Below are 57,671 nucleotides of genomic sequence, written 5' to 3'. Positions count from 1 at the left end.
ATAAGGCTCCGCAGGCTGCACGCAGCGGTACGCCGGACGGATGATCTTATCCGTGTTGATCAGCTCTTCCAAGCGGTGGGCGCTCCAGCCGACGATACGCGCCATCGCGAACACCGGCGTGTACAATTCCGGCGGCAAACCCAGCATGGAATACACAAAACCTGAGTAAAAATCAACATTTGCGGACACACCCTTATAGATGTGGCGTTCCTGCGCGATAACCCGAGGCGCCACCTCCTCGACCATGGTGTACAGCGCGAAATCCGCATCTCTGCCCTTTTCGTGCGCCAGCTGGCCGACAAAGGTCTTGAACACCTTAGCGCGCGGGTCGGAAATCGAGTAAACCGCGTGACCCATGCCGTAAATGAGGCCCTTTTGGTCGAATGCCTCGCGCCGCACCAGCTTGGTGAGATAATCCGCGACAGCCTGCTCATCTGCGGTGTCGGTGACGTTTCTTTTCATGTCCTCGAACATCTGCACGACCTTGTAGTTCGCTCCGCCGTGCTTCGGGCCTTTCAGTGAACCGAGCGCCGCAGAAATAGCCGAATAGGTATCCGTGCCGGAGGACGTGACAACGTGTGTTGTGAACGACGAGTTGTTGCCGCCGCCGTGCTCCATGTGCAGCACAAGCGCCAGATCGAGCACGCTGGCCTCGAGCGGCGTGTACTGCATATCCGGACGCAGCATGCGCAGGAAGTTGGACGCAGTAGACAGACTGTCCGACGGGTAGTGAATGTACATGCTGCCGCCGCACTCGTAGTGATTGTATGCGTGATAGGAATACACAGCCAGCATCGGAAAGACCGAAATCAGCATCAGGCACTGCCGCAGCACGTTCGGCAGGCTGATATCATCCGCGTTGCTGTCGTAGGATGCCAGCGTGAGCACACTGCGCGACAGGCTGTTCATCATATCGTGCGTCGGCGCTTTCATAATGACATCGCGCGTGAAATTGGTCGGCAGCGTGCGTCCCTGTGCCAGCAGAGCCTTGAAATCGCCCAGACTCTTGGCATCCGGCAGCTCACCGAACAGCAGCAGATAGGCAACCTCCTCATACCCCTTGCGGCCGTCGCGGATAAAGCCCTGCACCAGATCCTGAATGCGGATACCGCGATAGTACAGCTCGCCCTCACAGGGCACGATTTCGCCGCCTGTCTCCTTGCGGGAGATAATGTCCGAAATGTTGGTCAGACCGGCCAGTACGCCCTGTCCATTGATGTCGCGCAGACCGCGCTTGACATCGTACTTGCGGTACAGTGCCGGATCAATGCGGCTGTTCGAGCGGCAGAGCGCCGCCAGCGCTTCCACGCGCGGCGTAACCTGTAAAATATCGTGTTCCGGTGTCATGATGATTCCTCCCTTTTACTGCATTGTGTGATATATTTATTGTATCAGAATCCACTCGCGTTTACATGACATTTTTTGCATAGTTCCGTTAACAATTCGTGAATTTTTTCGCATATCTCAGCAGTTACACAGGATATGCCCATCAATTTGATAAATTTATGCATAAAAAGGCACAATGAGTTTCTCATTGTGCCTCAGCTTGTCGAAAAAACAATATTCGATTTTTATGCTTCGTGCGGCAGCACGCATTCAATCGAATTTGCTTTGCAAATTCATAAATTCCGGGAGCATGCATCTCGGAATTTATACAAGGGAAGAAAAAATGTGTCCGTAGGACGCGGTTTTTCTTCGAGATTCGCTCGAAAGCGTGGTTTCGAGCGAGAGGCTGTTCGGAAAACGAAGTTTTTCGACAGCCTCAGGCACAATGAGTTTCTCATTGTGCCTTTTCGGACTCTGCAATTTTTGTTTAGCGGATAACCATACGGATCAGCGGATAAAGTTCATCATCGTGCGCGGACGGCTTTCCGGCGGCTCGATTCCGGCCTTGTCGATCACCTTGAGCATCCATGCGATATTGCGGCCCAGCTTTTCGATGACTTCAACGCCCTCGATATCCTGCATCGCCTCGCCCTTGTCCGCACCGTGTACGGCGTTCCAGTAGTCCGAGGTGACGAGCACCATCTCCATGGTGTTGATCGTGCCGAGCAGCTGCTGGTAGGTCTCCATGCCGCCCGAACGGCGCAGCGTACACAGCGCCGCACCGACCTTGTGCTTCAGTTGATTATCGCCGCAGCCTGCCGCCAGAATCAGGCGGTCGAGCACACACTTCATGCCGCCCGCAATGCCGCCGTGGTACACCGGGGACGCGAGCACGATGCCGTCCGCCTCAATGCACTTGGCGATGATTTCATTTACACCGTCGTCGTCCTGCACGCAGCGCAGCGTGCCGTTGTCCAGGCAGTGATAGCACGCCATGCACGGATGCACCTTCGCCCCCGGCTGACATACCTCAAACTCGATGCCTTCCTGCTCGAGCACCTTGCCGAGCACCTCGAGCATCTGCGTACAGTTGCCGCCCTTGCGCGGCGAGCCGTTGATTGCTATAACTTTCATATCCTTTTCCTCCGTGTTTTCTCTATTTTCAGTGCGCGTCCGCACCGTTTTAAGGCAATACCACATAATTGAACAAGAGCGATTTACGAGTAAATTTTGTGTTCTGAATAGGCGTGGTTTTGCGGTAATGCTTTGTGCATTACCGTGAAGTCACAACGACGTCAGAGGGCAAAATTTCCGTAAAGCGCCGCAGCTTTAATTGTGTGGTGTTGCCGCATTTACAAATGCTTCTGATTTTCCAATCGATACAGGCGCATGACCACCAGCGTATGATTCAGCTGCGGACCCATCAGCAGGATCATGCTGACGATATACAGCCACAGCATCAGTACGATAATCGCCGCCAGAGAGCCGTACAGCACGGAATACCGCGCCATATTGTCCACATAGAACGAAAATCCAAGCGAGACCAGAATCCACGCTACCAGCGAGAACAGCGCCCCCGGCCACACCTCGCGGAACCTAAGGTGCAGATTGGGCACGACCTTGTTGAACAGCATGAGGAACACAAAAATAAACGCGATCATCACCCAGAAGCTGGCATCGTGCAGTCCGTCCATCACAGCCGACGGCACCGGCAGATATTTCGGTACAACGCGGATGATGGTTCGTCCGGCGACGACAAGCACAAAGCTGCACACAACCGAAACAAGAAAGCCCGCCGTAATACCGAACGAAATGAGCACGTCCTTGACCATGCCGCGCGAGATTTCAACGTGGTAAATATCGTTGACCGTGCGCATCATTGAGCGCACCGCACGGGACAGGAAATACAGCGTCAGACCCAGACCGACGATCATCGGACTGAACGACGGCGTGCTGGTCAACTGCTGAATATAGCCGCCTATGAGCTGCTGCAGACTTTTCGGCAGCATTTCCAACACCGGCTGCATCCCCTCGATTGACAGGTCAAGCTGTGCGAGCATGGAGTTGACGAACATCAGCAGCGGGAACATGGAAAACAGCAGAAAATACGAAAGCTCTGCCGCAGACTGCGGAATGCCGTCATCAAAAAAGCGGTAAACCATGCGCTTGATCAGATATAGCCATCGGTTTTGACCGTTCATTGCGTCCCTCCCCTGTGTCAGTAGATTTTGCTGTACTTATCATATCAGCTTTTTATCAAATTTACAACTTGCGTTTTGGCTTCATCTATTGTATACTGATAAAAATAGAACATTTGTTCTGATTGGAGGGTGTGTCATGGCGGATCTGCGTCCGGTGACCTGCTGTTTTTCCGGCTACCGAATTGAAAAAATGCCGTTTCGGAACGAGGACTGTCCCGCTGCACTCGAGCTGTTTACCGCACTCGATGCTGCGGTCGCGGAGGCCGCCGCTGACGGCTGTACACGTTTTCTCTCCGGCATGTCCACCGGCTTTGACCTGTGGGCCGCTGAGGCTGTCCTGCGCGCGCGTGCGGCGCTCCCGGTGCAGCTGCTGTGCGCCGTACCGTTCGACGGACAGGCCGATCGGTTTCCGCTCGAGTGGAAACGCCGGTTCAACCGCTGTCTGCTCGCCGCAGATAAGGTGTACGCGCTCTCGCGGAGCTATCACGCCGGGTGCTTTGCCGCGCGCAACCGGTTTATGGTGGATGCGTCGTCAAGGCTCATCTGTTACTATGATGGACGGTCGGGCGGTACGGCACAGACCGTGCATATGGCTGAGCAGAGCGGGCTGAAAATTGTAAATCTCGCGGATGGACAGATGTCGCTGCTGTGAAAAGGACTGACCGATGGGTCAGTCCTTTTTTGTTTTCTGTCAGCGATTGCATAATTGAGAATGGAGAATGGAAAATGGGCGTGACGGTATGCCGTAATGCCATGCACGTTAAGCCATTTGCAGACGCACAAAACGTTATACCGTTACGTTAATTCTCAATTATTGCAGATTTCATCCAGCTGAGTAAGAATCTCACTGCCGTTTTTCAAATCATGCACCCAGCCGTTGCCGTTGTACACAAAATTAAGTTCACCGATATTAAGGAAGGTCGGCGTGTCATTATACACCGCGATGATTTCGTAGCTGACCTTATCCATCGAAAAGCTGCTCTGCGAACGCGGCATACGTTTGGCCTGCACCTGTGTCAGCGCTTCGCGCAGAGCCGTTTGATCGACCTGCTCGGTCAGTTCGGTCATATCCGCGCCATTGACGCGCCAGATACGCACGTTCCAAAAGCCGTTCATGTCCGGCATAGGTGCATACGGAATAAGCCAAATCACCGCTCCGACGCAAACCAGCACGCCCGCCAATACAAATGCGATTCGTTTTTTCATGCCGATCCCTCCCTTTTATTGTTCATCAAGCAGCGCGAGGAGTTTCTCGCCGCCGGACAGCTTATGTACCCACGGTGACATACTTTCTGTGACCTCATACGCATAGCTCGGTTCACCGAGGCTAAAACATACTGTTTTACCGCCGTATACCACCTGAATCTGATAACAGTCTGCGCTGATGGCGCGATGATAACTCGGCAGGCGGCGTGCTCTGATTTGCGGCAACAGTTCGCGTATTGCGTCCGTATCAGCCTGTTTTGTGATGTCCTCAGACGTATCTCCCGCATGAACACGGAGTACCAGCACGTCTGCAATTCCTGCTGTATCCGTCACCGGCACATATGATGTAAAGCACATGGCCGCTCCAACGCAAACCACAACGGCTATCAGAACAAACAGGATTCGTCGTTTCACTCGTTTTCCCTCCCCACCAAAAAAACAAAATCCGCCGACGCGATTGAATTTTCACGTCGGCGGATTCCTTACTTATGCAATTATGTGTGTGCTGAAATTACTTCAGGCCAGCGGTGATGATCGCCATCTGGTAAACCTCGTCAGCGTTGCAGCCGCGGGACAGATCGTTGATCGGCGCATTCAGACCCTGCAGAATCGGGCCGTAAGCAGCGTAGCCGCCCAGACGCTGAGCGATCTTGTAGCCGATGTTGCCAGCCTCGATAGACGGGAAGATGAAGGTGTTAGCCTGGCCTGCAACCGGAGAGCCCTTGCACTTGGTAGCAGCAACAACCGGGGATACAGCAGCGTCAAACTGCAGCTCGCCGTCGATTGCCAGCTCCGGGTTCATCTCCTTAGCGTACTCGGTAGCCTCGCGGGACAGAGCAACCGTGCCGCCCTTGCCGGAGCCCTTGGTGGAGAAGGACAGAACAGCAACCTTCGGGTCGATGCCGAAAGCCTTAGCGGTGTTTGCGGTCTCGATTGCAACCTCAGCCAGCTTCTGGCTGCCCTTCAGGGTTACGTTGCCTTCCTTGTCAACAGAATCCGGATAGTCGATGTTGATCGCGCAGTCGCCCATAGCCAGCTTCTCCTCTACGCCGTCCTTCTCGCGGACCAGAATAAAGCAGGAGCTTACGAGGTGTGCGCCCGGCTTGGTCTTGATCAGCTGCAGAGCCGGACGAACGGTGTCAGCGGTGGAGTAGGTAGCGCCGCCGAGCAGAGCGTCAGCCTTGCCCATCTTAACGAGCATGGTGCCGAAGTAGTTGCCCTTGGACAGTGCAGCGCGGCAGTCTTCCTCGCTCATCTTGCCCTTGCGGAGCTCTACCATCTTAGCTACCATAGCGTCCATCTCCGGGTAGGTAGCCGGATCGATGATCTCCATGCCCTCGATATCGAAGCCGCCCTTTGCAGCAGCAGCCTTTACTTCGTCAACATTGCCGACCAGGATGGAATCCATCAGGCCGTCCTTCTTCAGGCGTGCAGCCGCTTCGAGGATACGAGCGTCCGGGCCTTCGGTGAATACGATCTTGCGCTTGTCAGCCTTGAGTGCTGCAATCAGATTTTCAAACATATTGCATTCTCCTTCGTTTTCAATCGTCTGTGTGCAGTATGACACCGCAAACAGGCATTCTCTTGAATTTATTATACACCCTTTCCCCCTATTCCCACAAGAGGGAATTTCTGATGGACGCAAAACGCTTTCTCGTTTCCATATCACAAGACGAACGTGAAATTTATCGAATCTCCGGCCCATGCAAAATATTTCGTCGGTATATTTGACCGGGACCGCGGGGAAAATCCAGATAGTATCCTCATAGTGACGACCAACAGGAGGGAATTTTATGCAGACAAAAGTGGAGATCTGCGGTGTGAATACATCGGGACTGCCGGTACTCTCCGCCAAAAAGACGGACGAGCTTTTGAAAAAATCCGCTGCCGGAGACAAGCAGGCACGCGATGAGCTGATCCGCGGCAATCTGCGGCTGGTGCTCAGCGTTGTTCAGCGGTTTCAGGGGCGCGGCGAATCGCCGGACGACCTGTTTCAGGTCGGGTGCATCGGCCTGATGAAAGCCATCGACAATTTTAATACCGAACTCGGCGTGCGCTTCTCCACCTACGCCGTACCGATGATCATCGGCGAAATCCGCCGCTACCTGCGCGACAACAGTGCCATGCGAGTCTCGCGCAGCCTGCGCGACACGGCGTACCGCGCTCTGCAGGCCAAGGAGGCGTTCATCCGCGAGCACCAGCGCGAGCCGGATATCGTGGAGCTGGCCAAGCTGATGGACGTGCCGAAAGAGGAGGTCGTGTTCGCGCTCGACGCGATACTCGACCCGGTGTCGCTGTTCGAGCCGGTGTTCCACGACGGCACGGACACGGTCTGCGTGATGGACCAGGTCGGTGACACCAAAAACACGGACGACAACTGGCTGGCCGGTATTGCTCTGCGGGACGCTATGCGCAGCCTGAACGACCGCGAGCGCCGTATCATCCGGCTGCGGTTCTTCGAGGGACGCACCCAGATGGAGGTGGCACGCGAAATACACCTTTCGCCAAACAAAAGGAAGGAAGATTCCGGTCCTTTTCTTACTATATATAATGTACGAGCGGTAGAAAACGCGAGGATAGGTGCAAACGGTTTGCGCCTATCCCATCTGAATATCCACACAATATTTGACGCTTCAAACAGGATATCTCATGGCTATTGATAGATTGATCTGCTCTCTTCCGAATGCAATGGCATCAAGTTAATTTGCAAAGCGCTCAACCACTTATGACAGCGGTTGAGCGTCTCAGTCTGTCCAGAACCTTTGTTATTGCAGCATCTCCCGCTTGATTTTCCCAATCCGCATATAATACCATACCAGATTGAGCGCTGCCGCACACACCCATGCTGCGCCCTCCGCAAAAAATACACCGCTCTGCCCGATGAAGGTCGGCAGCACGAGCGCCGCGCCCATGCGCATGAGCATTTCCGCAAAGCCGGAAAGTGTCGGCACAGTCATCTCGCCCAGTCCCTGCAGTGAGGAGCGGTATGCCTGCAGCATGAACAGTGCAAACAAAAACGCCATCAGCACCATGAGATACTGATAGGCCACCGCCAGCGCATCTGCCGCGCCCGCCTCCTCGGTCGAAAGAAACAGTCCCAGCAGCGGTTTGCCCGCAAGAAGCATAGCCGTCACGATGGCGGCTGTAAATTCGGCGGACAGCACCAGTACCGCCCGAATGCCTGCATCAATGCGTGCCGCGTTTCGTGCACCGCGGTTCTGCCCCATGTAGGCTGTCATGGCATAGCCAAACGCCACCGATGCACTCTCGAGTATGCCGTACAGCTTGTTGGCCGCCGTATAGCCCGCCACGAACACTACGCCGAAGCCGTTCAACACGGACTGCAGCACCATGCCTCCCAGTGTGATCATGCTCATCTGCAGACCGGTCGGAATGCCGAGGCGGCACAGGTGCAGCAGAATGGCAGGGTCGGTTTTCCAGTCAGCCTTTGTCAGCTGCACGAACGGCAGCCGCCGCAATGACCGCAGACACAGCAGAAACGCAATCAGCTGTGCCAGTACGGTTGCGAACGAAGCTCCGAAAATGCCCCAGCCAAAGCCCATCACGAACAGCAGGTCGAGCGCAATATTAGCAAAGCTCGCCGCGAGAATCGCGAGCAGCGGCGTTTTACTGTCACCCAGACAGCGCAGCACGGCCGCCGCCATATTGTACGCAATGATGATGAGCGAGCCGCCGAACTGCACATATAAGTACGTCTGCGCTCCACCGAACACCGCAGGATCGGTGTGCAGCAACGTAAGCAGCGGCCTTACCAGCAACAGGCTGATGATCGTCACCGCAATGCCGAACCAGCACGACAGCTTAACGATCATAGCCAGTACACGACGCAGCCGGTCGTATGCGCCCGCACCGAACTCCTGTGCCGCGAGAATCGCAAAGCCCTGCGTAAAGCCCTGCAGTCCCCATAAAACCAGCCAGTTGATCCAATCCGCCGCACCGATGGACGCCAGCGCCTGCATGCCGACACCGCGTCCGATGATGATCGTATCCACGATGGTATACAGCTGCTGAAACACGCTGCCCAGCATCAGCGGCAGCGAAAACAGCAGAATCAGCCGTATCGGACGGCCGTGTGTCATATCGGTAACGCGCACCATATCACACCTCCCTTGCGAAAAAATCATAAAACCCAAAGCGCAGAAGGAGACAGAACTGCACTTCGGGTTTCAAAACGACGGTACCGCAGAATGCTGTTGATTTACCGCACGGTGAGATAAAACACAGTACCGCCGCTGCTATGGTCATCAATCAGAGGAAATCGCCGCACAGGCTGAGAGCCGCCTCATCCGCGATAACGATCGCGTCATTGTGCAGCTGCAGAATCGAACCGGGCACCTTGGGCGTTACCGGACCGAAGCAGGATTCACGGATAGCCCATGCCTTGTCCTCGCCGCTGGCAACGACCAGCACTTTTTTTGCGGTCATGATGGTGTGAATGCCCATCGAGTAGGCACGGCGCGGCACCTCGTCCTCGCTGGCGAAAAAGCGCTTGTTCGCCTCGATGGTGGACTCGGTCAGCTCCACGCAGTGTGTGCCCTTGGCAAAGCAGTCGTCCGGCTCGTTGAATCCGATATGGCCATTGCGGCCGATGCCGAGCAGCTGGATATCCACATCACCCACACTGCGGAGCACCGCGTCATAGCGGGCGCACTCCTTTTTCTCGTCCGGCTCCATGCCGTTCGGCAGATTGATACGCGATGGGTCGATGTTCACATGGTCAAAGAAGTGGTCGTGCATGAAATAATGATAGCTCTGATCGTTTTCCGGCTTCATACCGTAGTATTCATCCAGATTGACCGTAGTCACATCCGCAAAATCCAGATCGCCCTTTTCGTACCACTTGACCAGCTGCTCATATGTGCCGATCGGCGACGAGCCGGTGGCAAGACCGAGCACGGAATCCGGCTTGAGGATGACCTGCGCGGAAATGATATTTGCCGCCTTGCGGCTCATATCCTTGTAATCCTTTGCACGAATGATTCTCATAACAAAAAAGCCTCCAAACGCTTATAAATCCTTATACTTTTCACGCAGTGCGAGCAGTTCGCTCTCCTGCACATACTCGGTCAGGCAGCCCACACCGGTGACACTCTTGCCGCCTGTGATGTTGCCGAACCGCACACAATCCGCGAACGGATAGCCATGGTACAGACCGTACATCAGTCCTGCAAGGAACGCATCGCCCGCACCGGTGGAATCCTTACAGGTGAATTCCGGAATATTGCGCAGCAGACGCGGCGTGCCGTCCTCGAGGATGAGACAGCCGTCCTTATCCAGCTTGACCAGCGGATGCTCAAAATACTCCGCCAGTACGCGGAGCGCCTCCTCCGGCGTGTCCCTGCCGGTAATCTTGAGCGCTTCCTTGGTATTCGGCGTATAGTAATCCGCCAGACGCAGATAATCACCGTATTTCTCAAAGCTCAGCTCATCATCCCAGCCCATGTCGAAAATCAGAATGGCTCCTTCCTCGTGCAGCTTGCGATATACCGGCAAAAAGCCCTCCTGCATCTGCACCAGCTTAGCGCCCTTAGACATGGTATATACCCGCTCGAGCAGCTCGTCCGTGATGGCGGTCGGCTTGCAGTAGGTCGCAAACGTACGGTCGCCGGGCGTGAGCATGGCACTGGTGACATTCACCGGAATACCGGTCTCGCCCTCCGCCGCCAGATTGTACGGAGAAACGCCGTTCTGCTCAAACTGCGCGCGGGCAAAGCCGGAAAACAGATCGCTGCCGAGATAGGTCGCCAGACGGGTCGGAATGCCCAGACGGGCGGCGTTTACTGCCGTACCCGGTGCACCGCCGCCGAGCAGCACGCGGAAATCCTGCGAAAAGATCTCCTCGCCCTCCTGCGGCACGCGCGGCATGCCGACATACATCAAATCCACATTGGTCACACCGACCGAAGCGAGAAACGACATGCGTCAGTCCCTCCAGTCCCCGATATACGGCGCATTGAGCTTAATATACTCGTCGGTCAGCTTGCTTGCCAGCGAGTAAGAGCCGACCAGCGGGTGCATGGTCAGGCACTCGGTAATATCCTTCCTGGAGCGGTTGACGATACCGCGTGCCGCCAGACGCTCGTAATATTTTACGCGGCGGATCATTTCCAGATTGCTCTCCGGAATATTGGTGATATGGTGCGGCTTGCAGCCCTCACGGGAGATATCGCAGGTGACCTCGATAATATCGGTCGGCTCGAGGCCCTCGATGGCATTGCCGTTCGGCGCGCACAGGATCATCGTGCCCATGCCGCCGGAGGCTGCAATCTCGATGAACTTGAGCGCAACGCCTGCGTAGCCGCCCGCGTCCTTGGAATACACATCAAACGTCCACGGCTTGTCACGGTGAACACCGGTCTCATTTGCCATATAGTTGTTCTCTCGGATGCCGTACCACTTTTCAAAGCACTTGAGACCTGCCTCGAAGTCGTTCTCGATGTCGATCTTAGACAGCTCCTCGGTCATGTGGCGATTGATGTCGCAGATCATCTCGCCGCGCGTCTGCTTAGCGTTCAGAATGTTGGCAACCGCCTTTTCGCGGTAGTAGAAGTAGTAGAGGTACTCATTCAGCACGCAGCCGCGGTCCTCGAGCAGACGCTTCTCGAAAAAGCGCATATCGGTCTTGGCGTAAGCCTCGTCATTGGCGATCAGCTCGGGCATGATCTCCTTTCCGTCCACCTTGATGCTCTGGAAGTAGGACAGATGGTTCAAACCGTAGCATTCGCCGTAAATGCGGGACGCATCCACGCCGTACAGGTCGGCAAACTGGTGCAGCATGCCGCTCGGTGCGTCACAGATACCGTAGGTGAAATCATATCCCATATCGCGCAGCGCCTGCGAAACCACGCCTGCCGGATTGGTGAAGTTGAATACCTTGACGCCCGGCTTTGCCAGCTTCTTGATCAGCTCGCAGTATTCAGCCAGCGCAGGGATCGAGCGCATGGCGAACGAAACGCCGGCAGCGCCGGTCGTTTCCTGACCGAGAATACCCAGATCAAGTGCCAGCCGCTCATCGCGCACGCGAGTCGCGTCACCGCCGACACGGATGGTCGTGATGACGTAATCCGCATCGGTCACCGCCTCCTCCGCACTGGAGGTCAGCGTGAACTTCATGGTCGGGCACAGCATACGCGCAACATGCGCCGCCAGACCGCCGTAGATGCGGAGCTTTTCCGGATCGTTATCCATAAATACCAGCTCGTCGATGTGCAGCTCCTCCGCACGCTGCGCAATGCTCTTTGCGAGGAACATGGAGCGTACACCGCCGCCGCCGATTACCGTTAATTTCATAAAAAGATACCTCCTGTTATCGAATCAGATACCGTTTGCAGCTGGACCAGCCGATCATGCCCGAGGCAAATCCGGACAGACCGCACGGGAACAGCAGCACATACGTCAGAGAAAGCGGGAAAAACAGCACTGCCGGAATCAGCAGCAGCGCATTTACGCCCAGCCCCAGCACAGTCATGCCGGGACGGAGCAGACACAGCAGCCACGCATTTTTTGCCGCTGCCGCAAACGGGATGTCCACCGCTGCCTGCACCGCCCAGAAATTCTGAAAAAACGCAGCTGTGACGCAGAGCAGCAGCATACCTATCAAGGCCGGGAAAAATCCGTCCGCCGTTACCAGCATCACGCCCATCCACAGCAGCGCAAGCTCGACCAGTCCGCACAGAAGATTACGCACCGTATCCTGCCGCAGTGCCGCAAGAAAGTCGGTCCACACATCATTGGGCACATCACGCGCCATATTGACCGTGCAGCGCGCCATAGCGGCTCGAGCCGCGCCAAAGGTCACAACCGGCAGACAGCACAGCAGAAACAGCACGTTCAGCTTGACGAGCTGCCAGAACTCCCGTACAAGGGTCTCCCCGACCCATGCGGCGCCGGTCTTTTCCGGTGCATCCTTGGCAATGCCCGGACCTTCCTTCAAATAGGATGGACGAAACACAGATTTTCCTCCTGTCAGAACGCGATCGCGCGTTCGGTCTGCTTATCAAACAAATGGATGCGGCTCATATCCACAGCCGCGGTGATGGTGTCGCCCGCATGAATCGGCTCGCCGGACGGCGTACGCACGGTCACGGACGTACCGTCACAGGTGCAGTGCGCGTAAATCTCCGCGCCCATCAGCTCAGCGATGTCCACATGCATGGTGAGCGTATGCGCCGCATTCTGCGTAAACTTTTCACCCGAGGTGTGCAGATTCTCCGGACGGATGCCGAACACGACCGTCTTTCCAACGTACTCACTCAGCGCATCGCTGCCCGCAAAGTGCAGGCTCTGGTCCGCGAAGGTCAGCTTGTAGCCGTCCGCATCGCGTCCCAGTTCGGCGTCCATGAAGTTCATCTGCGGCGAACCAATGAAGCCCGCAACGAACAGATTGCACGGATGGTCATACAGCGTCTGCGGTGTGTCCGCCTGCTGAATCTCGCCGCCCTTCATAACAACAATACGGTCGCCCATGGTCATGGCCTCGGTCTGGTCATGCGTAACGTAAACAAAGGTCGTATCCAGCTTCTGATGCAGCTTGATGATCTCGGTGCGCATCTGGGTGCGCAGCTTGGCATCCAGATTGGACAGCGGCTCATCGAGCAGGAATACCGCCGGATCGCGCACCATCGCACGTCCGAGTGCGACACGCTGCCGCTGACCGCCGGAAAGCTGCTTGGGCTTGCGGTTGAGCAGATGCTCGATGTCCAGCACCTTAGCCGCCTCGTGCACCTTGCGGTCGATTTCGTCCTTGGGCGTTTTGCGCAGCTTGAGTGCAAACGCCATGTTCTTGTAAACCGTCATATGCGGATAGAGCGCGTAGTTCTGGAAAACCATCGCGATATCGCGGTCCTTCGGCGCTACATCGTTCACCTTGCGGTCGCCGATGTACATTTCGCCGTCCGAAATCTCCTCCAGACCCGCGATCATGCGCAGTGTGGTCGATTTGCCGCAGCCGGACGGTCCGACCAGTACGACGAACTCCTTATCCTTGATCTGCAGGTTCAGGTCGGAGATAACCTCGATATCACCGGGGTACACCTTCTTGATGTGATTCAAACTAATGCTTGCCATGTAATTTCACCTCGTTTATTCTTTGACCGAACCCGCGGTCAGGCTGGAAACGACCTGCTCCTGGAAGATCGCAAACACGATGATCGAAGGAATGACCGCAATGGTAACTGCGGCAAACAGCGCCGTGTAGTTAAAGCTGAACTGGCTGGTAAAGTAGCTGAGCGACAGCGGCAGCGTGCGGGCACTCTCGCTGCTGGTCAGGATCAGGGAGAACGTAAATTCGTTCCATGTATTGAGGAAGCACAGCACAGCTGCACTCGTAAGACCGCCCTTGGCGCACGGCATCATGATCTGGAAGAACGTGCGCAGGAAGCCCGCACCGTCGATGTAGGCGGCTTCTTCGATCGCCTTGGGAATGGACTGGAATGCGCCGCGCAGGATGAGCAGGCTCATCGGCATATTCAGTGCGGTATTGACCAGAATCAGACCCGCCTTGGTATCGTATAGGCCCATATTGTTGACCACGCTGTACACCGGCTGCAGCAGTGCCGTCATCGGAATGACGAGCGACAGGCTGAGCAGCATGTACAGCAGCTTATCGCACGGAAAGCGGAACCGCGCAAACGCGTAGCCTGCCATAGCGAAGACGAGCACATTGAGTACGGTCGCACAGCAGGTGACGATCACGCTGTTGCCGAAGAACTTGAAGATCGGCGCCATATCCAGTGCGGACTGATAGCCGTCAAACCCGAAGTGCGTCGGCAGCGAAATGCCGTTCGACAGGATCTCCGCATTCGTCTTGAACGAGGACAGGATGACCCAGATGATCGGGAACAGCGCAACGACCACGCACAGCGCCATAAACAGATATTTGAGCACAAAGCACAGGCGTTCTCTGCCGGTCATTGCACCGAAACTGGTTTTCATTTGTCGAACGCCTCCTTAGTAGTCTTCTTCGTTGACGCGCATCGCCTTGTTGATGAGCGTCATGCAAACGACACCCGCGATGACGATGCAAACGCCGATCGCATTCGAGTAGCCGTAGTTGTTTTCGTTCTTGTACACGCTGTACAGCATGAGCGGCAGGTTCATGGTAGCCGAGCCGGGGCCGCCCTTGGTGGTGATGTAGATCAGGTCGAACATCTGCAGCATATAGGTTGCCGCCATGACCATGGTCGTGCCGATGATCTCGCGCAGCAGCGGCAGCACAACGAACATATCGGTCTGGAACGAGGTCGCACCGTCCACTCGGGCCGCTTCGAGCACCGAATCGTCAATGGTCAGCGCCTCGGCGAGCACGAGCGTCGTGGTGTAGCCCGCAAACAGCAGCCACGTCATGGTGACGGACGGGAACGCCGTTGTGGTATCCATCAGCCAGTTATGCGTCAGGCTTTCCAGTCCGACCACCTTGAGAATGGAGTTTACAACACCGTACTGCGGGTTGAAAATATTGAGGAAGATCATGCCCATTGCGGCGTTGGAGATGATATTCGGGATCATGTATGCCGTACGGACAAATTTCCAGCCGCGCGGCTTTTTGTACAGCACAAGCGCCAGGATAACGCCGATGGAGACATGAATAATACAGTGGATCAGAATCCAGACGATTGTGTGGCCGCACGCCTGCCGGAAGGTCGCATCACTGAACATCTGTGTATAGTTCTGCAGACCGATGAATGTCATCGAGTCGCCCGTCAGCCGGTAATCAAACAGCGAGGAAACAAACACGATCACCAACGGAACAGCATAGATCAGCAGGAACAATGCGACAGCCGGAAGCAGGAACACCGGCAGCCAGCCCTTTTTACGTTTCATAAAGCGGTTTCCTTTCTTGTTGAGGAGAAAAACAGGGACCCGTTTTTTGACGGGTCCCTGCGGTAAACAGTTTACTGGTTCTTCGCTGCAGCGTCCGTCAGCGTCTGGCAGAAGCCCTTTGCGTCCAGCTCACCCGAAGCGAGCAGCGGGAGCTGCTGGCTCATAACGTCGAGCAGGTTGGCGTACATCGTAGCCTGCAGAGTATCCGAGCGCTTTTCGCCCTCAGTGGTTGCAAGGTTAAGGAACTCAGCAAGCAGCGGATACTTGTCCTTTGCGGTGTCGGTCAGCTCTACCGTGTTGGAGGCCGGAACCATGCCCTGCATCTCCATTGCGGTCTGCTGTGCCTCAGCCGAGGTAAAGAACTTGACCATCTCAATGGCAGCCTCTTCTACCTTCGGGTCGTCCTGCTTGGTAACGATGTAGCCCTGAATCGGTGCATCGTATACGAAGTTGCCCGGGAACAGCGCTACGCCGACCTTATCAGCGAAGCCTTCCTCTGTCATGGAGGTATCGGAGAAATCACCGATCATCCACGGGCCGTTCGCCAGCATTGCGGTCTGACCGGACAGGAAGTTGTTTGCAGCATTCTCATACTTGCCGCCGATTGCATCCTGCGTGGTGTAGTTCTGGTACATCTTCTGAATCTTCTCGGCTGCTGCGATCATTTCCGGCGTGTTGTAGTCGGTCGGGTTCATGGTATTCATGAACTCCAGGCCTGCGTCGGACTCGGTGCCTACCATAGCGCCCATCCACAGCTGGGTTACCCACGCAGAATCTGCGGTATCCATGGACAGCGGGGTGATGCCTGCTGCCTTCAGCTTGTCGCACTGCTGGAAGAACTCGTCCCAGGTCTTAGCCGGCTCGGTGATGCCTGCCTGCTTGAACAGCTCCTTGTTGTAGAAGTAACCGATAACCTGACCTTCCATCGAGGAAGCGTAGATCTTGCCGTCGCGGCTGTTGGTAGCCAGTGCGGTATCGGAATACAGTGCCTTCCAGTCTGCATCGGAATTTACCGCATCGGTCAGATCAACTGCCAGATCCTTGGCAACGACCATATCAAGCAGATTGTAGCCGCCGCCGTAAATAACCGGCGGGAGATCGCCCGTGCCAAGCTGTACCTTGATCTTGTCGATGTAGTTCTGATCGCCCGGAACGTCTTCCTTCTTGATCTCGTACTTGCCTGCGTACTTCTCATTGAATTCCTTAATCAGTTCATCGCATACCGGAGCGGACGTATTCGTGCCGCACTGGAACGTCGGATAGTTGATGGTGATCACACCGGAGCTGTCACCGCTCTGTGCAGAATCATCCTTCTTGCCGCCGCAGCCGGTCAGTGCGCCGGTCAGCAGCGCGCCTGCCATCAGCAGGGAGAGGATACGCTTTGTTTTCATGTGGGGTTCCTCCTCTTTCTCTCCTTACGGCATTTGTCTCATTCAAATACCGCTCTGTGTTTTGTTGTATTTATTATACCCGAGGAACAGTCTGCCCTCAATGCAGTAAACCGGTCAAAACATATGACGATTTTGCTTTTCGTTCACACGCTCTGCACTCCTCTTTGAAAACATAGGATTATTTTGCGCCAAAACAGGATATTTTTTTCTAATGTCGCTTCTCCCCCTCCGGATGGTACACAAAGCGGTCGAATTGTGGTATATTTAGGGTAACTCCGCAGCTCCATTGTATGATGCTGCCCTTGTATGGTTCGCAGAATCTCCCGTGAGGTGTATTGTATGGCAAAACGCAAGATCTCTCTTATCGGGCTGGTCGTTGTGATGATATGTGTTCTGGTATTCGCACCTGTTGTCACCGCCGGCATCTATTTTATCCATACCGTATCCGGTCAGCTGCAGCATACCGCCAGTGAGACGGTTTCCATGTATCTGAACGAATTCACCGACCGCACCGACCGCATGATGGAGACCCTGCGGGATGGTGTGTACTACCTGACCTCGGACAGCGCCGCCCAGCAGATGATGAGCAGCAGCGAGCCGCTCACCCAGATCCAGATTCTCCGGCTGGAGCAGAATTTCAGCCGCGCATTCTCGCTCGGCGATTCGCTCAACCCCGATGTGGTCAGCGCCATCTACCTGATCAAAAACGACCAATATGTGCCGGTCTACGGCGGCAACTACTATTTGAATACCTCGTGGCGCGTCCGGCAGATGTACCAGACGCACGAGGACTGCAACTCCGCACGCACGCTGTACACGCACTATACCATCGTTGGATACGCATATATGATCGTCGATTTTGTTGACCTCAACACCATGCAGCCGCTTGGCAAAATCATCGTCGAGCTGAACATCAACAAGCTGCTCTCCACGCTGTCGCTGAACCAGCTTTACCCTTCCACTGTCGTCATTTTCAGCGGTGATCAGGGCAAACGTATCGGCTCTCTGCAGACCGACCTGTTCCGCGAGAACGAGGATATGAATAAGTGGTATCATGCGTCCAGCTCACTCCGCAAAAGCCGTGAGCGCGTGGATATCTATATTCCAAACGCCGAAATCCTCGCCGGTGTGCGCCAGAGTACGCGTGTGTATTTTCTCGTCTGTGCTGCCATCCTGATCCTGGCTCTGCTGCTGGCTGCCACCTATCTCATCCTGCTGCTGCGTCCTCTGCGGCAGATGCTGCACACCATCGGCAGTATCGGCAGCGGTGATTTTTCCGTGCGCATGGATGAAACGCCCTACACCGAAACGACCGCTATCTCGCATGCCTTCAACGACATGGCCGACCGGCTGGACACCCTGTTTCAGGAGGTCTATCAGCGCGGTCTGCTGCTGCGTGACGCAGAGATTCATCAGCTGGAGAGCCAGATTCAGCCGCACTTCATCTTTAATATTCTCGAGCTGATCAATGTCCGCTGCATGGTAGCCGGTCAGCCAGCCATCTGCACCACGGTGCAGAATCTGGCACAGCTGCTGCGGGCAAGCGTTGTTAACCACGGCAAGCAGATTATCACCCTGCAGGAGGAACTGGATTCTGTAAAATACTATCTCGCCCTGCAAAAGGAACGCTTTGAGGAAAAGCTGCAGTACACCGTCGATGTGGAGGACGACAAGCTGCTCGGCTGCTACCTGCCTAAGCTGACCATTCAGCCGCTGGTAGAAAACAGTATCGTACACGGACTCGAGCCTAAGCGTCACGGCGGCTGGGTGCGCGTCAGCATCTGGGAGGAGGAGGACGCCGTGTACATCCGCGTGCACGATGACGGCGTAGGCTTTGACCCGTCCGCCATCCCCCAGCCCGGCAGCGATGACAAGCACCATACACATGTTGCACTGCACAACATCGAGCGCCGTTTTCAGCTGCTGTACGGCGAGCCCTACGGCATGTCGATCAAATCCGAACCCGGACACGGCACGAGCATCGTGCTGACGCTCCCCATCATCACCGCACCGCCCGAAAAGGAGAAAGACCTATGCTGAAAGTTATGATCGTTGACAATGAATCCGCCATCCGCAAGGGTCTGGTACACTGCATCCACTGGGGGGAGCTCGGCTGTGAGATTGCCGCACAGGCAGACGACGGCATGATGGCGCTTGAGCAGATTCCGGTCATTCAGCCGAATATCGTTATCAGCGATATCCGCATGCCCGGAATGGACGGTCTTGAGCTTGCCGAGATCATCGCCCGCGACCATCCCGGCATCAAAGTCATCATTTTGACCGGCTATCCGGATTTTGCCTACGCGCAGCGTGCCATCCAGTATCATGTGGTTGATTTTGTACTCAAGCCGATGACGGTAGAAAACCTGACCAATGCCATCGAAAAAGCCAAGGCCGCCATAGCGGAAGACCGCAGCAGTCAGGATCTGCAGGAGAAGCTCTCCACGACCTCGGCGCGCAACATGGAGCTGCAGCAGAGCATGCTGCTGCATGACCTCGTCCACCGTGTTGCATGCTCGCAGCTGTATGTGCTCAACCGCCTGGCTCAGCTGAAAATGGACCTGCACAGCTATTTTGTACTCAAGCTGTATATTACCTCGCTGTCCGAGGAAACGCTGACCGATGAAGAATACAGCGAGTATCTCAACCAGTCGCAGGAGATTCTGTCCGACTGTCTATCCTCCTACCCGCATTACTACATTGCCCGCGGCACGCAGGACTGCTTTGTGGTCATCTGTGCCGCCGGCGAAGCGCCCATTACCGCATTGTGCCAGGAAGCGGTGAATATTGTCGGCAGTCTGGCGCATTTTCTGCTGTTTATCGGCATTTCCAACTGCAATGACAATCCCATCAATCTTGCCGATGCCGCCGATGAAGCCGCGCAGGCGGTGCGCTTCACCGTCTTCACGCCCGACCATCCGGTGACGCACTTCGCTGAGCTCAGCTCGTTCCCGCAGCAGCTGACCGACGAAATTTTTGAAATGCTCTCTGCCCTAAAATCTGCGATGGAGCTGCGTAATCCCGTCGACACAGAGCAGCTGCTCGACCGCATTTTCGCCTATGCGGACAGCAGCAAGCTGCCGCCGGATACCGTGCGCAATATCTGCGTATATATTCACCAGTTTGGCATGGAGCTGCAGTTTCCCGGAATAGCCGGACATTCGCTCGAGGGCGGCAGCATTTCCTCGCTCAAGCGCATTATGGAGACCAACTCCATCGCCGAGATGGAATCCTGCACCCGCGCACTCGTGCAGCAAACGCAGGACATGGCGCAGAGCAGCGCCGCCAGCGCAGATCATATCGTTTCCTCGGTACAGACCTACATCAGCGCACACTATGGCGAGCAGCTTTCGCTCGACCAGCTCGCCCAGCAGTTCTATCTCAGCTCAAGCTATCTCTCGCGCCTGTTTAAGCGCGAGACCGGCACAACGCTGACGACTTATCTGCAGAACGTGCGCATCGAAGCCGCAAAAAATCTGCTGCGCACTACGGCACTCAAAAGCTATGAAGTTGCCGAGCGGGTCGGCATTAACGATCCTGTGTATTTCTCACGCATATTTAAGAAGATCACCGGTCTCAAACCGAAGGATTACCGCCACAGCGTCCAGAACGAATCATCTGTATAAACGAAAAGAAGCGAAAAACGCTCCGGCACGCATCCCATCGGAACTTTTCCGCAATTCTCAAAATTGTCTGCACAAGCAAATCGGTTGCATTTTCCGCACCTTTACTATATAATATAGTTAAATATTTTTAATTATCAGCAAAATTCATGGCAATACCGCATGATCGAACAAGAGCGGTCTGCGAGCAAATTCTGCATCCGTATCCGTCGCGGTACTGCCCTATATAAAGGTAATCCGGAAAATGAATACAACTTGGGAAACACACAAATTTGAGCACTACATATTCAGCCTTTTGCTGGCGGTGGAAGTCATTATGTCCTTTACATTTTTAGGATATATGCACATTCCGCCGATTTCTATTACCACAGCGTATATCCCTATCGTCATTATCGCCTGCCTGTTTGGCCCGGCCGAGTCTTCCCTCGCGGGACTGCTGTTCGGTCTTGGCAGTCTGTATAAGGCTTCCGCGACCTATGTCATGCCTGCAGATGCGGTCTTTTCTCCGTTTCGGAGTGATTTTCCCATTGGAAGCATACTGCTGAGTGTCGGCACGCGTGTGCTGTTCGGTTTTCTGCTCGGCTGTCTGTTTCAGCTGGCACGCAAAAGCAAACGAAAGAATCTGTGCAAGCTGCTCATCACGATCGCGGCACCTAAGCTGCACGCGCTTCTTGTCTATACGGCGATGGGGTTGCTCTTCCCCTCTCTCGGTTTTAATATTTTATCAATATTTATACTTAAAAAAGCGACCTCATCATCCTGTCGTTCTGTGCTGCGGTCGTTCTGGCGATTGACAAGCTGTATCACAGTTCCTTTATCCAGACCTATAAAAACGCGGTCAATGAATACGAAAACACCCCCTACTGGTCTCCAAAGATTGGTTTCGTGCTTGGGGGCGTAAGTACGTTTATCTTCTGTATGGCGGTCCTCTCGACCGTCTACTTCTCCAACCGTATGTACTACATGCTCGGGCAGCACGGCGTAGATGTCACACAGCACATTCATCGGGATATTCTCCACCTGCAGGTGCAGTTTTTGACTGCCATGCTGGCGCTCAACTTCATTCTGCTCATCCTCATCCTGATGGTCTACCGCTACATGAAATTTCGTGAGTACACCGGCGAGCTGGACTTCCTGACCGGCATTATGGGCCGCAAGCTGTTCCTGCACACCTGTCTCCGCAGCCAGAAGTCCCACGCCGGAGCAGCCGGCTGGTTTCTGGTCTGTGATCTGGATTATTTCAAGCACATCAACGACAAATATGGTCATTCTGTCGGTGATGAGGTCCTCAAGCAGTTTGCCGAGCATTTACAGAACACCTTTCGTTTCTGCGGCTTTGTCGGCCGTATCGGCGGTGACGAGTTTGCCGTAATGCTCGATATAGATCTGTCGCAGGACCAACTGGAACATCTGCTGACGCAGTTCCTGCGCGATATTTCCGGTATTCTCGAGCAGGTCACGGTCAGTTGCAGCATCGGCGCGTACCGCTTTGTTTTCCCGCAGGAGATCAAGCACCTGCTCACCGAAACCGACCGCGTGCTCTATCAGGCCAAGGAGAACGGCCGAGCGTGCTTCGTAATAGAGGATTCGACTGAAAAGTAAATTGCAAAAGCCCGCACAGCGTAGGGCAGCTGTGCGGGCTTTTGTGTCTGTCGAAACACTAACGTTTTCCGAGCAGCCTTTCGATCGAATTTCGAAGAAAAGCCGCGCCTTGCAGGCACATTTTTCTTCCCTTGTATATCTCGGAATTTATGAATTTGCTCCGCAAATTCTATTTTATGCGTGCTGCCGCACGAAGTACAAGAGTCGAAATGCTGCTTTTTGACAGACTGAAACGGAGTGCAAACGCACTCCGTTTTACTTTCGATTTTAGAAAGGCTGTGTATAACTCCATGTACCAATACCGAGCGGCGAGAACGCAAGGTAAACCGCTGCAACACAAATGAGAATCAGTGCGGTAGCAACCCATCGATATTTCCACGGAGTAAGATCGACAGCGCCGATGTCCTTCTGTACCCATGCCTCCGGATGCTTTGTCTTGTTTCGCTGATTGAAAATGAACATAATCAGCAGCTCAACCGGCAGCAGAACGAATACAGCATACAGATAATGGAACTTGCTGTTGAGGAACAGCAGGAACGAGCCGTAGCAGACCACATGCAGCGCCAGAATGACCTTTGCGCTGTATTTCGGCAGGTGCTTGAAGAAGAAGCCGCCGAATACGGCCGTCAGAACCGGCAGTGCAATCAGCATTACGAGGGAATCCAGGAAGGTCTTGAGACCTGCTGGGAAGAAGTAGATCAGCGGACCAACGATGGTGGTCAGCACCGCGAAGATGATGCCGACATTCTTGCCGACCTTGACGAGCTTGTCCTCGGAAGCGTCCTTGTCGATGAATTCCTTGTAAATATCCATGGTAAACATGGTATCTACCGAGTTCAGCACCGAGTTGAACGAGGACAGGATCGCACCGAGCATTACGGCTGCGAAGAAGCCCATCAGCGGAGCCGGAACAACCTGCGAAACCAGCTGCGGGTACGCTTCGTCCATCATGGATACCTGATCGCCCTGCAGCTCAAACAGCGCATACGCGATAACGCCCGGCAGCGCAAGGTACATAAAACCAATAATTTTCAGAAACGCGCAGTAGAGAGCACCCTTCTGCGCTTCCTTGAGGTTCTTTGCAGCAAGTACACGCTGAATAAACGACTGGTGCGTACACCAGGACTGCAGACCGAGGAAGAACAGACCGGTAAAAACGGTCGGCCACGGAACCGCAGGCGGCAGAGAATCCGCCGGAGCGATGGAGTTGAGCATATCCGAATGGTTTTCGATCAGGAAACGCATACCGTCGATAACCGACAGACCGTCACCGCCTGCCGTTTTGCCGAGCACGCTCAGTGCGAAGAACGGGATCATGAAGCCGCCGATCAGCAGGCCGATGCCGTTTACCGTATCCGATACGGCAACGGCTTTCAGTCCGCCGAAGATGGCGTAAATCGAGCCGATGACACTGATGATGATACACAGAATGATAACGGCCTGAAACTTGGTTACGCCCAGAATACCGGATACGTTGAAGATATTTTCAAATACCAGCGAACCGGAGTACAGGATAACCGGAATCTGTACGACAATGTACAGCAGGATGTACGCGATGGAGAACCACAGCTTTGTGCTGCGGTCATAGCGCAGACCGATCAGCTCCGGAATGGTGGTAATGCCGCTTTTCAGATAACGCGGCGCCGCAAACAGCGCCAGCACGATACAGCACGGAGCCGCTACGATCTCGAACGCCATCGGGCTCATGCCCACGCTCCAAGTCTGGCCGTTTGTGCCGACCAGCTGCTCTGCCGACAGGTTGGTCAGCAGCAGCGAACCTGCGATAACAAAGCCCGGCAGTCCGCGTCCGGCCAGAAAATAGCCGTCTGCGGTGCTCTGGTCATCGCCCTTTGTTTTTACATACGAAATAACTGCAACAAGTATCGTGAAACCGATAAACGTCGCCATAGTCCAAACCATTGGAATCCCCTCTTTCACGCGGTCCCTCAACCGCTTCAATTTCCCATATTTGTAATTTAATTCTCAAAAATGCGTATAGTTAGGGCGGACGCATGTGTCGAACTCTGCGTCCGCCCTGTCTATAAACTGTTTATGCTGTCAAATGTGTGTTTGAATTACTCCCACAGACCCTTGGACTTCATGTCGGAGACGTACTCGTCGATATTGGAGGAGTCGATAACCTTGGAGCCGGAGTCGATGAAGGATTCAACAGAGCCGCCCTCAAGTACGGTAACTGCTGCTTCAACAGCCTTGTAGCCCATGTCGTAGCCCATCTGAGCGATGTCGATGGTCAGAGAGCCGTCCATAACAGCCTCGATGGCAGACTGGTTGCCGTCAAAACCGCACAGAACGGTATCTGCGTAATTGGTGTTGCCGGAATCCTTGATAACCTTTGCAGCTGCAAGCGCCATGTCATCCGCGATGGACAGAACTGCGTCTACGCCGTTCGGGTACTTCTGGATAACCGCCTCCATAGCGGCTGCTGCCTTGTCCGGCATGGTATCGGTGTACTGCACTTCGAGCACCTGACCGCCTGCGGCTTCGATCGCATCGCGGTAGCCGCGCAGACGTGCTTCATGGGTCTCGTCGCCCTGTACGCCTGCGATGATAACCGCCGTCGGCTTGTCCTTGCCCAGTGCCTTGCAGGCCTCAGCAACCGCCTTGCCGCCGTTCAGCGCTGCGTCCTCGTTGCCGGTGCCAACGAAGCATGCCTTCTTGTCCGAGGTGAAGTCGGTATCGAGTGCTACGACCGGCTTGGTCGCGGTATCTACCAGCGTTGCGGTAGAGGTGGACTGCTGCGGAGCGATAATAACGGCATCGATGCCCGGGTTGCCGAGTGCGGTCTCGATCATGTTGACCTGCTCATCATACGAGGTAGCCGAGGTCGGAGACTGGATTTCGACGTTTACATTGTCGTGCTCGCTGCCGTAAGCGCGCGCACCGGCAATAACCTTGTTGAAGTGACCGTCCGTATGCTTTACGATAACGGTTACGTTGTAGGCATCACCGGAAGCGGTGGAGCCGCTGTCGCCCGTACTGCCAGTCGATGCGGACGAACCGCCGCCGCATCCTGCCAGCATGCCGGCACACAGAGCACTTACTAACGTCATTGCTAAAAGCTTCTTTTTCATGGTTCAAACACTGCCCTTTCTCTTCTTCTCATATTGATTTTCTTTCTTCTCTACAGGGGTGGTGCTGGAATTGCGAAAATGCTGTGGACTTAATGAAAAATCTTTTTCTTTTACGGTATCACCGGACAATTCGGCAAGAGCAATTGTTCGGTGATACCGCACCAATTACTGGCTGATGGTCTGGCGCAGTGCGTCGATAGAGGTGTTGACGCCTGCATCAACGGTCATAGTCAGGTCCTCCATCTCGAGGGAAACGTCACCGTCGTAGCCCATCATGTGGCAAACCGAGAAAAATTCCTTCCACCACTGCAGGTCCTTGCCGCAGCCGACTGCAACATAGTTCCAAACGCGGTCAGCGGACTCGGTAACAGGGTGAGGCTCGAGCAGACCGTCGGTGTCAGCCAGACCGCGCTCGATGCGGGCATCCTTGCCGTGAACGTGGAAGATGCAGTCCTTGAGAGCGCGAGCAGCCGCGATCGGGTCGGCGCCCAGAACCATCATGTGCGACGGGTCGAGGTTAATGCCGAGCATCGGGTCGGTCGCTTCGCGCAACTTGAGCAGGGTCGAAGCAGACCAGACCATCGTGCCCGGGAATTCCTCGATTGCGATGTGCTCGATGCCGCACTTCTTGCAGTGCGCGATGAACTCGTTCCAGAACTCGATGGTTACTTTCCACTGGTACTCGTAAGCCGGAGCCATGAAGTCCGGCCAAGAAACGGTAGAGGTGATCCAGTTCGGGGTGGTGTCGGTTTCGCTGCCGGCCGGCAGACCTGCCATGGCAACGATCTTCTTAACGCCCAGCAGACCTGCGAGCGTAGCGCAGTCGTACATGGACTTCTTGTATTCCTCACCGGTCTTGCTCGGCCAAAGCGGGTTGCAGGATGTGTTCAGAGCGGAGATGCGCATGCCGCGCTTCTCGAGTTCACCCATGAATTCCTTGCGCTTGCCGGCGTCTGCGAGCAGCTCTGCAGTGTTGCAGTGCTTGCGGGCGCCCCAGCCGCCGGCGGTCATCTCGACCGCGTCGATACCGAGGGACTTTACCTTGTCAAGCATGTCCGTGTAGGACAGATCAGCGAATACGTCAGTGCAAATTGCGAGTTTCATATAAAAAACCTCACTTTTCTTCTTTTTTGTTGTAGTAGAAATCGTTGGAGCGATTTTTAGAGAGAGAATTTCAAGAGTATGTTATATAGGAGGGAATTTTTAAGCACCTTAAAAGGTTGCCGCTGCCTGCCTTACGGAAGGCAGCGGTACAGAGAAAAGAAATGAGAGAGTGTCTTAGTTTAGATGGAAATCGGGAGAATTACTTGAAATCTACCCATACGCCGCCCTTGTCAGCGGACTCTACGCACTTGGTTACCCAGCGGATGCCGTCGATGCCGTGCTCCAGATCCGGGTAAACCAGATTCTTGAGGGTCTCCTCGTCGCCGCGGTTCTTTGCATCCATTGCGATAGCAAAACGGGTGTACAGGTTGCTCCAGGACTCGATCAGACCGGTGTAGTGCAGGGCACCCAGGCGCTCGTACTCGAGAGCTTCCGGATTCAGGTAATCCATTGCACGAACCAGAGTCTGACGCGGCTGACCCTGTACTTCGTAGTACAGCTCATCCGGATGCATGTCGTTCCACTCGAGGGAAGCCTTGGTGCCGACAATGCGGATGTGCTGGCTGCTCATGTCACCTGCGTTAACTGCGGATGCCCACATACGGCCAACTGCGCCGTTCTCGTAACGCATCAGGACGTAAGCATTGTCCTCCAGCGGTGCGCGGGACTTGATGAAGCTCTGGCGGTCGCACAGCAGCTGCTTCAGCTTCAGCTGCGGGCAGATCAGCTCGGACATGTAGAAGGTGTGGGTGGACAGGTCGCCAAGTACGAAGGACGGGCCGGACTTTGCCGGATCAACACGCCACTTCTGACCCTCAGCCTGCTTGTCGCCGGTCGGGTCGCAAGCGAAGCCGTGTGCGTAGCGGAGGTCTACCATGGTAACCTCACCGATGTCACCGTTCAGGACCATGGAACGCATCTGGCTCAGCAGGTCGAAACCGGAGAAGCCGTAGGTTACGCAAACGATCTTGCCCTTTTCCTCAGCCAGCTTCTTGATCTCCTCGCCTTCCTCAACCTTGAAGAACAGCGGCTTCTCGCAGATTACATGCAGGCCGGCTTCCAGAGCTGCCTTGCAGACCTCAAAGTGCTGGAAGTTCGGAGTTGCGATGTCAACAGCCTCGATGCCGTCCTCGCGCTTTGCTTCCTCAGCGAACATGGTCTTGTAATCCGGATAGAGGCGTTCCTCATCCATGTTCAGGTTCTTGCCGAAGTCTACGCAGCGGGCGAAGTCCAGGTCGAACGCTGCAGCCTTGAGTACGAACGAGGTGTTGTCTCGCATAGCACCCAGACGATGCTTGTAGCCAACGCCGGAAGTGCGGCCGCCGCCTACGATACCCCAACGGAACGGACGAGCAATTTTCTTTTCACCGATAAACATAATGTTTTCCTTCTTTCTTCGATTAGTAAAAAAGTGTTTGATTCTGTTTTTGTACTGCTAATTTTGATGTTTTGTGAAATACATACAACAAATTCGATTTATCTTTGTTTATTGTATCCATTCCCTAACTTCTGGCCTAAGTATAAAATATTTTATGGATATATTCAATAAGCGTTTCTGCTGCAAAGTTCATCGATCCTGCTTTCTGTGAAAAAACACAGAAAACCAGTTCATCAATCCTGCTATTTCGTTCATGGATTCTATGAGTGCAAAATAAGGAAGGAGAAGAGTCTATGCAAAGTGTTGATCCCGGCATCCGAAGTGAGTCGGTTTGTTTTCCGTTTACGCCGTCGCAGACCGCGAGAGAGCTGCTGTTTTACCCGACATGGTGCGGTCACTACTACTGCACCGCCAACTATTTTATGAAGCGCGACAGTTATCCGCCGCTGCTCATCGCCTACATCCGCAAGGGACGCTTCCGTGTGGAGTACCGCGGTGAGTTCAATGTCGCCGAGGCCGGTGACATACTGCTGCTCGACTGCATTGAGCCGCACTACTACCACGCCGAGGACGGACTGGAGTTCGTGTACATGCACTTTGAAGGCTCGAACGCGCGTGAGCTGTGCCGCCGCATCACCGACCGGCACGGCTGGCTCATCCGCCGCGATAACAACACGCTGATCGGCAATCTGCTGTACGACATGGTGCGCTTTTACGATGAGAACGGTGTAGAGACCGACATGCAGCGCTCGGCACGCATCTACCGCATGTTTGACCTGCTGCTCTCACCGAGTGCCGCCGAGCAGTCAGCGGATACGCCGGTCGAGCAGGCCATCCAGTACATTCGCTCGCATATCGGTCAGCCGATTTCCGTGGAGGAGCTGGCGTCTACCGTGTGCCTGAGCGCATCCTATTTCGCGCATATGTTCAAGCGCCGCACCGGCTTCTCCCCTGCCGATTATGTCATCAACTCGCGCATTGAGCGTGCGAAGGTTCTGCTCGTGCGCACGCAGAAGCCGATTGCGGAAATCGCCGAGGAGGTCGGCTACTCGACCAGCGGCAGTCTGATCAACCTGTTCGTTAAGAAGGTCGGTACGTCACCGCGGCAGTACCGTATCCAGCATATGTCCAAAGCGATTGATGCGGTATGCAAAACCGATGTGCCGTTCATAGATACAGATGTGCCGGAGCTGTAACCGTGCAAATATGCAAAAAGACGCACATCGCAAGATGTGCGTCTGAGGCTGTCGAAAAACTATCGTTTTTCGAGCAGCCTCTCGATCGAAACCACGCTTTCGATCGAATGCTGAAGAAAAACCGCGTCCTCCGGACACATTTTTTCTTCCCTTGTATAAAAACCGAGGTACATGCCCCCGGTTTTTATGAATTTGCTGCGCAAATTCTATTTTATGCGTGCTGTCGCACGAAGCACAAAATAGAAATCTAACTTTTTCGACAAGCTGAGACGCACATCGCAAGATGTGCGTCTCAGTCTGTCAAAATGTCATATTCCTGCAATTTATACAATTCGCGCGCCAGTGCACGTTAAAAGGTTTACGGTCTGTTAAGACAACACCGCATAATGAGAACCACAGCTTCTTGCGCAGACTCCGGTCGCGCTGCTGCGACGCTTTGCTGAAATTCTGCGCCCTGACTTTGCTGCGCTTCCATGGTAATACCTCAAGTATTACCGCAGAACCAAGCCTCGTCAGCACGCAAAACCTGCTCGCAAGTCGCCTTTTGTCTCATTATGCGGTGTTGCCTGAAAGGATGAAATGCAATAGATTTGTTCTGTTTTACAGTTCCTCGACCGACACGATGCCTTTACGCTTGCCGACCAGTGTCATCAGACGGTTTACCGTACAGCTGCGCGGCAGGCGCAGTGTGAAGATGGCGCAGGCATTGTGCTCCTCGTTTTCCGCCGCACGGGTGATCTGGATATTCAGCACCTTGACATTGCAGCCGCGGTAGAGTTGGAGCACATCGTCCAGACATGTTTTATCCTCGTATTCCATATACACATTGATCTCGGGAACGTGCTCCAGCACACGGTACTCCAGCCGCGAGAACACCTGCTCTGCCAGCATGATAAAGCCGGTGGCCAGAATGCCGCCCTCATAAAAGCCGCCGCCGAACGCCAGACCGATGATGGCCGAGGTCCACAGTCCGGCCGCCGTTGTCAATCCCTTCACATTCTGCCGCTTGGTAACGATGATCGTACCGGCACCGATGAAGCCGATTCCGGCAACAACCTGCGCGCCCAGACGCGCCATATCAGTGAAATAATGCATATTCAGATACAGATACTGACTGGTCAGTGTGGTGATTGCTGCACCGATGCAGATGAGGATATGCGTGCGGAAGCCTGCCGGACGGCGCTTGTACGAGCGCTCGATGCCGATGATGCCGCCGCAGATAAATGCACAGGCGAGACGCACAAATACGGAGAGCGTGGTAACGCTGCGCAGACCGTCAAAAACAGATAACATATTGCTTCCCTCCTGTTACAGCTCTTCGATCACACACAGACAATCCAGACCGGCCAGTTCGGACAGCAGCTGCGTATGCGGTATTTTTTCATTCAGACGAATCGAAAAGATCGAGCTTGGATGCAGCTGTTCACCGCTCCGGTTGCGCTCGATGTCGATGTCATAGATCTGCACATTCTGCGCCTTCAGCTGATTGATGATCGTGCTGATATCATCCATCGAGTTAAACTCCAGATACAGATTGATGTCGCGCGCGTTTTCCTGAATGTATGCATCCACGATTGGGAACAGACGGATGCTCAGAAAGATCATAGCAAACGCGATCAGTACGCATTCGTAAAATCCCGCGCCGACCGCAAGGCCGGTACACGCCGAAGCCCACAATCCGGCGGCGGTAGTCAGTCCCTTGACCTGCTGACGGCCGGTGACCAGAATCGTGCCTGCGCCGAGAAAGCCGATGCCGTTGATGACCTGTGCGCCGAAACGCGAAACGTCGGTTTTTATGCCGATCTCTGCGCAAATATCCGACCACGGCCCTGTCACCATGGTAAATTCGTACAGGCTGAGCAGCACGGTCAGCGTTGCACCCAGACACACCAGCATATATGTACGGAAGCCCGCCGGACGGCGTTTTCGTTCCCGCTCCAGACCGATGCAGCCGCCGAGCAGCATCGCAAGGGCGAGCCGCAGCACGACCGATGCAAAGTGAAATTCGCGAAGATATGCAATCGTTTCTGTCATGTTCTGCTCCTCCTCATTTCCTGCGGAAACCGTTTACGCACACGTTTGCGCTGATGGTCGTTTTACACACCGTACTCCTTGGTATATATACAGTATAACACCGGATCAGGTCAAGTTTCATCCCTCACATTGTAAGAAGTATTTTGTTTATTTTTGTGTAATTTGTACATTCGCAAACGTTTGTGTATTGAATTATCTTCATATTATTATATATTAAGTTCTAAATATCTGCATTTGTGAAATTTTTTATTTCGATACGGCCTCTCCGAACTGTTTTTTTCGTTCCGTATCGCACGAACTGCGCCTGCACGCAGCACAAGGCACTTCCGCCTTACATGGTCCCTTCCTCCTCCATTGCGCTGAGCAGCGGTGTTACCATCTGCTTTTTGCGGCTGACTACACCCGGCAGCACGACCGAATGCTCCCCGCATTCCTTGCGGAACGCGGTATGCACCAGATTCTTTGCGCCCCTGCCGACATAGAGCAGTTCGGTCTTTTCCTCGATGATATCGGTCAGCATGACAAACTGCATGGACAGACCGCTCGTCTTGAGATAGTCCTCCATATAGTCCAGCATTTTATCCCGGATGCCGTTCAGCTCATTCTCGCTGACACTCGTGATCTGCGAAATGGCGATTTTTTTATTCTGTACCTGAAAGTACTTGAAATCCATGTGGAACAGCTCGTCCATCGAACGGTCGCGCAGGCACGAGCTGGAGCGGAACATCTCCGTTGCGTACTCTTTGATGTCCAGACCTGCGATCTGCGCCAGCTCCTCTGCGGCGGCGCGGTCGAGCGGCGTACAGGTCGGAGAACGGAACATCAGTGTATCCGACAGAATCGCAGAACACAGCAGACCCGCGATTTTCGGTTCGATCGGCACATTATGCTCATGATACATTCCTGTGATAATGGTCGCGGTACAGCCGAGCGGCTGATTGCGGAAATAGATCGGCCCGCTCGTTTCAACCGAATCAATGCGGTGATGGTCGATAATTTCAATGATATTAGTCGAACGAATGCCGTCTGCCGCCTGATCCCGCTCGTTATGATCGACCAGAATGACCGACGGACGCTCCAGATCCAGCAGATTGCGCTGAGAAAACATTCCGATATACCGTCCCTGCTCATCCAGCAGCGGATAGTAGCGCATACGCTTTTTGGATACTGCGCGCTTTACATCCTCTACCACATCATCGGGTTCAAAGGTGATCAGTCCCCTGCGGCGCATGACATGGCGTACCGGCACAGCCTGACTGACCACCTTGGCGCAGCTGTATGTCGTCAGCGGCGTTGCGATGATGGAAACCTGATTTTCACTTGCCAGCTTGCGGATGGTACGCGAGACTTTCGCGCCGAGCCCGATAATAATGCAGCCCGCGTTCATCTCAATGGCGCAGAGCTGACTCTCATAGCGATTGCCGAGAATGACCATGTCACGCGGCCCGATATAATCCTCCAGAACATCCGGATTGGCTGCCGCAACCACCACGCTGCCCTGCTCGAACCGCTTTTCGATATCACCGACAATCAGCGTACCATCCAGTACATCCACCAGATTGCGATAGCTTGTGCCGGCCTCCGCCAGTGCGTTCGCGTCCTTATCCTCCATATAGAAGCGCGCGATATCACTCAGCGTCAGCAGTCCTTTAAGATGACGCTCCTCATCGACAACGGCCAGCGTCTGAATATCATTTTCGTTCATGTAATTCCATGCGCGGTGCAGCGACATCTCCTCATCAATACCGGGGATCCTGCGGTACTGCACATCGCACAGACACGGCTCAAACGACTTGATATAACGCGGCGCTTTTACGCCGAAGCGCTCCAGGACAAATTTGGTCTCTGTATTGACATGGCCTGCCCGGCAGGGGATATATGATTCTCCGGTCAGCCTGTGCTTAAGCTCTGCATAACAGATCGCAGAGCAGATCGAATCTGTATCCGGATTACGATGTCCGATAACAAAAACCGGGTTCATACTGTACCGACTCCTTTGTCTGAGAAATGACCGCGGGAACTGCTGTGGTTTTCCCAACGGTGTATGATTGCGGGTAAAAGGAAACAGCAGCACCGACCATGCCACTGATTCGGGTGCTGCTGTTCCCCTCGGGAAGAAATAGGACAATAACGCATAATACTGCAAGCAAATTTTTCTGCACGGACGAGGCGTGATCTTACAGCAATACCTGATGTATTAACATAAAAGCACAGCAAGGTCAGGGCACAAAATTTCCGCCAAGCGCCGCGGCAGCGCGACCGGAGCCTGCGCAAGAAACCGCGGCAGCGCGACCGGAGCCTGCGCAAGAAGCCGCTGCTCTAATTATGCGGTGTTGCCTTAGATATGGTCATTATGATTTTCCATGCGGATCATGCCGGAAACACCTGCCAGCTCCTGACGGAATGCGTTCTGCGCGGACTCATATCCGTTCGGTGGAAAGCTTGCACGGAAGCTGATGATATAGGTGTTATGCGGAGTTCTGCTGAAGGACAGATCAAGCAGCTTCGCAAAATGCCGTTCTGCCAGATGCGACAGCTCCACCATGATGTCGCCCATATGGTCACATTCGATCTGCAGATCCAGTTCCGAGCGGCTTCTGGTGCGGATTTTATCCTGAATCCCGTCAAACGCCACCAGTGTTACAAAGGCAATCACCGTACCGACCGCCGTGAGCACATAGTATCCCATGCCGACCGACAGACCGAGACAGGCAACGACCCAGACACTGGCCGCCGTTGTCAGTCCGCGAACTGTAAATCCCTCACGCAGGATCGCACCGGCACCCAGAAAACCGATGCCGTTGATGACCTGTGCACCCAGTCGCGCCGGGTCAGAGGGCGTTGTCCCAAATACTGCGATCGTCTGCTCATACAGGATGCAGCTTGTCACCATGACCACACACGAGCCGAGTGCTACCAGAATATGTGTACGGATTCCCGCCGGATGCGAGGTCCGTGCGCGCTGCGCGCCGACGGCAAACCCGACGATCACTGCACCCAGCAGCCGCAGCACGATATCCACCACTGTAATTTTCCCCATTTTCGTTTCCCTCCTGTCTAAAATATTTGACCGCACCCTGCAATGGCAGGGTACGGTCAGAAAAAGAGAGAGAGATTGTTACGGTTACGTTCTTTTTCTTATTGCATCGTCAAGCGCTCTGCTCGATTTCGCTCCTCCAGATAATCCACCAGCTCCGGCAATTCCCGAATGATATGATCCGGCTGGTAAGCAGCATCTACACCGGCATCCTTCTGCGCCGACAGGAACGACTGGATCTGGATCGCGGCACCAAAATGCATTCGCTTTGCACCGATGATATCACGCGAGATCGTATCGCCCACATAGGCACATTCCTCCGGCTTCGCCTGCATCTGGCGCAGCGAGATCTGGAAAATAGACGGATGCGGTTTCCGGTATCCGGTCACGCTGGACAAGGTAACATCTTCAAAATAATCGCGGATTCCGTACTGCTCCAGCACATCGAACACCGAATAAAGCGATGCCGTGTTGGAGATGACGCCCAGATGATACCCGCGTTTTTTCAGTTCCTCCAAAGTCTCCTTGACCTTCGGACGAAGCTCGCGGTGATAATAGGTCACTTCCCACATGCCGGCCAGCCGTTCCGCTACCTCCTGCAGTTTTTCACGGTCCAGATTGAAGTCCGCCATATAATACTCCGGCCAGATTTCCTCCGGTTTTTTCTCCAGTTCGTTGGATTCGCTCCATTGTTTGTAGGTACGGATACCGCTGTTCAACTTGTTCCAGAAGGTAATGTCATTGCAGCCTGTACCCAGATCATGTTCATTGAGGAACGTCCGCAACTCTCCGGTAACCGAGTGAATCGTCTGATCATTATACCAGATATCCTCGAGCGTTCCTCCCATATCAAATAATATAGTGTTAATCACGTTTACTCCTCCTTCTGCGGCAGTGCAAGGGAGGCACGAACCACATTGTGATCGCTCAACTCCGGCTGTGTATACCGAGCCAGCGCACTGTCCTGCGCAGCAAAGCCGCAGTCTGCCGTCAGTGTAGAAATCACACTGCTGCAGTGCACGGTAAAGCCGCGCGGCAGCAACCAATCCAGCTTCATATGCAGGCAGCCGCCCTCCGGCAGCGGTTTGCGCCGTGTGCAGTCCGCACCGCCCGAAGCCGCCCGCCATGCATAGCCCGCTGCGGTGCAGTCCTGCAGAAGCGGTTCATACAGGTCGATCATTTCGATCGCCGCAGCCAGTTCCTCCGGCTCGTCACGCAGATGACGAATCACCGCCTTATCGCGTCCGTCAAAGGTATTGGTATTGAGATCGCCGCCCAGCACAACGGGAATCCCCGGAAATACACGCTCAACCTCCTGCAGTACAGCTCTCATCTGCTGCAGGCGTCCCGCGCCGCTCGTCCGGTTTTCCAGATGGATGGATACCGCGCCGACCTCCTGTCCCTGCACATCAAGCTTTGCAAAAACCGCATTGCGGCCGCCGATGCGCTTCTGGCGGTCATAATACCAGTTATACTGCTCCGGCAGACGGAGCACCTCTGCCCACAGGATCGGCCAGCGCGAAAAGATTGCATTGCCGTGAAACCCGTGTGCAGCGTCCTTCAGCTCGACAAACTCCAGCCCGAACACATACTGCATTCCCAGCGCACGGGCGATCTCTGCGGCAGTATCCCGCTCGCCCGACCGGGCACAGCCGCTATCCAGCTCATTGGCCAGGATCAGGTCATACGGCCGCAGCGCCGGGCATTCCCTGAGAAAATCTACTGTTTCGGCAAGACATATGCCCCGCTCCATGTTGAACACCAGCGGATTCAGTTCTTTCTTCTGCGGCGCCGCACCCGCAAACCGGGTCACGATCTCCGCCTCAAAAAACTGAGGAATATCCCGCATCACCGCATCCTGCGATTCCTGCTCCAACCGTGCCGCAGATTGCAGCACGCACTCTTTTGTCAGTTTTTCCATACTGCTCCCCTTTACAGGCGGCGCGGCATCGGTTTTTTGTACAGCTTGAAATACAGCGTCCACGATACCGCGTTGCCGACAAGGATCGGCATCAAGGTATACAGGAAGGTCACATACAGCATCATATTCCGGGCAGCAGGCTCCAGCTGGAACGCTGCGACCACGCACATGATCGTGATAACCGGCAGGCTCGCAAAGCTGTAAGGCACGATCCGCTTATCCGGCAGCAGAAACAGGATGCAGCAGACCGCAGTACCCACCACAGAGATCAGACCGCAGTGGATCCAGTTCTCTGCCATGCCACCGCCGAGAGGCAGATTGTCATGCAGTACGCCGGTCAGCAGTGCATACATACCGCCGAATACCAGACAGAACAGCAGATCCACGAAAAAGCAGGTAACTGCCATCGGACTCTTGCGCTTGCCTTCCTTGGTTACGAATAAAGCCATTCTGTATGCTCCTTCCGCTTTTACTATCCGCGGCAGGCTTTTCATCCTGCCGCGTCCGTATAGTTTTCTCTTTTGATTACGTCTTAGCCGAGCAGCGTCCAGAAGTCACGAACCGGGTTGATGTTCTCATAGATATCGGTAACGTTGAAATCAGAAACGTGCAGCTCGCTGTACGGGGTGGAACCCTCAGCCGGTTCGATATCATCGCGTACCGGCCAGCCGCCCAGCGTATTGAAGTACTTGTAGCCGGATACATCGCCGTCTGCGCCGCCCATCATGAAGCGGACCAGCAGCTTGGCAGCATTCGGATGCTCGCACTCGCCGACAACGTACAGGGTGTTGATCTGCGGGATACCAGTGGTCGGCTCGAGGTTTACCGGAGCGAGGCACCAGTTGTTATCCTCGTTCTTACGCAGCTTGGAGGAAGCGCAGAAGCCAATCGGCGGATTGGTCTGACCCTTGGTACCTACAGCTTCCGCGATCTCGTCAGAAGAAGAGGTGAAGATGGGTTCGTTGTCATGCAGACGCTTGAGGAACTCATAGCCTGCGTTCTCGCAGCCGTCGGACAGCGTCAGCTCTTTACCGTACAGCTCCTTGTAGGAAGCAGCCAGCTCATCCGGAACATCGCCTACGCAGAAACCGGTGATCCAGGAGCCCCATGCCAGATTATCCAGCGGGTTCTGCATCATGACACGGCCCTTCCAGTCCGGCTCGGTCAGCTGCCAGATATTCGTTACCGGAGAACCGTCCGGATAAGCTTCACTGTTGTAGAACAGCTGCGTCAGCTCGACATACATCGGGGTCTGCGTCTTGGTGTACTTTTCATCAATGTGCGACAGGATATCTGCCGGCTTGTAGTTATAGAACTTGCGCGGCAGAATATACTCGTTGTACAGCGTACCGTCCTGATCCTTGATATGCACCACATCGGCAACGTGCTGACCGGCATCATACTCACGGGTAACCTTTTCCAGCAGCTCGTTGGTGGAAATATCGAACGGCTCTACTTCAACGCCGGGATACTTCTCCATAAAGGCATTGGCGACCTTGGTGATACGGGAGGAAATCGAATAGATGGTTACCTTGCCCTCTTCCTTCGCCTTCTCGTACAGTTCCTCATCGGTCTCATCCGTGTTGAAGATACCGGAGGACTCTTCCCACTCGCTCAGCTGGAGCGTGCCTGCTGCCGCTGCCTCATTCGGATCCTGCGCGGCATCGCTGCCCGGATCCGTCGTCGCTCCGCCTCCGCCGCACGCGGTCAGCGAAAACATCATCGTTGCTGCCAGAATACCTGCTAAAGTGCGCTTGTGCTGTAACATTTGTTTTTCCTCCTTCAGTTTCCTCTCTTTTTTTCTTGTGAAAGTGCGAATGGATGGTATGGTGCTTATTCAACCGAATACTTGATGAGGTTTTCGGTTTTCTTATCAAATACGTTGATCTTGGTGGTGTCGATCGACAGATAGACCACCTGATCCGGGTTGTAATGCGTAATGCCGAGTGCCTTGATGACCATGCTCACGCCGCCGACCTTGACGGTGACCAGAGTCTCGGAGCCGGCAGGCATCGAGGTGTAGATATGCGCTTCGATGTCGGACGGGGACTGACGCGAGGTGTTGATGGCAATCTGCTCCGGACGAATGCCGAGCACTGCATCGAACGATGCTTCCCGCGGCACATTCTCGTCCTTGAGATGATCGGCCGGGAACGTCATCCGGCCCAGCACGCTGTTTACGGTCAGACCGGAAGCGGAAACCTCTGCCTTGCCGTCAACAAAGTTGATGCGCGGGTTGCCGATAAAGTCTGCCACATATAGATTGGCGGGGTTGTTGTACAGCTCCAGCGGAGGTGCCACCTGAATGATGATGCCTTCGCGGAAAATCGCGATCTTGGTGGACATGGTCAGCGCCTCGACCTGATCGTGGGTAACGTAGATCATCGTCGTGCCGGTTTCGGTGTGCAGACGCTTAAGCTCGCTGCGCATATCCACGCGGAGCTTTGCATCCAGGTTGGACAGCGGCTCGTCCATCAGCAGCAGATGCGGCTCGGAAGCGATAGCGCGGGCGATTGCAACACGCTGCTGCTGGCCGCCGGACAGCTCGGACGGGTAACGGTCTACATACTGGCCGATCTGCATTCTCCCAAGGGCATCCTTGATGCGGCGATCCACCTCATCCTTGGGCAGCTTCTGGATATTCAGACCGAACGCGATGTTCTCGCGCACCGTCATATGCGGCCACAATGCGTAGGACTGGAATACCAGGTTAAGGTCACGTTCGCTCGGAGGCGCGAAATGAGCCTCCGCAGCGTTGACGATTTCCTTGCCGTCCATGTGAATGGTGCCGTTCTGCGGCTTCTCCAAGCCGGATACTACACGCAGCGTGGTGGTTTTGCCGCAGCCGGACGGGCCGAGCAGCGTCATAAAGTCACCGTCTTCAATCGTGAGGTTTACATCCTTCAGAATGTGGTTCTTACCGTAGAATTTATCAATATGCTTCAGTTCAATTTTGCTCATTTTCCAAACTCCTTTTTTCCGGTTATACCATGCGGATCAACCGCCCATGCTCTTCGCCAGATCTGCGTCGCCAAAGATATTCGCCAGTGCGTATACCAGGAATACGATGGAGAACATGACGATTGCCACGCAGTCAGAAGCCTGCGGAGAGTTACTGTTCTGATACTGGAATGCCAAATACGGCAGCGTGGAGGTTTTCGGGGTCATCAGCAGGATGATCAGATCGAGTTCCTTCATAATGGAAACGAAGATCAGCATGAAGCCCGAAATGAAGCCGCCCTTGGAAAGCGGGAATACAATGCGGATAAAGCGCTTGAAGAAGCCTGCGCCTGCAATCTCGGCTGCTTCCTCCAGCTCGCCGCCGATCTGCAGCATATTGGAGGTGCCGGCGCGGGAAGCGAACGGCAGATGCTTGACGACCGAGGTAATGGTCAGCAGGGCGAACGTGCCGTACAGGGACGGAACAAGCGTTACGCCGAACAGCTGCTGCGGAGCGGAGAACATCGACAGGAAAATGCCGCCGAATGCGATGGACGGGATCAGATACGGAATGAATACCAGCTGCTCAACAACCTTGCCGTGCAGCTTGCCGCGGCCCTTGGCGCAGATATAACCGATGATCTGACCGAAGATGGTGCCGAATACACCGTTTACAAACGTCAGCTTGAGGGAATTGATCAACGAATTGATAAAGTTAGCATTCTTGAAGATACCCGGCTGGCCTTCCATTACCGTTGCGATCGGATCGCCGATCCAGTAGTGCAGCGTCAGGTTGGACAGCGAGTAGTCGCCCTGCCGGAGCATAAAGGACTCGAGGATCAGCAGTGCGATCGGCATGATGATGCCGAAAACAAAGAACAGGATCAGCACGGCCGTGATCAGCAGCTTATGCTTGCCCAGACGAATCGGGGTGGAACGGCCGCCCTTGCCGCCGATGGTGGCGTAGGACTTGCGCGAGCCGATCAGCTTCTGGTTGACGAATACCGAGATCGAAGCGATGCAGATCATGATGAGTGCCATGGCAAACGCGGTCTGGGTATTCTGGGACTTGCTGTTCATGTACAGCTGGCTGGACAGGGTCACGAAATTGACCTTAGAGCCCAAGTAGTTGATAACGCCGAAGGTGCCGATCGCCTTGGAGAAGGTCAGGATAACGGCGGAAAGCATAGCCGGCAGTACCAGCGGGAAGGTGATCTTGCGGAGAATGGTCGCCTTGCCGGCGCCCTGGATCTCGCCCATCTCCTCCAGCTCGGAGTTGATGGAGTTCAGTGCTGCGGAAACCAGCAGATACGCATATGCGTAATAATGAAGCGAAAGCACGGTGATGATCGCGACCGGGCCGTATGCCAGCCAGTCGGGAACATTGATGCCGAGACTCATCAGGAAGCCTGGCGAACCGCCGATGCGTTCGGTCTTGAACATGGTCAGCCATGCCTGCGACTTACACCAGCTCGGGATCATATAAGGAATGATAACTGCCAGCGAGAAGAACGGCTTGAAGGGAAGATCCGTGCGGACCATCAGCCATGCAAGAACCGATCCGATCAGGATCGCGAAGAACGATACGCAGACACCGATCAGCAGCGAATTGAGCAGCGGCTGGAGCAGCATCTGCTTGGTCAGTGCGCTGCCGAGCAGGCGCTGCCAGTAATACAATGTGAACGATCCCGCTGTGCCGCCCGCCAGTCGTGCATCCTTCTGTGCTAGCGTAAACGAGGTCGAAATCATATCCAGCAGAGGAAGAACGATCAAGTAGGTCAACAGCACGATCGCAATCAGCACGATCAGGTTATACGGGTTGGTGACAACCGCCTTGATCTGGTTCTTTAACCTTCTGGATTTGGAGTAGTTCTGATCTTTTGGTTTCATTTCAGTTTTGCCCCTCCTTCAAATTCCGATTGTATTGTTCCACCGCGGTCACCACTTCGGGCAGCGAGCCGATCTTGACATCCGGCTCATACCCCATGCCGCGGTACTTTTCGTCCTTGTGATAAATGCGAGGGTTATCGATCTGAATCATCAGCGGCCATCCGGCGTTCCGCACGCCGCGCACATCGCGGGAGATGGTATCTCCGACGTAAGCCGCCTGTTCTTTCCCGATTCTCATTTCGTTCAGCGCGATCTCGAAAATCTCCGGCCGCGGTTTGCGGATGCCGCAGACGCTGCTCATCGTGATCGTTTCAAAATACTGCGCTATGCCGTGTTCCTCCAGAATGCGCGGTACGAAGGTCGTGCTCATAATGTTGGAGATTACACCCAGCCGATATCCGCGCTGCCTGAGAGCCTCCAGCGTTTCCTTCAGCCCCTCGCGTTTGACGATGTGCTTGCGGTATCGGTCGAACATGTAGCAGAGCTCTTCGCCCAGTCCCGCAAGTTTTTCTGCCGGAATGTCAAAGTCCTTCAGGAAGAACCTCTGCCAGATCACATCCGGCGGCATCTCGATCAGTTCCTGTTCGGTATAGGACTTGTATGCTTTGGCGCCTGCATTGATGTGCTCCAGAAGCTGCTCCGGCGTTTCTGCTGTGTAAATATGATTCATATGAAGGAAGCACCACAGTCGGCGGATATAATCGCGGTCACTCTCCGGGGTAGCGTCCTGTGTATGTACGGTTCCTCCAATATCGAAGAAAACAGCTTGTATCATAACAACTCCTCTCTCTTCCCTTTTTTCTTTACTCCTGCATTTTCATTTGCATCACGTTTTACGCAAACGTTTTCATTTCCTGATTCAACCGTACCACTATCTCCCGGCTATGTCAATAAAAAATCACATTCTCCTATCAAAGTTTTATGATATTCACAATTTACATCCAGGTGTTTTCGTTAATTATGCACAGTTGCTTTTCTCTCCATATTCCCGTATACTGTAATCAACGCAAGCGTTTCCGTAGAAATGAGAAAGAAGGATTCGTATGAAATATGATCTTATGCTGATCGGACCCGCCACGCGGGACATCAATATCGACTATACCGGTCAGGAAGTCCGCGAAATCGGCGGCGCTGTATTCTTCTGTGCATACGCTGCCGCAGCCGCTTCCGCAAACCTTTTCGCTTCAGTCAAGATCCATCCGGACGATACCGATGTACTGGATGCATTTCATCTGGACAGCGATCATATCGCCGTGCTGCCCGCCCAATGCACCACTCTGATGCAGAACACCTACTTCACCGCCGACCGTGAACGCCGCAAGGCCGAATGCCTGGCACAGTCGGATGCCATCACTCCCGATCAGATCCCCGATGTGGACTGCGGCCTGTATCATCTGGCCGGTCTGCTGTACGGCGATTTCCCCAACGAGCTGATCCCCGCGCTTTCCAAAAAAGGCAAGGTATCCGCAGATATTCAGGGATTTCTCCGGCACAACGAAAACGGCCTGATGAACTTCCACGACTGGAAAGACAAGCTGACCTATCTCCCCTATTTTGATTTTCTCAAAACCGATGCGGCAGAAGCCGAGATCCTCACCGGTCTGACCGACCGCCGCGCTGCTGCCAAGCAGCTTTATGAATGGGGCGCAAAGGAGATCCTGATCTCGCACAACAGCGAAATGCTGGTCTATGACGGCAAGGACTATTATACCTGCCCGGTCAAGGCACGCAATCTGTCCGGCCGTACCGGACGCGGTGATACTACCTTCGGTGCTTATCTTGCCAAGCGCATGATGGGCGTTTCCATCCCGGACGCGCTGCTGTTCGCTACCGCAGCCGTTTCGCTCAAAATGGAAACCCCCGGTCCGCTGCAGGGTCCCGAACAGGCTGTCCTCGACTATATCAAGGAATTTTACGCCTGAGTCCATCCGGAACCGCTTCGGCACCCGGAACATATCTGATATTTTTCCCGCCTTCTGCCGTTATCCTTGTCTTTCCCCGGCAAATACGGTATTATATTCTTATTAAAACTACTATGGGAAGGAAGCGGCATCTATGCGACAGCACATTACCATCAAAGATATCGCCCGCATTGCCGGTGTTTCGACTTCTACCGTCTCCCGCGCACTCAGCAATTCGCCTGAACTGAGCGAGCAAACCCGCCAGCGGATCCTGGAAATCTGCCGACGGGAGGGCTACCGTGTCAATGCACTCGCACGCAGTCTGATCTGCAACAAAACCAACGTCATCGGCCTGATCGTTCCCGAGGTGACCAATCCGTTCTATGCCGAACTCTCTCTCGGCATCGAAACGCACGCACGCAGCCTCGGCTACAACATGATCCTGTGCAATGGGCAGAATGATCCCAAAGTGACCGAAGAGCTGTTCGGTTTCCTGATCAGTCATCAGGTTGACGGCATCATCCTTGCCAGCTCACAGCAGGATGCAGGAACCATGATCCAGAATTTCGCTCCACGACTGCCTACCGTTCTGCTCGGAACGCCGGCACTCGTCAGCGGCGATGAGGTCAACTCGGTCTGCATTGATAATCTGGCAGGCGGCCGTCTGGCAGCAGAGCATCTGCTGGAACTCGGCCACCGTGACATTGTCTATCTGGGCAACCGCCCCAACAGCCTGACGCACCAGCTTCGTCTGCGTGGCTTTACCGAAACACTGGAAAAAGCAGGTATCACCCCGCAGGTCATCGACAATCCGCATGGTTGCTCCTCGATCGACATCGGCTGTGCACTCAGCCGGGAGCTGTTCGCAAACGGCTGTTCTGCCACTGCGATCTTCGCCTCGACCGATTCCATGGCGCTCGGCGTATTGCAGGCAGCAGACGAATACGGCATCTCTGTCCCCGATGATATTTCCCTGCTCGGCTTTGACAACATCATTTATTCCGCACTGCCAAAGATCGAGCTTTCCACCGTCGATCAGCGCAAGCAGCTTCTTGCAGAAGCCACCGTTGATCTGCTCACGCGCATCATTGATTCGGATGAGCAGGACGAGTTCACGCACCGCATGATTCGTCCGACACTGGTTTCGCGCAGCTCATGCCGCGCATCAAAAAAATAAATCCACAGCACTGCGCACCGACCGCCTTTCTCTCTTAACCCTTTTATCACACACAATACACCAACAGGTCAACCGCAGCGCTGCTGATTGAGAATGCCGCAGGATTCTGCGGCATTCTCATACACCAAAAGGAGGAGCTTATGTACCGCATTGAAACCCATCTGCATACCACCTACATCTCCCGCTGCGGCTGGCTTGGCGCAGAGGCCATTATGAAGTATTATACCGCTTGCGGCTATGACGCGATCTGCGTCACCGACCACTACAACCGCGAATGCTTCGACTATGCCGAAATTGATCTGACCACCCCCGGCAGTAAAACGCAGGCCTTCCTGCAGGGCTATCACCGGCTGAAAAAAGTGTCCGAAAAATACAATATCCGCGTGTATGCGGGTGCTGAACTGCGTTTTGACGAATCGGACAACGATTACCTGCTGTACGGCTTTCACGATGCCCTGTTGGCAGATCCGGATCGCGTCATGCGCGAGGGTCTGGCGGCCTTTGCCCCGCAATACCGCGCAGACGGCGCACTGCTCGTGCAGGCACACCCGTTCCGCAAAAAATGCACCCCCGCTCCGGCGGAATATCTGGACGGCGTCGAGGTGCTCAACCTCAACCCCCGCCATGACAGCCATAACGATCTTGCGCTGGCCTATGCCAAGGAGCATCATCTCATCATGACGGCCGGCTCGGACTGCCACCGTCCCGGTGATCAGGGTACGACCGGTATTCTGTCCGACACCCTCCCCGAAGACAGCTTCGGTCTTGCAGATCTGCTGCGTTCGGGCAACTATACCATCATCCGTCCCGAATGCACCGAGGATTGAGACAAAACGATACCATGTAAAAGCTGCTGTTGCCCAACGCAACAGCAGCTTTTTTGTCGTACATCACGCTTTATTCCCGGTTCACCGCAAACGTTTTCCGTTTGTATTTCACCTTTTATTCTTCTTGTTTCATGCAGTTTGCCTTTTCGATTGTTCATTCTGCATAAAAGTATTTTTATTTCATTGTATATTCCGTATACGTTTGCGCTTGTTTTGCACAAAATAATCTGGTAGAATATCATCAGTAAAAAAAACAAGACTGAATTGAGGTAATTGTAATGCGTAAGAATTTTTCCAAGTTTCTGATGAACACCGCTATGTTTGAGCTGTCCTGCGATCCCGGCACCACTAAGCTGTTCACTGCACACCGCACCAGCCGCAAGTAAGCTGCTCCTCAGAAAACACAAACTCCGCAAGCGAAAACGCTTGCGGAGTTTTTTCTGTTCCGGGCAGCGACAGCCGCCGGCTGCGCCCCCGTTTATGGTTTATCTTTCAAAGGATCATGCTGCAATGCGCTGCATGATGGTCGCCATCTCCGCACGGGTGATGGTAGACTTCGGCGCAAATACCTTGCCCGGCTTGCCCTGCACCAGACCGGTCTTTGCACAGTAGGCTACGCCTGCTGCTGCCCAGTCGGCAATCGTGCCGCCATCGGTAAACTGCTTGACGATGCTGCTGTCTGCCGCGGTATCCTCACCGCTCAGCTTGCGCTGACGGGTCAGAAGCGTTGCTGCCTCCTGACGGGTCACACTGCGGTCGGGCGAGAATTTGCCGCCGCCGACACCCTGCATGATACCGGTCTTTTCTGCCCATGCAATCGCGGTGCGAGCCTGATGCGTTACCGGAACATCGCTGAAGCTGTCAGTCAGCTTGGTTTTGGGCTGGCCTGCCAGATTGTACAGTGCCTGTGCGACCTGTGCACGGGTCAGCGCCTTGTTCGCGCCGAACTCGTAAGCCTTATCACCGGAGAGCAGACCGTTTTTGGTGACATACTGCGCCGCATCATGGTACCATGCGCCTGCCGGAATATCGGTAAAGTCCTCTGCATCCTTGCCTTCGCGCAGGGTGTTGCGGATCTCGTAGCTGTCCACTGCCTTGAAGCTGTTCCAGTTGTCCTCATCCTGCTTCTGGTAAGCGGTGCCCTTGATGGAATCCTCGCTGAACTCGATGATGGAGAATACCTGCTTATCCTCTTCATCGGTGTAGAAATCGGTGGAGTAGTCCGAACGAGCCGGAATGTACTCGTAGAACTTGTTGCCTACCGTACCGCCGGTCAGATAGGTCGTGCCGTCGCCGGTATTGACCTTAATGTCGTTCTTCACGGTGGAACGGATATAGATGTGGTCATGGCCGTTGAGGAACAGGTCAACGCCCATTGCGTCGAGCGAATACTCACTGTCGTTGATGTAGTAATCTCGAACGTCCAGCGGATCATGGTTGGAGGTATACGGGCCTGCATGCGTCATAACGATGCGCCATTTCTTGTCGGAAGCATCCAGCACGCTCTTGCACCACTGCAGCTCTTTCTTCATGATCTCTGCCTTCTTGTCGGCCGGCGTAACCTCGCCGTTCAGGATTACGAAGATCGCGTCGCCGTACTCAAAGTAGCCCATTGTGCGGTCAAACTGCGGATAGCCGGTGTTCGCGCCCGACATATTGAAGCGCTGTGCGAACGATACGAAATTCCAGTCGCCCTTCATCTCGTGGTTGCCCGCAACGGTAACGGTCGGATACTTGGCATAGTAATCGCCCATAACGTCAAAGCATGCCTCCCATTCGGTGGACTTATAGCCGTTCTGGGTGGTGTCGCCTGCGGAGATCATCAGATCCGGGTTCGGGCAGATCTTGAGTGCCTGGTCGATGGAGTACTTGAAGCTCATGTAGTTCTCTACGGACTCAGACTGCGGGTCAGAGTAGAAGATAACGCTGAAATTCTTATCCGAAGCGGACTTCGGTGCGGTGAACGACTTTTCCTCGCTCATAAAGCTGCCGCCGTCGCCTACGCGGTATACATACTCGGCAGACGGTTTCAGACCGGTGATTTCCACACGATGTGCGGCTTTTTCCTTATAGCCTGCGGTTACGGATTCTACATAAGAGGTGCCGGACTTGCTCTCCCACTTGGAAGCACCCTTTACCTTGTACTGGATAACGCTCTTGGTGACAGCGGGGTCAGTCAGCCAGCTGAAGCGCAGGCCGCCCTGCTTGGTATCCGGCGTAATGGTGATCTGATCGGGTTCGCCCTTTACCTTGCCGTCATCAATATTCAGCACGATCGGCTCGGACTTGGTGTACGGCTTGGTTACGGTTTCCTTGTCGGTCTTAACCTCGATATAGTAGAACATATCGCCGGTCTTATCGGTCGGCAGAGAAGCGGTGTAGGTGCCATTCGATTCCTTCATGGCAACAGCGGTATCGACCTTGGAAGAATCATAGCCGTAGTACAGGGTCGCGCTCTGTACCTTGTCGCTGGTGACGATGCGGGCAGAGACCTCGGCCTTGCCTTTATGCGGTGCGGTGTTCAGCGCGCGGGAGATGATGCGCGTGCCGCTGACGGTGTAATCCACTGCCGGGAAGATAGAGGCATCATAGCCGCGCAGAACAGGCTGCTTGCCGGAGGCACTCCAGTCCCAAACCTTGCTCATATCCCAGCCGAGTGCTTCATAGGTGGACTTATCCTGCATTTTTGCGGCGGAAACATCCTCCCACTTGATCGGCTGCTCGGTCGGCTCGTTGCCGGACAGCAGCGTGCCCTCCCATGCAATATTGCCGGTGATGTTGGTAGCTGCCTCGTCGTCGAGCTGACCGACGATCTTATCCACGTCCGCAACGCCGTTGATAACGGTCTGTGCAGAAACGCTGTCCTTGAGCGTTTCACCGGCGTTGAACGAGCCTGCAATACCGCCCGCATGACCTACCGTGCCGCTCTTTGCGATGGTATCGACCGTACCGGCTGCAAAGCAGCGTGCCAGATAGCCGCCGCCGTCCTGAATGCCGGCAACGCCGCCCGCATCATACGGAGCGGAAACGTCTGCGTTGACGTAGCAGTCCTCAACATGACCGACGATCGGGCCTTCGCCCTCCTTCAGCTTGCCGCAGATACCGCCTGCGGTGTGCGAGTTGGACAGATCCAGACACTTTACCTCACCGGTGACAACACAGCCGGTAATCGTACCGTAGTTTACGCCTGCCAGAGCGCCGACATTCTGCTGACCAGTTACATAGCAGTCGAGCAGGGCAACATCCTTGATATATGCCTGATCGTCCTGATTGCCGACATAGCCGAACAGGCCGGCATATTTCTTTTCATATTCTACGCGCAGTCCCTTGATCGCATGGAACTGACCGTCAAATGTGCCGGTAAAGCCCTGATCCTTTTTGGAAGCAATCGGCTTAAATCCTTTGACGCCGGTCATATCAATATCGGCAGTCAAAACATAATGTCCATCGCGGGGAGCGCCGTCCCTCCAGCTGCCGGACAGATAGAGCAGCTGGTCCGGGGTAGAGATTTCATAGCAGCCTGTTGCCTTATTATATACCGGCGGCTTTCCCTTGTCGCTGGCAGCAAAGGCTCCCGTCGGGAGCATCGTCAAAGCCATTGCAGCAGACAGTGCCAAACTGAGTATGCGTTTTTTCATGTATCTCGGACCCTCTTTCTTAAAATTTTGTTTCTTTCTCGATTCTGCAGCGAAATCTCATTCCTCCTCCCCGTGCAACAGATTCGTGTGGTTATGCATTCCGTTTTCTTTCTCGCAAACGTTTGCGTAACTTGTACTTATAATTCTATCCCTGTTCCGTCAGAAAAGCAATCTCACTTCTCACCAATCTTTTCAAGCAAAAATTATGCATTTCTTCCTCAACGCGTGTCCGCTGCTGCGCGCAGAAAAGCTCCCGCCGGAACCGATCAACCGTTCCAACGGGAGCTTTTCTGTAATTATCCCTGCTTGCGGGCAATGGCACGCAGAGCTGCCGCCGCAATATCCTCTGCAGTGAGGTTATACTGCTGCATAAGGAAATCCTGCGGGCCTACCTGACCGAAGCGGTTCTGGATGCCGATACGCTCCACCGGAACCGGATTCTTTGCGCTCGTCAGGTTGGTGATGGCAGAGCCGAGGCCGGTGCCGACCTGATGGTTCTCTGCGGTGACGATGCAGCCGGTCTCTGCAGCCGCACGGAGCACCAGCTCCTCGTCAAGCGGCTTCCAGGTGTGCATGTCGATCACGCGGGCGGAAATGCCCTGTGCTGCCAGCTGCTCCTCTGCCTTGAGTGCCTCGTCTACCAGAATGCCGGAGGCAATAATGGTTACGTCCTTGCCGTCGCGCAGCGTAACACCCTTGCCGATCTCAAAATCCGAGCCATCCGCGTAAACCGTGGTGAAGCCCTTGCGGATCAGGCGCATGTAGGACGGACTGCCGCAGGCAGCCAGCTTCCTGGTCAGTGCCTTGGTCTGTGCAAAGTCGCACGAGTCGATAACGACCGCGTTCGGAATGTTCATGTACAGCGCACAGTCCTCAAACGGCATGTGGGTTGCGCCGTTGAACGCTGCGCAGACACCCGGGTCGGAACCGATCACATGCACCGGCAGCTCAGAGTAGCCTGCTGCCAGAAATGCCTGATCGAACATGCGGCGGGCAGCAAAGCAGCCGAACGAGTGCGCGAATACGGTCAGGCCGGTGGCGGCCATGCCGGAGGCAACGCCCATGGCGTTCTGCTCCGCGATGCCTGCGTTAAAGGTCTGGGCCGGGAACGCCTTCAGCAGCTTTCCGGTGTTGATGCAGCCCATCAGGTCGCAGTCAACGTGCATCAGCTTGGGATTTTCCGCCATCATTTCGAGCATGGCTTCTACATAGCCGTCGCGATTGGCGCGGCTGTCCTTTTCATGCTTGCCGATCAAAGTAAAACTCATTGTGTTCCCCTCCCTTACTTTTCGTTTTTCACTGCAGCCAGAGCGGCTTCGGATGCGGCGATCGCTTCATCCCACTGCTCCTTGGTCGGCTGCGAAGAATGTGCGCCGGACGGCTCGGCAAAGGTTGCGCCCTTGCCCTTTACGGTGTTCAAAATCAGGCAGGTCGGCTTGCCATTGCACGCCTTTGCCTGCTCGAGTGCGTTATAGATCTGCTCAACATCGTTGCCGTCGGCTACGTCAATAACATTCCAGCCGAATGCGTCAAACTTGGCGCCGATGCCCTTGCCGTGGCTCATAACGTCGGCAACCGCGCCGTCCAGCTGACGGCCGTTGTTGTCCACGAGACAAACGAGGTTATCCAGCTTGTAGTGCGCGGCAAACTGTGCGCCTTCCCAGATCTGACCCTCGTCACACTCGCCGTCGCCTACGGCAACGTAAACACGGCTCGGACGATTCTGCGCACGATTGCCGAGCGCCGCGCCGATGGCTTCGCTCATGCCCTGACCGAGCGAACCGGTCGTCAGGTCAACGCCGATGGTCTTGCTGCGGTCGGTATGCGACGGGAAATTCGTGTTCGGCTGGTTGAGCGTGTACGCGCTCTCCATCGGGTAATATCCCTTGAGACCGAGCGTCGCATACATGACCGGGCCGCCGTGTCCCTTGGACAGAACGAACCAGTCGCGGTCCTCCCAGCGGGGATTCTTCGGGTCGATATGCATAACCTCGCCATACAGCACCGCCATAGCATCCGCCATCGACATCGAGCCGCCCACATGGCCGAAGCCGCGCGACGCGATCACCTTGAGCGTTTCCAGACGGATTTCCGCCGCAAACACACGCAGCTCGTGCAGTTTTTGCTTATCCATTGCTTTCCTCCTTGAAATTACGGTTTGCAGAACAAAACCCGCCCTTCCGCAATAAAAAGGACGGGTCTTGTTAGTTTTTATCGGTGATATTGCCGCTTTCGTATCGGTCTGCCGGTTAGACATACTCCATTTTGACATGGAACCGTCAGACCTTCCTTATGCAGCAGTTCTCACAGAATTTACTTTATGTTTTAGCCAATGCGCGCGATCTTCTTCGCCAGTTCCTTCTTCATTTCCATGTTGGACTGACGGGCGATCATAATGCGCTGTGCCTGCGGCGAGCCTGCGCCGTGCATGGACTCGGGCAGGTAGCCGACAGCAGCGGTGCCCATGGTCATGTTCTCGATCAGGCGCAGCAGACGCATGCGGTCCTCGGTCGGAACGGAAGCCACACCCTTGAGGTACTTCTCGATGTAATCGTGGGTTGCCGGGTTGCGGCAATCTGCCTCGGACGGCTGAGTAACCATGATGCCGCCGGCCAGATCCTGTGCCAGACGAGCGATCTCATACGGGAAGCGGGTGACATTCTGCTTGCAGACGTTTGCCAGCAGCAGGTCGATCAGGTAGTTGCCGGACTTGGTCTTGGTGCCCTGAGACGAGCATGCAATGCCGCAGCAGTACAGGGTTTCGTTCAGGTGGGTCATCTCGATCAGCTTATCCTTAACATGAGAAGCCTTTGCAGAGCCAGCCATCTCACCTGCCAGTGCGGTAGCGCCGATGAGCACATCGCCTACACCAACCTTGCAGCCGCCATAGGACTGACGGTGATAGCCTGCAAAGCGCTCTACCATCATGCCGGCGAACTGGGTCTCGCCGTTGAGGAAGATCATGTCGTTCGGAATGAACACGCGGTCGAAAATAACCAGAACTTCGTGACCGCCGTAAACCTTGTTGCCGACGTCGATGTCGTTAAATTCCTCGGTCTTGCGCGTGTCGCAGGACTGGCGGCCCAGAATCAGGGTGATGCCTTCCGCATCGGTCGGACACGCGAAGGAAATCGCGTAATCTTCGTCGCCTTCACGCATGGAAATGGTCGGCATAACCAGAACGTAATGGCTGTTCAGGTAGCCGGTCTGGTGTGCCTTCGCGCCGGTAACGTAAACACCGTCTGCCGTACGCTCTACAACGTGCAGGAACAGGTCGGGATCCGCCTGCTTGGACGGGGACAGTCCGCGGTCGCCCTTGACGTCGGTCATGGCGCCGTCAACACCCCAGTCATTGTTCTGCACATCGGTCCAGAACTTGACGAAATTCTGGTGATACTTGGTGCTGCAAGCCTCGTCCGTCTCGAACGTAGTCGAGTAAACCGCGTTTGCCGCGTCCATGCCGACACAGCGCTGGAAGCAGGCTGCGGTCTTCTGACCGAGCAGACGCTGCATTTTTACCTTTTTGATCAGGTCATCGGTGGACTGGTGCAGATGGGTAAAGCGATTTACCTTCTTGCCGGTCAGGTTGGAGGTCGCGGTCATCAAATCTTCATACTGCGGGTCCTCTGCAAGCTCATAGGTCGCGGCAAAGGAGTTGAGCGACGGACGAACGATCGGGTTGTCCACGACGTTCTCGACCTTCTTGCCGAAGCTGTACAGGTTGAGGTTCAGCTTGCGCAGGGACTCGATATACTGGTCTTTTGTCATCATGATATCATCTTCCTTGTCCTTTTTCTTCAATAGGAAAAAGCGCCGATTCACCGATTTTTATAACATATTTGAGGAGACATGAAGGGAATAGTCTTTGTAATGGGAAAGTTCGGTTTCTCGGCGCATATCCACAGAATTTATACGCCCATGAGCAGATGTGTGAGGTAAACACAGCAGCCGGAGAGCGCGATCAGCAGCAGCAAAATCACATGAATATAGATGATTTGAAAACGCGAGAATGTCTTTTTCATCGTTATGACCTCCTGCTGTATGTTGAATTATAATTGGTTACACCTTGAGTTTTTCACCGAAGCGCTTCTCGAATTCCTCGGCAAGTTCTTCTCGGAATTTTGGATGCGCAATGGCAATCAGACGCTTTGCGCGCTCGCGGAGCGTTTGACCGCGAAGCTGCGCCACGCCGTACTCGGTGACAATGTAATTGACATCGCAGCGGCTGGTGGTAACCGGACCGCCGGTGGTAATGGTTGTAACAATCTTAGACGCAGACTCGTCCTTGGTGGTCGAGTGCAGCGCGATGATGGAGCGACCGCCCTTGGACAAGTTTGCGCCGCGCACAAAGTCCATCTGGCCGCCAATACCGGAAATCTGGCGCAGACCGATTGCCTCGGCGCAAACCTGACCCTGCAGATCAACCTCAACGCACGAGTTAATGGAAACCACGTTGTCGTTCTCCGCGATAACCGCCGGATTGTTGCAAACATCCACCGGAAGCATGTTGATAATTGGGTTGTTATCCACAAAATCATACAGCTTGCGCGTGCCCATCAGGAAGGTTACGCTCACCTTGCCGACGTCGCGCTGCTTGCGCTTGCCGTTGATGTTTCCATTTTCAAGCAGCGGCAGCACGCCGTCCGAAATCATCTCGGTATGCAGACCAAGGTCGTGCTTGTCGCCGAGGAACGAGCAGACCGCATCCGGCACCGCACCGATGCCCAGCTGCAGGCAGTCACCATCACGCACGAGTTCAGCGATATATTTGCCGATTGCACGGTCTTCCTCACCGATTTTCGGCGGCGCGGACTCCGGCAGCGGCTCCCACGAGCACAGGAAGCCGTCAATCTCGGATACATGAACGAAGCTCTCGCCATAGGTGCGCGGCATGTTCGGGTTGACCTCGGCAATGACCGTTTTCGCGGATTTGACCGCCTGTGCGCCGTAGTCGCAGGACAGACCGAGCGACACATAGCCGCGCTCGTCCGGAGGCGAGCAGGTAAACGCAAAAACATCAACCGGCAGCGTGTTGTCGCGGAACATGCGCGGCACGTCCGAGAAAAACGCAGGGGTGTAGTCCGCACGGTTTTCCGCGATCGGCTTGCGGGCCGGACCGCCGACAAACAACGCGTTGTGGCGGAAATGACTTTCCATGCCCGGCTGCAGATACTCGCCCGAGCCAAGGTATACCATGTGTGCAACTTCCACGTTATGGAACTGCTCTGCCATTCGCGCCATCGTGCGCTGGAATACAATGGGTTCGCCAACCGCGTGACCGAACACAACGCGATCGCCGTCATGGATCACACCAACCGCCTGCTCAGGCGTCATCGTGTGCTCTTTATAGTATGCTCTCCAATCCATTTCTCGTCCCTCCCGCGCTCAAAATGCCTTGCGGTAGATGTCGAGCAGATCGTCTTCTGACAGCTCCACATAGTTGTTGCCGAGCAGGCGCTGCTGGGTTTCGATGACATTCTTTGCAAAGACCGGCAGTTCATCAGCGGTTACCCCGTGTTCGTGCAGGGGATCCTTTTTCAGTACCTCGTCCATCAATTCGTACAGATTTTCGAGTGCAAATACCGGTTCAACATCCAGTTCTGCGCTCAGAAGTTCTTCCAGCTGATTCAACTTGCCGATGGGCTTCTTTTCCTGATACTTGCGCATTACGTCTGCGAACATCAGCTGATTTGCCTGACCGTGCGGAATGTGGTGCACGCCGCCGAGCGGATATGCCATCGCGTGAACAGCCGCACAGCCCGCGTGACCAAACGCGATGCCTGCATAGTTGGAGGCGCGCAGGAACTCAAGTGCATGCTTCTTCCACGCATCCTTGCCGCCGCTTGCTACCGCGTCCTTCCAGCAGGACAGGATCAGGTGCAGCGCCTTTTCGGAGAACAGCTCGCTCAGTGCGCAGGCGTTCGGAGAAAGGTAGCTTTCGACCGCGTGGACCATGGCGTCAATGGAAGAAGTTGCAAAAACCGGATACGGCAGGCTGAGCAGCATGCCCGGAACGAGCGCCGCTTCGTCCGCAAACATCGCCGGAGACACCAAACCAACCTTGACGCCCTTAGTTGTACGGTTGATGATGGAAATGTTGGTAACCTCAGAGCCGGTGCCACAGGTAGTCGGCACGATGATCAGCTCATGCTCCTTCTCGAGGTTTGCCATGCGGTCGTACAGATCGTCCACACGGTCGGTGGACTTGGCAACGGTCAGCACCTTTGCGATGTCGATTACTGTACCGCCGCCGACCGCGATAATGCGGTCAAACTCCTTGCCGCGCAGGTCGTCGAGGATGGCGTCAACCATGACGTCGGTCGGCTCACCGCCGCCGAACTTTTCCTGAAAACAGGTGTGGCAGCCGAGATTCAGCGCCGCGATTGTCGGATTGTAAATATATTCATTTGTCAGAATCAGGTCTTTCGCGCCGAGGCTTAATTCCTTCGCCAGCGTGCGAAAATCGACGTATTCCGCAATAGAAGGTACGATTTTGAAGGCTTTCATGATATTTCACCGCCTTAAATATCCGGGAAATACTTCGCGTCGGCCTTAGTTACCCACTCATACTCGGGCACAACGGTCGTCACGATGTTCTTGTCGTCCTGCAGGCGGATGCACCACAGGTAATACTCCGCGTAGCCGGGAGCCGCGGCCTGAGAATGGGTCACGTTTTCCGGCATGCCGGTCAGGTCGTTGTTCTTTACCTTAAAGGCATCGTCGCCATATTCTGCCAGACCGTAGCCGTTTTCCGGCAGGAACTTGTAGTAGTACAGCTCCGGCTCAACGTGCTGATGCGGCGGATAAGAGGACCACTTGCCGGGGAAATGCACCACTTCACCGATAAAGAAGTTGGTTTCCGGGCAGTTGGAGCGGTCAAAGAAGGTGCGTACCAGACGGGTCGAGCACTCGTTCATCTGACCGGCGCCGCGCTCCTCATTTGCGCACAGGCAGTCCTCGGGGCGCAGCAGACGAGCTGCGAAATCACGCTTGTTTTCCGTGCGGGAAACGGCGATTTCCACATCGCTTTCGGCAGAAATTGTCACCTTGGTGTTCTGCGGAACGTGCAGCAGGATCGCACCCTCGTGGAACACATCACGGCGGGTAACGGTCTCGGACTTGCCGTTCCACTCGAAGGTCACGCTGCCGCTCATCAGGTCGTAAACGACCTCCTGCGCGTAGTCGAAGTGCATCACGTCGCCCGCTGCCATCTTGACAACACCGAACTCCATGCCCATCATTTCCGGGTTCTCGACTGCGGAGACCATGCCGTTGTAGCCCTTATCGAAGGGGGCCTTGTGCGTATATTTCATAATTCTTGCTCCTCTTTTCTTTGCTCGATACCTTATTATATAAGCGAAGCCGCCCGTCCGAAAACGGGCGGCTCATATTGAATCTGCGTTTAATTAGTACATGCGTGCTTCTGCCAGATGATCGTCGATGCGCTTGCGTGCAGCCTTTACCTCGTCAGACTTGGAGGTAGATGCCACACCGATGTGCCACCAGGACTCGTAGCCCTCAGCCATGGTCTTGGGCAGAACCTTTGCGTCGATGATGCAGGAAACACTTTCCTTCTTAGCATCCTGAACGGCCTTGCGGAATTCGTCCGGGGTCTTGGCGTAGAATGCCTTCATGCCGAAGCCTTCGCCGATCTTGCCGAAGTCGGTGTAGCAGTAATCGCCGTCCAGCTTGCCGGTGGTCTCGTTGCGGTGACGCATTTCGGTCGCCAGAGAGCCAACGCCGTTGCCCATCTGCAGATTGTTGATGCAGCCGAACGCGCAGTTGTCGAATACAACAACGGTGATCTTTGCGTTCTCCTGCATTGCGGTCGGGATCTCGGAGTTGAGCATCATGAACGAGCCATCACCAACGAGTGCGTAAACTTCCTTGTCCGGCTCAGCCAGCTTGGCGCCGAATGCACCTGCAATCTCGTAGCCCATGCAGGATGCGCCGTATTCCATATTGTAGGAGTTCGGTGCGTCGGTGACCCACAGACGCTCGAGGTCTGCCGGCAGCGAGCCTGCTGCTGCAACCACGATTGCGTCGTCGTCTGCCTCCTCGCGGAGAATGCCGACCGCGTTGGACTCAGTGATGGTGCCGCCGATCTGGGAAACGAAATCGTTCATGATCTTCTCGGTCCAGCTCGGTACACAGGGCACAAACTTGCCCTCGCCGAAGCCTTCGCCCTTGTACTGAACGCCCAGAACATGCAGACGCTCCTCTTCCCAAACCTTGCGGATATCCTGAATTTCGGTGGTGTAGCCGGACTTGTATCCATCTGCCTTGAGCTTTTCCATGATCGCTTCGAGAGTAACCTTTGCGTCGCCGATGCAGCGGGTTGCGTCCAGCTTTTCCGCATGGAACTCGGAGGTGTTGATAGCGAGAACCTTAATATCCGGGTTGCGGAACAGCACCCACTTGGAGCCGGTTACGAAGTCGTTGAAGCGAGTGCCGACACCGATAACGAGGTCGCAGTCCTTGCACAGTGCGTTCGCCGCCAGACCGCCGGTAACGCCGATGCCGCCGACCGCCAGTTCAAACGAATCCGGCAGGCAGGAGTGGCCGGCCTGGGTCTGAGAAACCGGAATGTTGAACGCCTTGCAGAAGTCCATTGCGGTCTGACCGGCCTCGGAATAACGAACGCCGCCGCCTGCAATGAACATCGGCTTCTTGGAAGCCTTGATCATCTCAACTGCCTTCTCGATATCGTAGTCATCCGCTACGCGGCGTGCAACGTGATGTACGCGCTTCTGGAAGAAGTAATCCGGGAAGTCGAAGCTCTCACCCTGTACATCCTGCGGGAGCGAGATAACAGCGGTGCCGCAGTTTGCGGTGTCGGTCAGGACGCGCATTGCGTTGACCATTGCGCTCATCAGCTGCTCCGGACGCGAAATGCGGTCCCAGTACTTGGCAACCGGCTTGAAGCAGTCCGAAGCGGACATGGACAGGTCGTTCGGAACCTCGAGCTGCTGGAGAACCGGATCCGGCTGACGGGTTGCAAAGTAATCGGACGGGAACAGCAGCAGCGGGATATTATTGATGGTAGCGGTCAGTGCTGCGGTTACCATGTTTGCTGCGCCAACGCCGATGGACGAGGTGCAGGCGATGATCTTGCGGCGGTTGTGCTGCTTTGCGTAGCTGATGGCGGCGTGTGCCATGCCCTGCTCGTTGCGGCCCTGGTAAACTCTCAGGTGGCCCGGATCCTCCTCCAGTGCCTGACCGAGACCGACTACCATACCGTGACCGAAGATCGTGAACATGCCGTCTACGAAGGGTTCCTCTTTGCCGTCCATCTCGATGTACTGCTGATTCAGGAACTTTACGATTGCCTGACCGACTGTCATT

The 57,671-nt window shown here is 54.8% G+C and carries 48 protein-coding genes (2 of these 48 running past the window's edge); 10 read left to right on the top strand and 38 right to left on the bottom strand.

Going from position 1 to position 57,671, the window contains the following annotated elements; genetic code table 11:
- The 3 genes from DW724_RS10205 to DW724_RS10195 all read right to left on the bottom strand — a co-directional run.
- Window positions 1-1,347, bottom strand: partial view of a citrate/2-methylcitrate synthase gene (locus DW724_RS10205; protein ID WP_118761382.1) — the 5' portion only. The gene continues 21 nt to the left of window position 1, outside the view; only the first 1,347 of its 1,368 coding nucleotides appear in the window; its start codon is at window positions 1,345-1,347; its stop codon lies off the left edge, out of view.
- Window positions 1,348-1,833: 486 nt separating this feature from the next.
- On the bottom strand, window positions 1,834-2,460 hold the full coding sequence (locus DW724_RS10200; RefSeq protein WP_118761381.1) for a flavodoxin family protein: 627 nt from the start codon (window positions 2,458-2,460) through the stop codon (window positions 1,834-1,836).
- A 218-nt stretch (window positions 2,461-2,678) separates the two neighbouring features.
- Entirely contained in the window at window positions 2,679-3,527 is an 849-nt protein-coding gene (locus DW724_RS10195; RefSeq protein WP_118761380.1) for a YihY/virulence factor BrkB family protein, read from the bottom strand.
- 136 nt (window positions 3,528-3,663) lie between these two features.
- On the opposite strand from DW724_RS10195, the gene DW724_RS10190 reads away from it, so the two are divergent.
- On the top strand, window positions 3,664-4,179 hold the full coding sequence (locus tag DW724_RS10190; RefSeq protein ID WP_118761379.1) for an SLOG family protein: 516 nt from the start codon (window positions 3,664-3,666) through the stop codon (window positions 4,177-4,179).
- A 155-nt stretch (window positions 4,180-4,334) separates the two neighbouring features.
- Here the strand turns inward: DW724_RS10190 and DW724_RS10185 are convergent, their stop codons facing one another.
- The 3 genes from DW724_RS10185 to pta all read right to left on the bottom strand — a co-directional run bounded on the left by DW724_RS10185 (window position 4,335) and on the right by pta (window position 6,255).
- Window positions 4,335-4,733 carry a hypothetical protein gene (locus DW724_RS10185; protein WP_118761378.1) on the bottom strand — a complete coding sequence of 133 codons (399 nt, stop codon included), beginning with the start codon at window positions 4,731-4,733 and terminating at the stop codon, window positions 4,335-4,337.
- Between the two features lie 15 nt (window positions 4,734-4,748).
- Window positions 4,749-5,147 carry a hypothetical protein gene (locus tag DW724_RS10180; RefSeq protein WP_118761377.1) on the bottom strand — a complete coding sequence of 133 codons (399 nt, stop codon included), beginning with the start codon at window positions 5,145-5,147 and terminating at the stop codon, window positions 4,749-4,751.
- Between the two features lie 97 nt (window positions 5,148-5,244).
- Complete coding sequence (pta, locus tag DW724_RS10175; RefSeq protein ID WP_110436271.1) at window positions 5,245-6,255, bottom strand: phosphate acetyltransferase; 1,011 nt, start codon at window positions 6,253-6,255, stop codon at window positions 5,245-5,247.
- Between the two features lie 271 nt (window positions 6,256-6,526).
- Here pta and sigG point away from each other — a divergent pair, with 271 nt between their 5' ends.
- Entirely contained in the window at window positions 6,527-7,393 is an 867-nt protein-coding gene (gene sigG, locus DW724_RS10170) for an RNA polymerase sporulation sigma factor SigG (protein WP_118761376.1), read from the top strand.
- A 105-nt stretch (window positions 7,394-7,498) separates the two neighbouring features.
- On the opposite strand, the gene DW724_RS10165 is transcribed toward sigG, so the two are convergent.
- From DW724_RS10165 to DW724_RS10125, 9 genes are all read right to left on the bottom strand, one after another.
- Window positions 7,499-8,851, bottom strand: a complete 1,353-nt coding sequence (locus DW724_RS10165) for an MATE family efflux transporter (protein WP_158580265.1) — start codon at window positions 8,849-8,851, stop codon at window positions 7,499-7,501.
- Between the two features lie 151 nt (window positions 8,852-9,002).
- Window positions 9,003-9,740: a glucosamine-6-phosphate deaminase gene (nagB, locus tag DW724_RS10160; protein WP_118284876.1), complete on the bottom strand. Its 738-nt coding sequence runs from the start codon at window positions 9,738-9,740 to the stop codon at window positions 9,003-9,005.
- A 21-nt stretch (window positions 9,741-9,761) separates the two neighbouring features.
- Complete coding sequence (locus DW724_RS10155) at window positions 9,762-10,673, bottom strand: carbohydrate kinase family protein (protein WP_118360268.1); 912 nt, start codon at window positions 10,671-10,673, stop codon at window positions 9,762-9,764.
- Between the two features lie 3 nt (window positions 10,674-10,676).
- Complete coding sequence (locus DW724_RS10150) at window positions 10,677-12,044, bottom strand: family 4 glycosyl hydrolase (protein WP_118761374.1); 1,368 nt, start codon at window positions 12,042-12,044, stop codon at window positions 10,677-10,679.
- A 16-nt stretch (window positions 12,045-12,060) separates the two neighbouring features.
- The gene (locus tag DW724_RS10145) at window positions 12,061-12,705 is read right to left on the bottom strand and encodes a DUF624 domain-containing protein (protein WP_158580264.1); all 645 of its coding nucleotides are present in this window, start codon (window positions 12,703-12,705) and stop codon (window positions 12,061-12,063) included.
- Between the two features lie 14 nt (window positions 12,706-12,719).
- Window positions 12,720-13,820: an ABC transporter ATP-binding protein gene (locus tag DW724_RS10140; RefSeq protein ID WP_118360265.1), complete on the bottom strand. Its 1,101-nt coding sequence runs from the start codon at window positions 13,818-13,820 to the stop codon at window positions 12,720-12,722.
- Window positions 13,821-13,835: 15 nt separating this feature from the next.
- Window positions 13,836-14,687, bottom strand: coding sequence for a carbohydrate ABC transporter permease (locus DW724_RS10135; RefSeq protein WP_118761372.1), 852 nt, complete (start codon window positions 14,685-14,687; stop codon window positions 13,836-13,838).
- 15 nt (window positions 14,688-14,702) lie between these two features.
- A complete protein-coding gene (locus DW724_RS10130; RefSeq protein ID WP_118761371.1) occupies window positions 14,703-15,575 on the bottom strand; it encodes a carbohydrate ABC transporter permease in 873 nt (290 codons plus the stop codon).
- 71 nt (window positions 15,576-15,646) lie between these two features.
- Complete coding sequence (locus DW724_RS10125; RefSeq protein WP_118761370.1) at window positions 15,647-16,966, bottom strand: ABC transporter substrate-binding protein; 1,320 nt, start codon at window positions 16,964-16,966, stop codon at window positions 15,647-15,649.
- A 339-nt stretch (window positions 16,967-17,305) separates the two neighbouring features.
- Between DW724_RS10125 and DW724_RS10120 the strand changes: the two genes are divergently transcribed.
- The 4 genes from DW724_RS10120 (at window position 17,306) to DW724_RS16050 (ending at window position 22,191) form a co-directional block, all read left to right on the top strand.
- Complete coding sequence (locus DW724_RS10120) at window positions 17,306-19,006, top strand: sensor histidine kinase (protein ID WP_158580263.1); 1,701 nt, start codon at window positions 17,306-17,308, stop codon at window positions 19,004-19,006.
- Window positions 19,000-20,592, top strand: coding sequence for a response regulator (locus DW724_RS10115; RefSeq protein WP_118761368.1), 1,593 nt, complete (start codon window positions 19,000-19,002; stop codon window positions 20,590-20,592). Before DW724_RS10120 ends, DW724_RS10115 begins: the two co-directional genes overlap by 7 nt.
- A gap of 241 nt (window positions 20,593-20,833) precedes the next feature.
- The gene (locus DW724_RS16055; protein ID WP_243105732.1) at window positions 20,834-21,490 is read left to right on the top strand and encodes an ECF transporter S component; all 657 of its coding nucleotides are present in this window, start codon (window positions 20,834-20,836) and stop codon (window positions 21,488-21,490) included.
- Entirely contained in the window at window positions 21,475-22,191 is a 717-nt protein-coding gene (locus tag DW724_RS16050) for a GGDEF domain-containing protein (RefSeq protein WP_243105731.1), read from the top strand. The genes DW724_RS16055 and DW724_RS16050 overlap by 16 nt, the downstream gene beginning before the upstream one ends.
- Window positions 22,192-22,458: 267 nt before the next feature.
- Here DW724_RS16050 and DW724_RS10105 read toward each other — a convergent pair whose 3' ends face one another.
- From DW724_RS10105 to DW724_RS10090, 4 genes are all read right to left on the bottom strand, one after another.
- Entirely contained in the window at window positions 22,459-24,111 is a 1,653-nt protein-coding gene (locus DW724_RS10105; protein WP_118761367.1) for a solute:sodium symporter family transporter, read from the bottom strand.
- Between the two features lie 155 nt (window positions 24,112-24,266).
- Window positions 24,267-25,262 (bottom strand): sugar ABC transporter substrate-binding protein, encoded by a 996-nt coding sequence (locus DW724_RS10100; protein ID WP_158575081.1) that lies wholly within the window; start codon window positions 25,260-25,262, stop codon window positions 24,267-24,269.
- Window positions 25,263-25,448: 186 nt separating this feature from the next.
- A complete protein-coding gene (locus DW724_RS10095; protein WP_118761365.1) occupies window positions 25,449-26,387 on the bottom strand; it encodes a sugar phosphate isomerase/epimerase family protein in 939 nt (312 codons plus the stop codon).
- Between the two features lie 199 nt (window positions 26,388-26,586).
- Window positions 26,587-27,765 (bottom strand): Gfo/Idh/MocA family protein, encoded by a 1,179-nt coding sequence (locus tag DW724_RS10090; RefSeq protein WP_117751205.1) that lies wholly within the window; start codon window positions 27,763-27,765, stop codon window positions 26,587-26,589.
- Between the two features lie 293 nt (window positions 27,766-28,058).
- Between DW724_RS10090 and DW724_RS10085 the strand changes: the two genes are divergently transcribed.
- Window positions 28,059-28,961, top strand: coding sequence for an AraC family transcriptional regulator (locus tag DW724_RS10085; RefSeq protein ID WP_118761364.1), 903 nt, complete (start codon window positions 28,059-28,061; stop codon window positions 28,959-28,961).
- A gap of 600 nt (window positions 28,962-29,561) precedes the next feature.
- Here the strand turns inward: DW724_RS10085 and DW724_RS10075 are convergent.
- The 11 genes from DW724_RS10075 to DW724_RS10030 all read right to left on the bottom strand — a co-directional run bounded on the left by DW724_RS10075 (window position 29,562) and on the right by DW724_RS10030 (window position 41,558).
- Window positions 29,562-30,254, bottom strand: a complete 693-nt coding sequence (locus DW724_RS10075; RefSeq protein WP_116705378.1) for an MgtC/SapB family protein — start codon at window positions 30,252-30,254, stop codon at window positions 29,562-29,564.
- Between the two features lie 15 nt (window positions 30,255-30,269).
- The gene (locus DW724_RS10070; protein WP_118646570.1) at window positions 30,270-30,995 is read right to left on the bottom strand and encodes an MgtC/SapB family protein; all 726 of its coding nucleotides are present in this window, start codon (window positions 30,993-30,995) and stop codon (window positions 30,270-30,272) included.
- A 331-nt stretch (window positions 30,996-31,326) separates the two neighbouring features.
- Window positions 31,327-32,976, bottom strand: coding sequence for a putative manganese-dependent inorganic diphosphatase (locus DW724_RS10065; RefSeq protein WP_118761362.1), 1,650 nt, complete (start codon window positions 32,974-32,976; stop codon window positions 31,327-31,329).
- Between the two features lie 357 nt (window positions 32,977-33,333).
- Window positions 33,334-34,035, bottom strand: a complete 702-nt coding sequence (locus DW724_RS10060) for an MgtC/SapB family protein (RefSeq protein ID WP_118761361.1) — start codon at window positions 34,033-34,035, stop codon at window positions 33,334-33,336.
- Between the two features lie 98 nt (window positions 34,036-34,133).
- Window positions 34,134-34,904, bottom strand: a complete 771-nt coding sequence (locus DW724_RS10055; RefSeq protein WP_158557264.1) for an HAD family hydrolase — start codon at window positions 34,902-34,904, stop codon at window positions 34,134-34,136.
- A gap of 2 nt (window positions 34,905-34,906) precedes the next feature.
- A complete protein-coding gene (locus DW724_RS15625) occupies window positions 34,907-35,953 on the bottom strand; it encodes an endonuclease/exonuclease/phosphatase family protein (protein WP_158580262.1) in 1,047 nt (348 codons plus the stop codon).
- A gap of 11 nt (window positions 35,954-35,964) precedes the next feature.
- Window positions 35,965-36,402: a hypothetical protein gene (locus tag DW724_RS10050; RefSeq protein ID WP_118360253.1), complete on the bottom strand. Its 438-nt coding sequence runs from the start codon at window positions 36,400-36,402 to the stop codon at window positions 35,965-35,967.
- 83 nt (window positions 36,403-36,485) lie between these two features.
- Complete coding sequence (locus tag DW724_RS10045) at window positions 36,486-37,721, bottom strand: ABC transporter substrate-binding protein (RefSeq protein WP_117751211.1); 1,236 nt, start codon at window positions 37,719-37,721, stop codon at window positions 36,486-36,488.
- A gap of 65 nt (window positions 37,722-37,786) precedes the next feature.
- Complete coding sequence (locus DW724_RS10040) at window positions 37,787-38,914, bottom strand: ABC transporter ATP-binding protein (protein WP_118761359.1); 1,128 nt, start codon at window positions 38,912-38,914, stop codon at window positions 37,787-37,789.
- 36 nt (window positions 38,915-38,950) lie between these two features.
- Window positions 38,951-40,783, bottom strand: a complete 1,833-nt coding sequence (locus DW724_RS10035) for an ABC transporter permease (RefSeq protein ID WP_118761358.1) — start codon at window positions 40,781-40,783, stop codon at window positions 38,951-38,953.
- 1 nt (window position 40,784) lies between these two features.
- Window positions 40,785-41,558, bottom strand: a complete 774-nt coding sequence (locus tag DW724_RS10030; protein WP_118761357.1) for an HAD family hydrolase — start codon at window positions 41,556-41,558, stop codon at window positions 40,785-40,787.
- A gap of 268 nt (window positions 41,559-41,826) precedes the next feature.
- Between DW724_RS10030 and DW724_RS10025 the strand changes: the two genes are divergently transcribed.
- The 3 genes from DW724_RS10025 to DW724_RS10015 all read left to right on the top strand — a co-directional run bounded on the left by DW724_RS10025 (window position 41,827) and on the right by DW724_RS10015 (window position 44,688).
- Window positions 41,827-42,705 (top strand): PfkB family carbohydrate kinase, encoded by an 879-nt coding sequence (locus DW724_RS10025; RefSeq protein ID WP_192924436.1) that lies wholly within the window; start codon window positions 41,827-41,829, stop codon window positions 42,703-42,705.
- 133 nt (window positions 42,706-42,838) lie between these two features.
- Entirely contained in the window at window positions 42,839-43,861 is a 1,023-nt protein-coding gene (locus DW724_RS10020; protein ID WP_118564433.1) for a LacI family DNA-binding transcriptional regulator, read from the top strand.
- 140 nt (window positions 43,862-44,001) lie between these two features.
- Window positions 44,002-44,688, top strand: a complete 687-nt coding sequence (locus DW724_RS10015) for a PHP domain-containing protein (RefSeq protein ID WP_117751218.1) — start codon at window positions 44,002-44,004, stop codon at window positions 44,686-44,688.
- Window positions 44,689-45,188: 500 nt separating this feature from the next.
- Here the strand turns inward: DW724_RS10015 and DW724_RS10010 are convergent, their stop codons facing one another.
- From DW724_RS10010 to iolD, 8 genes are all read right to left on the bottom strand, one after another.
- Complete coding sequence (locus DW724_RS10010; protein ID WP_118761356.1) at window positions 45,189-48,326, bottom strand: S-layer homology domain-containing protein; 3,138 nt, start codon at window positions 48,324-48,326, stop codon at window positions 45,189-45,191.
- A 296-nt stretch (window positions 48,327-48,622) separates the two neighbouring features.
- A complete protein-coding gene (locus tag DW724_RS10005; RefSeq protein ID WP_118761355.1) occupies window positions 48,623-49,594 on the bottom strand; it encodes a transketolase family protein in 972 nt (323 codons plus the stop codon).
- Window positions 49,595-49,608: 14 nt separating this feature from the next.
- Complete coding sequence (locus DW724_RS10000) at window positions 49,609-50,460, bottom strand: transketolase (RefSeq protein WP_118761354.1); 852 nt, start codon at window positions 50,458-50,460, stop codon at window positions 49,609-49,611.
- A 191-nt stretch (window positions 50,461-50,651) separates the two neighbouring features.
- Window positions 50,652-52,097 (bottom strand): 4-hydroxyphenylacetate 3-hydroxylase family protein, encoded by a 1,446-nt coding sequence (locus DW724_RS09995; protein WP_118761397.1) that lies wholly within the window; start codon window positions 52,095-52,097, stop codon window positions 50,652-50,654.
- Between the two features lie 288 nt (window positions 52,098-52,385).
- On the bottom strand, window positions 52,386-53,693 hold the full coding sequence (locus DW724_RS09990; protein WP_118360749.1) for an acetyl-CoA hydrolase/transferase family protein: 1,308 nt from the start codon (window positions 53,691-53,693) through the stop codon (window positions 52,386-52,388).
- An 18-nt stretch (window positions 53,694-53,711) separates the two neighbouring features.
- Window positions 53,712-54,833, bottom strand: a complete 1,122-nt coding sequence (locus DW724_RS09985; RefSeq protein ID WP_118761353.1) for a 4-hydroxybutyrate dehydrogenase — start codon at window positions 54,831-54,833, stop codon at window positions 53,712-53,714.
- 14 nt (window positions 54,834-54,847) lie between these two features.
- Window positions 54,848-55,639 (bottom strand): 5-deoxy-glucuronate isomerase, encoded by a 792-nt coding sequence (locus DW724_RS09980; protein WP_118761352.1) that lies wholly within the window; start codon window positions 55,637-55,639, stop codon window positions 54,848-54,850.
- Between the two features lie 93 nt (window positions 55,640-55,732).
- Window positions 55,733-57,671, bottom strand: partial view of a 3D-(3,5/4)-trihydroxycyclohexane-1,2-dione acylhydrolase (decyclizing) gene (gene iolD / locus DW724_RS09975; protein WP_118761351.1) — the 3' portion only. 14 nt of this gene lie beyond the right edge of the window; only the last 1,939 of its 1,953 coding nucleotides appear in the window; its start codon lies off the right edge, out of view; its stop codon occupies window positions 55,733-55,735.

The organism is Butyricicoccus sp. AM27-36 (assembly GCF_003480945.1).
Lineage (GTDB): Bacteria > Bacillota > Clostridia > Oscillospirales > Butyricicoccaceae > Agathobaculum > Agathobaculum butyriciproducens.
The sequence above is the reverse complement of the archived record's forward strand: the minus strand, read 5'-3'. Positions and strand labels throughout refer to the sequence as shown.

What these genes read in the sequence shown, in the direction of transcription:
- DW724_RS10200 (WP_118761381.1), bottom strand. Translation starts at nt 2,460, where the DNA reads ATGAAAGTTATAGCAATCAACGGCTCGCCGCGCAAGGGCGGCAACTGT.
- DW724_RS10195 (WP_118761380.1), bottom strand. Translation starts at nt 3,527, where the DNA reads ATGAACGGTCAAAACCGATGGCTATATCTGATCAAGCGCATGGTTTAC.
- DW724_RS10190 (WP_118761379.1), top strand. Translation starts at nt 3,664, where the DNA reads ATGGCGGATCTGCGTCCGGTGACCTGCTGTTTTTCCGGCTACCGAATT.
- DW724_RS10185 (WP_118761378.1), bottom strand. Translation starts at nt 4,733, where the DNA reads ATGAAAAAACGAATCGCATTTGTATTGGCGGGCGTGCTGGTTTGCGTC.
- pta (WP_110436271.1), bottom strand. Translation starts at nt 6,255, where the DNA reads ATGTTTGAAAATCTGATTGCAGCACTCAAGGCTGACAAGCGCAAGATC.
- sigG (WP_118761376.1), top strand. Translation starts at nt 6,527, where the DNA reads ATGCAGACAAAAGTGGAGATCTGCGGTGTGAATACATCGGGACTGCCG.
- DW724_RS10165 (WP_158580265.1), bottom strand. Translation starts at nt 8,851, where the DNA reads ATGGTGCGCGTTACCGATATGACACACGGCCGTCCGATACGGCTGATT.
- nagB (WP_118284876.1), bottom strand. Translation starts at nt 9,740, where the DNA reads ATGAGAATCATTCGTGCAAAGGATTACAAGGATATGAGCCGCAAGGCG.
- DW724_RS10155 (WP_118360268.1), bottom strand. Translation starts at nt 10,673, where the DNA reads ATGTCGTTTCTCGCTTCGGTCGGTGTGACCAATGTGGATTTGATGTAT.
- DW724_RS10150 (WP_118761374.1), bottom strand. Translation starts at nt 12,044, where the DNA reads ATGAAATTAACGGTAATCGGCGGCGGCGGTGTACGCTCCATGTTCCTC.
- DW724_RS10140 (WP_118360265.1), bottom strand. Translation starts at nt 13,820, where the DNA reads ATGGCAAGCATTAGTTTGAATCACATCAAGAAGGTGTACCCCGGTGAT.
- DW724_RS10135 (WP_118761372.1), bottom strand. Translation starts at nt 14,687, where the DNA reads ATGAAAACCAGTTTCGGTGCAATGACCGGCAGAGAACGCCTGTGCTTT.
- DW724_RS10130 (WP_118761371.1), bottom strand. Translation starts at nt 15,575, where the DNA reads ATGAAACGTAAAAAGGGCTGGCTGCCGGTGTTCCTGCTTCCGGCTGTC.
- DW724_RS10125 (WP_118761370.1), bottom strand. Translation starts at nt 16,966, where the DNA reads ATGAAAACAAAGCGTATCCTCTCCCTGCTGATGGCAGGCGCGCTGCTG.
- DW724_RS10120 (WP_158580263.1), top strand. Translation starts at nt 17,306, where the DNA reads ATGGCAAAACGCAAGATCTCTCTTATCGGGCTGGTCGTTGTGATGATA.
- DW724_RS10115 (WP_118761368.1), top strand. Translation starts at nt 19,000, where the DNA reads ATGCTGAAAGTTATGATCGTTGACAATGAATCCGCCATCCGCAAGGGT.
- DW724_RS16055 (WP_243105732.1), top strand. Translation starts at nt 20,834, where the DNA reads ATGAATACAACTTGGGAAACACACAAATTTGAGCACTACATATTCAGC.
- DW724_RS10105 (WP_118761367.1), bottom strand. Translation starts at nt 24,111, where the DNA reads ATGGTTTGGACTATGGCGACGTTTATCGGTTTCACGATACTTGTTGCA.
- DW724_RS10100 (WP_158575081.1), bottom strand. Translation starts at nt 25,262, where the DNA reads ATGACGTTAGTAAGTGCTCTGTGTGCCGGCATGCTGGCAGGATGCGGC.
- DW724_RS10095 (WP_118761365.1), bottom strand. Translation starts at nt 26,387, where the DNA reads ATGAAACTCGCAATTTGCACTGACGTATTCGCTGATCTGTCCTACACG.
- DW724_RS10090 (WP_117751205.1), bottom strand. Translation starts at nt 27,765, where the DNA reads ATGTTTATCGGTGAAAAGAAAATTGCTCGTCCGTTCCGTTGGGGTATC.
- DW724_RS10085 (WP_118761364.1), top strand. Translation starts at nt 28,059, where the DNA reads ATGCAAAGTGTTGATCCCGGCATCCGAAGTGAGTCGGTTTGTTTTCCG.
- DW724_RS10075 (WP_116705378.1), bottom strand. Translation starts at nt 30,254, where the DNA reads ATGTTATCTGTTTTTGACGGTCTGCGCAGCGTTACCACGCTCTCCGTA.
- DW724_RS10070 (WP_118646570.1), bottom strand. Translation starts at nt 30,995, where the DNA reads ATGACAGAAACGATTGCATATCTTCGCGAATTTCACTTTGCATCGGTC.
- DW724_RS10065 (WP_118761362.1), bottom strand. Translation starts at nt 32,976, where the DNA reads ATGAACCCGGTTTTTGTTATCGGACATCGTAATCCGGATACAGATTCG.
- DW724_RS10060 (WP_118761361.1), bottom strand. Translation starts at nt 34,035, where the DNA reads ATGGGGAAAATTACAGTGGTGGATATCGTGCTGCGGCTGCTGGGTGCA.
- DW724_RS15625 (WP_158580262.1), bottom strand. Translation starts at nt 35,953, where the DNA reads ATGGAAAAACTGACAAAAGAGTGCGTGCTGCAATCTGCGGCACGGTTG.
- DW724_RS10050 (WP_118360253.1), bottom strand. Translation starts at nt 36,402, where the DNA reads ATGGCTTTATTCGTAACCAAGGAAGGCAAGCGCAAGAGTCCGATGGCA.
- DW724_RS10045 (WP_117751211.1), bottom strand. Translation starts at nt 37,721, where the DNA reads ATGTTACAGCACAAGCGCACTTTAGCAGGTATTCTGGCAGCAACGATG.
- DW724_RS10040 (WP_118761359.1), bottom strand. Translation starts at nt 38,914, where the DNA reads ATGAGCAAAATTGAACTGAAGCATATTGATAAATTCTACGGTAAGAAC.
- DW724_RS10035 (WP_118761358.1), bottom strand. Translation starts at nt 40,783, where the DNA reads ATGAAACCAAAAGATCAGAACTACTCCAAATCCAGAAGGTTAAAGAAC.
- DW724_RS10030 (WP_118761357.1), bottom strand. Translation starts at nt 41,558, where the DNA reads ATGATACAAGCTGTTTTCTTCGATATTGGAGGAACCGTACATACACAG.
- DW724_RS10025 (WP_192924436.1), top strand. Translation starts at nt 41,827, where the DNA reads ATGAAATATGATCTTATGCTGATCGGACCCGCCACGCGGGACATCAAT.
- DW724_RS10020 (WP_118564433.1), top strand. Translation starts at nt 42,839, where the DNA reads ATGCGACAGCACATTACCATCAAAGATATCGCCCGCATTGCCGGTGTT.
- DW724_RS10015 (WP_117751218.1), top strand. Translation starts at nt 44,002, where the DNA reads ATGTACCGCATTGAAACCCATCTGCATACCACCTACATCTCCCGCTGC.
- DW724_RS10010 (WP_118761356.1), bottom strand. Translation starts at nt 48,326, where the DNA reads ATGAAAAAACGCATACTCAGTTTGGCACTGTCTGCTGCAATGGCTTTG.
- DW724_RS10005 (WP_118761355.1), bottom strand. Translation starts at nt 49,594, where the DNA reads ATGAGTTTTACTTTGATCGGCAAGCATGAAAAGGACAGCCGCGCCAAT.
- DW724_RS10000 (WP_118761354.1), bottom strand. Translation starts at nt 50,460, where the DNA reads ATGGATAAGCAAAAACTGCACGAGCTGCGTGTGTTTGCGGCGGAAATC.
- DW724_RS09995 (WP_118761397.1), bottom strand. Translation starts at nt 52,097, where the DNA reads ATGATGACAAAAGACCAGTATATCGAGTCCCTGCGCAAGCTGAACCTC.
- DW724_RS09990 (WP_118360749.1), bottom strand. Translation starts at nt 53,693, where the DNA reads ATGGATTGGAGAGCATACTATAAAGAGCACACGATGACGCCTGAGCAG.
- DW724_RS09985 (WP_118761353.1), bottom strand. Translation starts at nt 54,833, where the DNA reads ATGAAAGCCTTCAAAATCGTACCTTCTATTGCGGAATACGTCGATTTT.
- DW724_RS09980 (WP_118761352.1), bottom strand. Translation starts at nt 55,639, where the DNA reads ATGAAATATACGCACAAGGCCCCCTTCGATAAGGGCTACAACGGCATG.